Source organism: Rubellimicrobium aerolatum, from assembly GCF_017872975.1.
GTDB classification, from domain to species: Bacteria; Pseudomonadota; Alphaproteobacteria; order Rhodobacterales; family Rhodobacteraceae; genus Rubellimicrobium; species Rubellimicrobium aerolatum.
The window spans coordinates 109,764-165,742 of record NZ_JAGGJP010000006.1; the positions used below are offsets into that span (position 1 = coordinate 109,764).

Consider the following 55,979-nt stretch of genomic DNA (forward strand, 5'->3'; position numbering starts at 1 on the left):
GCGCGGCAGCCCCGCCGCCCGCATCGCCCTGACCCTGACCGACGTGGCGGCCGCCGACGTGGCCAGCCAGGGCCCGGCGCTGACCTGGCTGCGGGTGGTGGACGCCCCCATCTCCATGGCGCTGCGGGTGGAGCTGGACGACACCGGCGCGCTGGGGCCGACCTCGGTCGCGCTCAAGATCGCCGGGGGCGAGCTGCGCCCCAACCCCCGCGCGCCCGGCGTCCCCTTCGAGGTCGCCCGCGCCTACCTGTCCTACGACCCCGCCAGCCAGTCCGTCCGCTTCAACAACGTCGAGGTCGAGAGCGCCTGGGGCGGCGTCGCCGGCGAGGGCCGCGCCTGGCTGCGCGAGATCGAGGCGGGCCTGCCTCGCGCGCTGCTGGGCCAGTTCGCGCTGCGCCGCATCACGGCCGCGCCGCCCGGCCTCTACGACGCGCCCATCGAGCTGCCGGGCGCCACCGCGCAGTTCCGCCTCCGGCTCGACCCCTTCACGGTGGACGTGGCGCAGGCGAGCCTCGGCCTGCCGGGCGAGGGGGAGGCCCGCATCGACGCCTCGGGCCGGGTGGAGTCGTTGCCCGAGGGCTGGCGCGTCGCCCTCGACGGGCGGCTCCCCGAGGCCACGCGCGACCGCCTCCTGGCGCTCTGGCCGGAACGGCTGCGGCCCGGCCTGCGCGACTGGATCGAGGCCAACGTGACGGCCGGGACCTTCCGCGACGTGGCGGCGGCGTTGCGGATCGAGCCCGGGGCCGCCCCGACCGTCGCCCTGACCTCCGCGTTCGACGGGGCGACGCTGCGCCCGCTCTGGAACCAGCCGCCCGTCACCGGCGGCGCGGGCCGCCTGCAATGGGAAGGGGGCCGCTTCTCCGTGGCGCTGGAGCGGGGCCGGCTCCGCGCGCCCGCCGGCGGGGTGCTGGACCTCGCCGGGACCGCCTTCGTCGTCCATCCCGGCGGCGGCCCCCGCCCGGCCGCGACGGCCCACCTGTCGGCGCGAGGGCCGATCGCGGCGGGCCTGTCGGTGCTGGACCAGCCGCCCTGGGGCTTCCTGACGGCGGCCGGGCTGCCCGTGACGCTGGCCGAGGGCGCGGCCGAGGCCCGGGGCACCATCGACCTGATCCTTGGCCCCATGCGGCCGGGAGAGCTGCGCTTCGACATCGCCACCGCGCTGACCGGGGTGCGGAGCGACCAGCTCATCCCCGGCCATGTGCTGACCGCCGACCGCCTGACCGCCCGCGCGACGGACGGCGGCATCGAAATCTCGGGCGAATCGCGCGTGGGCGCCGCGCGGGCGAGCGGCGGCTGGCGACAGGGCTTCGGCCCCGAGGCCGGCGGCCGGTCACGGGTGGAGGCCCGGGTCGAGATCACCCCCGAGACGCTGGCCGAGTTCGGCATCGTCCTGCCCGAGGGCGCGGTGCGCGGCGCGGGGACGGCCGACCTGACCGTGGACCTGATCCCCGGCGAGGCCCCCGCCTTCGCCGTCCGCTCGGACCTCGGGGGCCTTGGGCTGGCGCTCCCCGAGCTGGGCTGGTCCAAGCCGCCGGGGCGCGCGGGCGCGCTGGCGGTGGAGGGAAGCCTCGGCTCGCCCGTCCGCGTGGACCGGATCAGCCTCGACGCGGCGGGGCTGCGCGCCGAGGGCGACCTGCGGCTGACCTCCGGCGGGGCCTTCGACCGACTGCGCCTGTCCCGCGTCCGCCTGGGCGACTGGCTCGACGTGCCGGCGATCCTGACCGCCCGGCCCGGCAGCGACAGTCCCGCCATCGAGGTCGCGGGCGGCACGCTGGATCTCTCCCGCGCGACCTTCGGCGAGGGTGGCGGCGGCGGTGGCGAGGGCGGGCCGATCAGCGCCCGCCTCGACCGGCTCCAGGTGACCGAGGGCATCGCCCTCACCGACTTCGCCGGCGAGTTCGGCACCGAGGCGGGGCTGGAGGGCGTGTTCTCGGGCCGGGTCAACGGCGGGCCGGCGGTGACGGGCCGGGTCGCGCCGCAGGGCGACCGCGTGGGCGCGCGCATCGAAGGCACCGACGCCGGCGCGGTGATGACCGCCGCCGACATCTTCACCCGCGCCGAGGGCGGCACGCTCGACCTCCTCCTCCTGCCCGAGGGCGAGGACGGCTACAGGGGCGAGCTGTGGATCGCCGGGCTCAAGGTGGTGGACGCGCCGGTGCTGGCCTCGCTGCTCAACGCCGCCTCGGTGGTGGGGCTCCTCCAGCAGCTCGGCGGGCAGGGGATCGTCTTCGACGAGGTGGGGGCCGAGTTCCGCATCGACCCCGACCGCGTCACCGTCAGCCAGGGCAGCGCGATCGGCGCGGGGCTCGGGCTCTCCGCGACGGGGGCCTACGACCTGACCAGCGAGCGCATGGACTTCGAGGGCGTGCTGTCGCCGCTCTACATCCTGAACGGCATCGGCTCGATCCTGACCCGGCCGGGCGAGGGGCTGCTCGGCGTCAACTTCACGCTAACCGGTGACGCCGACGACCCGGAGGTGGGGGTGAACCCGCTCTCGCTCCTCGCGCCCGGCGCGCTGCGCGAGCTGTTCCGCCGCTCCGCGCCGCCCGGTTGACGTTGTTCCCCGGGTCGGCGCGGGGTAGGCGGGGGCCATGAGACTGTCCGACTTCGACTTCGACCTCCCCCAGGGACTGATCGCCACCCGGCCGGCGCGGCCCCGCTCCTCCGCGCGGCTGCTCGTGGCGGGGCCGGACCGCATCGACGACCTGCGCGTCCTCGACCTGCCCGCCGTGCTGCGCCCCGGCGACCGGCTGGTGCTGAACGACACCCGCGTGATCCCGGCGCGGCTGGAAGGCACCCGGCGGCGGGGCGAGGCGGTGGCGCGGATCGCGGCCACGCTGCTGTCGGACCGGGGCGAGGGGCTCTGGACCGCGCTCCTCAAGCCGCTGCGCAAGCTGCGTGAGGGCGAGGCCATCGACTTCGGCGGCGGGCTCTCGGCCACCTTCGAGGGGGCGGAGGCGGGGCAGGGGCTCCTGCGCTTCGCCCTCTCCCCCGACGCCTTCGCCGAGGCGCTGGCGCGGGCGGGCCGGATGCCGCTCCCCCCCTACATCGAGGCGCTGCGCCCCGCCGACGACCACGACTGCGAGGACTACCAGACCGTCTGGGCCGCGCGGGCCGGCGCGGTGGCCGCGCCCACCGCCTCGCTGCACTTCGACGAGCCCCTGCTCGCGGCGCTGCGGGCGCGGGGCGTGGACTTCACCCATGTCACGCTGCACGTCGGCGCGGGAACCTTCCTGCCGGTCAAGGTGGACGACATCGCCGAGCACCGGATGCACGCCGAATGGGGCGAGGTGACGGGCGAAGCCGCCGCCGAGATCGCCGCGACCAGGCGCGCGGGCGGGCGGGTGATCCCGGTCGGCACCACGGCGTTGCGGCTGATCGAATCGGCGGCGCGCGGGGGCGACCTGCGGCCCTGGCGCGGCGAGACCGACATCTTCATCACGCCGGGCTTCGAGTTCCGGGTGGCCGACGGCCTGATGACCAACTTCCACCTGCCGCGCTCCACGCTGATGATGCTGGTCTCCGCGCTGATGGGGCTGGATCGCGTCCGCGCCATCTACGCCCACGCCATCGCGGAGCGCTATCGCTTCTTCTCCTACGGCGACGCCTCGCTCCTGCTGCCGTAGGGCGGGCTTCGGCCCGCCGTCGTCCAGGGGGCACCAGGTGGCGGGCCGAAGCCCGCCCGACGCAGGCACCAAAGAGGGCGCTGGCCCGCGCCCACGGGTCGCCTTTGGGCCAGACGACGGCGGGACGGGCTGGTAGGCGCAGGGAAAACGCAAGGAGCCGGGCGGAATGCTGCAAGTCCTCGGAAGCGCCTGGGCGCTCCTGCTCGGGATGTATCTCCTGATGATCGGCAACGGGCTCCAGGGCACGCTGCTGGGCCTGCGCGGCGAGATGGAGGCCTTCTCGACCCTCGAAATCTCGGTCGTCATGTCGGCCTACTTCGTGGGCTTCCTCTTCGCGAGCCGCCTCGCGCCCCTGCTGATCCGCCGCGTGGGGCACGTCCGGGTGTTCTCGGCGCTGGGCTCGGGCATCTCGGCCATCCTGATCCTGTATCCGGTCCTGCCCGAGCCCTGGGTCTGGGCGCTCGCCCGCGCGGCCATCGGCTTCTGCTACTGCGGCGTCTACATCACCGCCGAATCCTGGCTGAACGCCGCCGCCTCGAACGCCAACCGGGGCAAGGCGCTGTCGCTCTACATGGTCGTGCAGATGGGCGGGATCGTCACGGCGCAGTGGCTCATCTCGCTCAACGACGTGTCGGGGTTCGTGGTCTTCATCATCCCCTCGATCCTCGTCTCGCTCAGCTTCGCGCCCGCGCTCCTCTCGGCCACGCAGACGACGCCCCAGCACGCCGCGACCAAGCCGCTCAAGATGCGACGGCTCGTCGCCGCCTCGCCGCTGGCCTGCGCGGGGATGTTCCTGCTGGGCAGCGTGTTCGCCGCGCAGTTCGGCATGGCGGCGGTCTACGGCACCCGCGCGGGCCTGAGCCAGGACCAGATCTTCTGGATGGTGTCGCTCACCTACCTCGCCGCGCTGGTGGCGCAGTATCCCATCGGCTGGCTGTCGGACCACATGGACCGCCGCTGGCTGATCCTCGGCCTCTCGGCTCTGGGCGGGAGCATCGCGCTCCTGGCGCTGCTCTGGCCGGGGCCGCTCTGGCTGGTGCTGCTGGCGGCGGGCATCGTCGGGGGAACCTCGAACCCGCTCTACGCGCTTCTCATCGCCTACGCCAACGACTACCTGGAGCGCGAGGACATGGCCGCGGCCTCGGGGGGCCTCCTGTTCATCAACGGGCTCGGCGCCATCGCCGGGCCGCTGGTCGTGGGTTGGATGATGGACGCCATGGGGCCGCAGGGCTTCTGGGCCATCATCGCCACCGTGATGCTGCTGCTCGCCGCCTACGCCGCCTGGCGGATGCGCGCCGCGCCCGACAAGCCGATCGTGGACGGCAAGACGGCCTTCGCCCCCATCCCCGCCGCGGCCACCCCCGTCGCGGCCGGCACCGAAAGGACGATCCCATGACGCTGCCCACGCCGCAGGAGGTGCTCGATGTCTGGCTCCGCGAGGTCGGCCCCGACGGCTGGTATCGCGCCGACGACGCCCTCGACCAGCGGCTCCGCGACCGCTTCCTCCCCCTCTGGGAGGCGGCGATGCAGGGCCGGCTCGGCCTCTGGCTCGTCACCCCGCACGACGCGCTCGCCTACGTGATCCTGCTCGACCAGTTCCCCCGCAACATGTTCCGGGGCGACGCCCGCGCCTTCGCCTCGGACCCGCACGCCCGCGCCGCCGCCAAGACCGCCATCGCCCGCGACTGGGACCTCAGGATCCCCCCGCCCGAGCGTCAGTTCCTCTACCTTCCCCTCGAACATTCCGAGAGCCTGATCGACCAGGACCGCGCCGTGCGCCTGTTCAAGGCCCGCCTCCCCGACGCGCCCGACCAGCTCCTCCACGCCCGCGCCCACCGCGACCAGATCCGCCGCTTCGGCCGCTTCCCCACCCGCAACGAGGTCCTGCGCCGCGAGAGCACGCCCGCCGAACGGGCCTTCCTGGCCGAGGGCGGCTACCCCGCGCTGGTCGAACGGATGCGCGCCGAGGCCGCCTGACCCGTCGCTCTGGCCCCGTCGCTCTGGCAACGAGGCACGCCATGCACTAACAACGCCTCACTTTGGGCCAGGGGAGATGATGGCATGGCGACCCGCAGCTTCGACGTGATCGTGATCGGGGCGGGCCCCGGCGGCTACGTGGCCGCGATCCGGGCCGCGCAACTGGGCAAGAAGGTCGTGATCGTCGAACGCGAGCACCTGGGCGGCATCTGCCTCAACTGGGGCTGCATCCCGACCAAGGCGCTCCTGCGCTCCGCCGAGGTGTTCCACCTCTTCCACCGCGCCAAGGAGTTCGGCCTGAAGGTCGAGAAGCCCGACTTCGACTTCGACGCGGTCATCAAGCGGTCGCGCGGCGTGGCCAAGCAGTTGTCGTCCGGCATCGGCCACCTGATGAAGAAGAACAAGGTCGAGGTGGTGATGGGCCAGGCCCGCCTCGCCGGAAAGGGCCGCGTCACCGTCGCGACCGACAAGGGCACCGAGGACCTCCAGGCCCCGGCCATCATCCTCGCCACCGGCGCGCGGGCGCGCAGCCTGCCGGGCATGGAGCCCGACGGCGACCTGATCTGGAGCTACCGCCACGCGCTCCAGCCGCCCCGGATGCCCAAGGACCTCCTCGTGATCGGCTCCGGCGCCATCGGCATCGAGTTCGCGAGCTTCTTCAACACCATGGGCGCCAAGGTGACGGTCGTGGAGGTCGCGGACCGCATCCTGCCCATCGAGGACGCCGAGGTCTCGGCCTTCGCCAAAAAGCAGTTCGTCAAGCAGGGCATGACCATCCACGAGGGGGCCAAGGTCGCGCTGACCAAGGGCAACGGCTCTGTCACCGCCCGGATCGAGGCCGGCGGCAAGACCGAGGACAAGGTCTTCGACACCGTCATCTCCGCCGTGGGCATCGTCGGCAACGTCGAGGACCTCGGCCTGGAGGAGGCCGGCGTGAAGGTGGAGCGCACTCACGTCGTCACCGACGAGTTCTGCCGCACCGGCGTCGAGGGCCTTTACGCCATCGGCGACGTGGCCGGGGCCCCCTGGCTCGCCCACAAGGCCAGCCACGAGGGCGTCATGGTGGCCGAGCTCATCGCCGGCCAGCACGTCCACCCGCTCAAGCCCGGCTCCATCGCCGGCTGCACCTACTGCCAGCCGCAGGTGGCCTCCGTCGGCTTCACCGAGGCCCGCGCCAAGGAGCTGGGCTTCGAGGTCAAAGTCGGCCGCTTCCCCTTCATCGGCAACGGCAAGGCCATCGCCCTCGGAGAGCCCGAGGGCTTCATCAAGACCGTGTTCGACGCCAAGACCGGCGAGCTGCTGGGCGCGCACATGGTCGGAGCCGAGGTGACCGAGCTGATCCAGGGCTATATCGTCGGCCGCTCCCTGGAAACGACCGAGGCCGAGCTGATGGAGACGGTGTTCCCGCACCCGACGCTCTCCGAGATGATGCACGAGTCGGTTCTCGACGCCTACGGACGGGCGCTGCACTTCTAGCCCGACCTCCGCCGGGCCCCCGCCCGACCTTCGCCCGGCCAGCCCCGGACCCGATCCGGGGTCCATTCAAGGCCGCCCCGATCCTGCCCCAATCGGGCCACGATCCGACCCCGCCGATCCCCGGCCCGGGGCAACAGCGCCGACAGATTCGCCGCCGCGGCCCGCCCGGGTTCGCGGCGGCTTCGTCTGCGAAACTACCGAAAGTTGAGCAGGTTAGGATGCCCTCCTCCCTCCGGCGAGGGCCGGCCAGTTTTCGCGCACGATTTCCATATTGGCGACAATGGGTTAAGGTTTGGGGCAGGAATGTGGCGTGATTGCGCCTTTTTTTGTTGGCGCCGCTCGCCGTTATGTTACTTCTATGCTGCACTCGCACAGTGATGGGCGAGGCCTTGTGCATAGAATATGGAGGGCTTCATGCTCACAAACTGGAAGGCGACCGCTCTGGCGGCGGCCCTGGCCGCGGCCCCGCTCACGGCCTCCGCGACGACCTTCGTGACGCCGGGTGGCAGCTACGACCTGCTGGCCGACGACTACTTCTTCAACGGCGACTTCGACATCGGCGACGCCGGGACGACCTACACCTTCAGCTTCTTCAACAGCTCCACGAACCCGGTTCAGGCGTTCTTCGGCGCCACCGTGCTTCAGGTGTCGGCCGCCTTCTCCGACGGCGTGACCTTCACCTTCGGCTCGCTCGGCCCGGTGACCGTGCCGGAAGGCGACACCGACGGCGCCGAGACGACGCTGATCGTGGCCGCCGGTGAATCCATCGACCTGCTGGTCGAATGGGGCACCGTGATCGACGATGGCCTGCTGAACGGCGGCGGCACCGCCGACATCGACTTCGCCGTCGAAGCCGCCGTGATCCCGGTCCCGGCCGCCGGCCTGCTGCTGATCTCCGCCCTGGGCGGCCTCGCGGCCCTGCGCCGCCGCAAGTCGGCGAACGCCTGATCCTCGCGATCCGGGCAAGGGGGGCCGCAGCCGCTGCGGCCCCCCTTGTCATGTCCGCCCCTCATGTCCCGCCCGACCGGCCATGGGGTCCGGGGCAGGGACGACCGCATTTGATTCGTATTCTATGAGACTTGTCCCGAGAAGCGACCGCCGAACGGGCCGTGCGGGCGGGGCCGTAAGGGCTTCCTTAACTCCGACCTGCTAGAACTGGGCCTCGACGCTGGCGCAACCGTTCGAACGGAAAGGGGAGGGATCGCGATGACCATGCACGACGACACGGCCCGTCCGGCCAGCCCCCGCTCGGCCGGCCCGTCCGCCGCCGCGTCCCGTCCCATCGCAAGGAGGAGAGGTCATGCCCCGCGTCTATGACAGCCGCAAGCGCATCGTGGTCACCGGCGGCGCCGGCTTCATCGGCTCGCACCTGACCGACCGCCTGCTCGCCCAGGGGCACGAGGTGATCTGCGTGGACAACCTCTTCACGGGGACCAAGCGCAACATCGACCACCTGCACGCCCATCCCCGGTTCGAGTTCATCCGCCACGACGTGACCTTCCCGCTGTATGTCGAGGCCGACGAGATCTACAACCTCGCCTGCCCGGCCTCGCCCGTGCACTACCAGCACGACCCCGTGCAGACGCTCAAGACCTCCGTCCACGGCGCGATCAACGTGCTGGGCCTCGCCAAGCGCCTGCGCTGCAAGGTGCTCCAGGCCTCCACGAGCGAGGTCTACGGCGACCCCATCCAGCACCCCCAGGCGGAGGAATACTGGGGCAACGTGAACCCCATCGGCCCCCGCTCCTGCTACGACGAGGGGAAGCGCTGCGCCGAGACGCTGTTCTTCGACTACCACCGCCAGCACGGCCTGGAGGTCAAGGTCGCCCGCATCTTCAACACCTACGGCCCCCGCGTGCACCACGCCGACGGCCGCGTGGTGTCGAACCTGATCGTCCAGGCCCTCCGGGGCGAGCCGCTGACCATCTACGGCGATGGCAGCCAGACCCGCTCCTTCTGCTACGTGGACGACCTCGTGGAGGGGCTGATCCGCCTGATGGAATCGGAACCGGACGTCACCGGCCCCATCAACCTCGGCAACCCCGGCGAGTTCACGATCCTGTCCCTGGCCGAGAAGGTCCTCGCCCAGACCGGCAGCCGCTCGCGCCTCGAACGGCGACCCTTGCCGGCCGACGATCCCCGCCAGCGCAAGCCCGACATCGCCCGCGCCAAGGCCCTCCTGGGCTGGGAGCCCAAGGTGATGCTCGACGACGGCCTGGCTCTGACCGTCGGCTCCCTGCGCGAGCGCCTGACCGAGATGGCCCTGCTCGCCTGATGTCGACCGGATTCATCCTGGCCTCCGGACCGCCCCGCTCGAATCCGCGCCCCGCGGTTTCGATGTCTCGTGTCGCGAGCGGGCTGGCTCTCCTGGCGGGGGCGGACGCACCCTCCTTCGGTTCGGCGCTCCTGGGGCAGATCGTCCCGCTCCGCCGCCTTCGCCCGTCGCGGAGTCCTGTTCCGCAAAAGTTCCGCCATCCCGCTTGGCCCGGCCGGACGTTTCCGCTATGTAACCGCGTCCCTCCAGGAGGCGCAGGCATGGCCGAGCAGAAGTTCATCGAGGTGCGGGGCGCCCGCGAGCACAACCTCAAGAACATCGACGTCAACATCCCCCGCGACGAGCTGGTGGTCATCACCGGCCTGTCGGGCTCCGGCAAGTCGAGCCTCGCCTTCGACACCATCTACGCCGAGGGCCAGCGCCGCTACGTCGAATCGCTGTCGGCCTACGCCCGGCAGTTCCTCGACATGATGGAGAAGCCGGACGTGGACCACATCAGTGGCCTCTCGCCCGCCATCTCCATCGAGCAGAAGACGACTTCCAAGAACCCCCGCTCCACCGTCGGCACGGTGACGGAGATCTACGACTACCTGCGCCTCCTGTTCGCCCGCGCCGGGACCCCCTACAGCCCGGCGACCGGCCTGCCCATCGAGGCGCAGCAGGTGCAGGACATGGTGGACCGCGTCATGTCCATGCCCGAAGGGACACGCGGCTTCCTCCTTGCGCCCTTCGTGCGGGACCGGAAGGGCGAATACCGCAAGGAGTTCCTCGACCTCCGCAAGCAGGGCTTTCAGCGCGTCAAGGTGGATGGGGTCTTCCACGAGATCGAGGACGTGCCCGCGCTCGACAAGAAGCTGCGCCACGACATCGACGTGGTGGTGGACCGCATTGTCGTGCGCGCCGGCCTGGAGACGCGGCTCGCCGACAGCTTCCGCACCGCGCTCGACCTCGCCGACGGCATCGCCATCCTGGAGACCGCCCCCGCAGAGGGGGAGCCCGAGCGCATCACCTTCAGCGAGAAGTTCGCCTGCCCCGTCTCGGGCTTCACCATCCCCGAGATCGAGCCGCGGCTGTTCTCGTTCAACGCGCCCTATGGCGCCTGCCCGGTCTGCGACGGCCTCGGGGCCGAGCTGTTCTTCGACGAGCGGCTGGTCGTGCCGGACGTGACGCGCAAGCTGAACCAGGGCGCCATCGCCCCTTGGGCCAAGTCGAAGTCGCCCTATTCCACCCAGACCGTCGAGGCGCTGTCCAAGCATTACGGCTTCGAGAGGACGGCCCGCTGGAAGGACCTCCCTGAACCGGCGAAGGAGGCGATCCTGCGCGGCTCGGGCGAGGAGGAGATCGTCTTCCGCTACGACGAGGGCGGGCGCGTCTATCAGGTGCGCCGCCCCTTCGAGGGCGTGATCCCCAACATGGAGCGCCGGTTCAAGGAGACCGACTCGGCCTGGGTGCGCGAGGAGTTCGAGCAGTATCAGAACGAACGCCCCTGCCATGCCTGCGGTGGCTTCCGGCTGAAGCCCGAGGCGCTGGCGGTGAAGATTGGCGGGCTCCACGCGGGTCAGGTCGTTCAGATGTCGATCCGCGCGGCCCATGACTGGGTGCAGACGGTCCCCGACGCCCTCTCGAAGCAGAAGAACGAGATCGCCCGCGCCATCCTCAAGGAGATCCGCGAGCGGCTGGGCTTCCTTAACAACGTCGGCCTCGAATACCTGACGCTGTCGCGCAACGCCGGGACCCTCTCCGGGGGCGAGAGCCAGCGCATCCGCCTCGCGTCGCAGATCGGCTCGGGCCTGACCGGCGTGCTCTACGTGCTCGACGAGCCGTCGATCGGCCTGCACCAGCGCGACAACGACCGTCTGCTCGCGACGCTGCGCTCCCTGCGCGATCAGGGCAACACCGTCATCGTCGTGGAGCACGACGAGGACGCGATCCGCACGGCCGATTACGTTTTCGACATCGGCCCCGGCGCTGGGGTGCATGGCGGCGAGGTCGTGGCCCATGGCACGCCCGCCGAGATCGCGGCCAACCCGGACTCGATGACTGGCCAATACCTGTCCGGCCGCCGCGCCATCCCCGTCCGCTCGGACCAGCGGCGCCCCGGCAACGGCAAGACGCTGACGGTGGTCAAGGCGACCGGCAACAACCTCAAGGACGTCACCGCCGAGTTCCCGCTGGGCAGGTTCGTTTGCGTGACCGGCGTCTCGGGCGGCGGCAAGTCCACGCTGACCATCGAGACGCTCTACAAGAACGCCGCGATGAAGCTGAACGGCGCGCGCGAGACGCCTGCGCCGTGCGAGACGATCACCGGCTTCGAGCACCTCGACAAGGTCATCGACATCGACCAGCGTCCCATCGGGCGCACGCCTCGATCCAACCCGGCGACCTATGTCGGCGCTTTCACGCCCATCCGCGACTGGTTCGCCGGCCTGCCCGAGAGCCTCGCGCGCGGCTACAAGTCCGGGCGCTTCAGCTTCAACGTCAAGGGCGGGCGCTGCGAGGCCTGCCAGGGCGACGGCGTCATCAAGATCGAGATGCACTTCCTCCCCGACGTCTACGTGACCTGCGAGACCTGCAAGGGCAAGCGCTACAACCGCGAGACGCTGGAGGTCCTGCACAAGGGCAAGAGCATCGCCGACGTGCTCGACATGACCGTGGAGGACGCGCAGGAGTTCTTCCGCGCCGTCCCGTCGATCCGCGAGAAGATGGACGCCTTGGTCCGCGTGGGCCTGGGCTACGTCAAGGTCGGCCAGCAGGCGACGACGCTCTCGGGTGGCGAGGCGCAGCGGGTGAAGCTGTCGAAGGAGTTGAGCAGGCGGAGCACGGGCCGCACGCTCTACATCCTCGACGAGCCGACGACGGGCCTTCACTTCGAGGACGTGAGGAAGCTCTTGGAGGTGCTGCACGAACTGGTGGACCAGGGCAACACCGTCGTGGTGATCGAACACAACCTCGACGTGGTGAAGACCGCCGACTGGGTGATCGACATCGGCCCCGAGGGTGGCGACGGCGGCGGCCGCATCGTCGCCACCGGCACCCCGGAGGAGGTCGCGGCCGACGCCGACAGCCACACCGGTCACTACCTCAAGCCGTTGCTGGACTCGCGCAAGGTCGCGGCCGAATAGGCCGTCACCGCTTCATCGGGCAGGTGGAAAGCCCGAGGAGCGAATAGACCGGGCAGCTCCGCACCAGCCCGGTGAGGAGCGGGACGATGCCGATCAGGTAGAGCCAGCGCCAGCCTGCGTCCGGGTTCAGGATGAAGCCCAGGAGCAGGCCCAGGCCTAGGACGATCCGAAGGGCCCGGTCCGCCGGGCCGACATTGGTCTTGAGCATCGTGATAACCCTTTTCGAAAGGCCGCGACCTGCGACCATGCGGAAAGCGTAGGCGCGGCACGTGGGCCAGTCTGTGACTTGGTCACGCAAGATCCTCCGCCGCCGCGAGCCGGCGCAGCGCGGCCGCGTCCCGAAGGTGCACCTGACCCCGGTCCGTCGCCACCCAGCCGCGCCGGGCGAAGCCGTCCAAGCGGCGCGACACCACCTCGCGCGCCGTTCCGACGCGGGTCGCCAACTCGGCCTGCGTCGCCCGCACCTCGTCCCCTTCGGCCATCGCGAGCAGCGCGGCGGCCAGCCGGCTTTCGACGCGCTGGAAGGCCACCCGTTCAAGGAGCCGGAGCAACTCCTGCATCCGCGCCCCGAAGGCACCGAAGACGAAGGCGCGGAACGGGGGCGCCTCGTCCATCAGGCGCAGGAACAGCCCGCGCGGGATGAGCGCCACCTCGGCGGGTTCCGCCGCGACGGCCTCGCCCGCGTAGTCCTCGCCGCCCAGAAGGCTCAGGGTAGTCTGCACGCAGCTCTGCCCGGGCTCGACCGAGTAGAGGAGGATCTCGCGGCCCGTGGGCCCGGTCAGGAAGACGTCGATGCGGCCGGACAGGACCACGACGAAGCCCCGCGCCGACTGGCCGGGCCGGAAGAGGACCGTTCCGCGTTCGACCGCCGCCGATGGCAGCGCCCCCAACTCACGCTCCGCCCAGGGCGGAAGGTGCAGGAGCCCGGCCCGTCGGGTCCAGGCAGGGGGGCTGGGCGGCATGGCGCCTCCGGCATGGCAACGCCCCCAGCAAAGCCGAGGGCGCCACTGAACGCAACAACCCTATGGGCCGGTCGGTTCATCCCCGTGCGAGCCGGATCACTCCATCTGACGGAAGTTCAGCGCCGCGCCTTCCTTGATCCCCGAGGGCCAGCGCGAGGTGATGGTCTTGGTCCGCGTGTAGAAGCGGAACGAGTCCGGCCCGTGCTGGTTCAGGTCGCCGAAGGCCGACTTCTTCCAGCCGCCGAAGGTGTGGTAGGCCAGCGGCACCGGGATCGGCACGTTGATGCCGATCATGCCGACGTTCACCCGCGCCGCGAAGTCGCGCGCCGTGTCGCCGTCCCGCGTGTAGATCGCCGTGCCGTTGCCGTATTCGTGGCTCATGGCGAGGTCCAGCGCCTCCTCGTAGGTCTTGGCGCGCACCGTGGACAGCACCGGCCCGAAGATCTCCTTGCGGTAGATGTCCATCTCGGGCGTCACCCGGTCGAACAGGTGCGGCCCGACGAAGAACCCGTCCTCGTAGCCCTGGAGCTTGAAGCCGCGCCCGTCCACGACCAACTCGGCGCCCTGCGCGACGCCCGTCTCGATCAGCGCCAGGATGTTCTGCTTGGCGGCGGCGGTGACGACGGGGCCGTAGTCCACGTCCTTGCCGCCGGTGTAGGGGCCGACCTTCAGCTTCTCGATGCGCGGAACCAGCTTCTCGATCAGCCGGTCGGCCGTCTCCTCGCCCACCGGCACCGCGACCGAGATCGCCATGCAGCGCTCCCCGGCGGCCCCATAGCCCGCGCCCACCAGCGCGTCGGCCGCCTGATCCAGATCGGCGTCGGGCATGACGATCATGTGGTTCTTGGCGCCGCCGAAGGCCTGCACGCGCTTGCCGTTCGCCGCGCCGCGCCCGTAGATGTATTGCGCGATCGGCGTCGATCCCACGAAGCCCACCGCCTGGATCTCGGGATGGTCGAGGATGGCGTCCACCGCCGCCTTGTCGCCATTGACGACCTGAAGGATGCCCTTGGGCAGCCCCGCTTCCTCCATCAGCTCGGCCAGCATCATCGGCACCGTCGGCGCGCGCTCGGACGGCTTGAGGATGAAGGCGTTGCCGCAGGCGATGGCGGGCGCGAACATCCACATCGGGATCATGGCCGGGAAGTTGAAGGGCGTGATGCCGGCGCAGACGCCCAGCGCCTGCCGCATCGAATACATGTCGATGCCGGGGCCGGCGCCGTCGGTGAACTCGCCCTTCAGCAGGTGCGGCGCGCCGACGCAGAACTCCACGACCTCCAGGCCCCGCTGCACGTCGCCCGCCGCGTCGGGCAGCGTCTTGCCATGTTCGCGCGACAGCGCCTCGGCCAGCTTGTCCATGTCGCGGTTCAGCAGCGCGACCATCTTCATCATTACCCGCGCCCGGCGCTGCGGGTTCACGGCGGCCCACTTGGGCTGCGCCGCGGCGGCGAGGCGGACCGCCTGATCCATCTCCTCGACCGAGGCCAGCGGCACGCGCGCCTGCACCTCGCCGGTGGCGGGGTTGAACACGTCGGAGAAGCGGCCCGAAGTGCCCTTCACGTGCTCGCCGTTGATGTAATGGGTCAGTTCCTGCATCTTGTCCTCCCAAGGGCGTTGACGGTTCTCTATCCTTGCGGTTTTCAGGGGAGAAGGACCAACTTCCCAATATCTTCATGCAGGAATGCAGGATGCTCGACTGGGACGACATGCGCGTGTTCCTGGGCGTGGCCCGCGCCCGCAGCCTGTCCGGCGCGGCCCCCGGTCTCCGGATGGACCCGGCCACCGTCGGCCGCCGCATCGCCCGGCTGGAGGAGGCGCTGGGCGCGACACTGTTCCTCAAAAGTCAGCAGGGCTACGCGCTGACCGACCTCGGCGGGCGGCTCCAGGCGCGGGCGGAGGAGGCGGAGGAGGCCATGCGCCTCGCGGTGGAGGAAGGGCAGGGGGCCTCGCAGGGCCTCACGGGGCAGGTGCGGATCGGGGCGCCGGACGGCTGCGCGAACTTCCTGTTGCCGCAGGTGGCCGCCCGCATCCAGGCCGGGAACCCGGGGCTCGAGATCCAGATCCTCGCACTCCCCCGCGTGGTGAACCTGTCCCGGCGCGAGGCCGACATGGCCATCACGGTCAGCCCCCCCGACGCGGGCCGGCTGACCGTGCAGAAGATGACCGACTACCGTCTCCACCTCGCGCAGCGGAGGGACGCGCCTCCCGTCGCCACGCTGGACGACCTCCGGGGGCGCCCCGTCGTCGGCTATATCCAGGACATGATCTTCGACCGCGCTCTCGACTATCTGGGCGAACTGGGCCTTGGCCCCGTCACCCTCGCCTCCAACTCCGTGCCGGTGCAGCTCCAGCTCCTCCGGCAGGGCGGCGTGGGCGTCGTCCACGACTTCGCGCTGCCCTTCGCGCCCGAGCTGCGCCGGGTGCTCACCGAGGAGGTCAGCCTGCGCCGCGCCTTCTACCTCGTGCGCCACGACGCCGACCGGCGAAGCGAACGGATGGCCCGCCTCGCGGCGGCGCTCAGCCAGGGCCTGCGCGAGGAGGTGGCGCGACTGGAATGCCTCGCCGCCTTGACAGAGGGCCCCGGCCACACGACCCTTGACTCATAGGCAACCAGGGAGGCCGCCATGCTCGTGAGACAGATCCTCAGGTCCAAGGGCAACGACGCGGTGCTGACGATCCGCCCCGACGCCACCGTGGCCGATGCCGCCCGCCTCCTGTCGGAACGGCGGATCGGCTGCCTCGTGGTCAGCCGCGACGGCGCGATGCTCGAAGGCATCATCTCCGAGCGGGACATCGTCCGCGAGATGGGGATGCGCGGGGTCGGCTGCTTCCAGGAGACGGTGGCCGAGATGATGACCCGCGAGGTCGTCACCTGCTCCTGCGACGATCAGGCGACCGACGTGGTGACGCAGATGACCGAAGGGCGCTTCCGCCACCTGCCGGTGTTGGACGGGGGCCGCATGATCGGCCTCATCTCCATCGGCGACGTGGTGAAGGCTCGCCTGTCCGAGCTTTCCATGGAAAAGGATGCCCTGGAGGGGATGATCACGGGGCGCTGATGCGAATCGGACTTTATCCGGGCACCTTCGACCCGGTGACGCTGGGCCACACGGACATCATCCGCCGGGCCTGCGTGCTGGTGGACCGCCTCGTGATCGGGGTGGCGATCAACCGCGACAAGGGTCCGCTCTTCCCACTGGAGGAGCGGGTCGCGCTGATCGAGGGAGAGATCGGCGCCATCGCCGCCGAGCGGGCGACCGAGATCGTCGTCCATCCCTTCGAGAACCTGCTGATCGACTGCGCGCGCGACGTGGGCGCGGGCATCATCATCCGCGGACTGCGGGCCGTGACGGACTTCGAATACGAATTCCAGATGGTCGGGATGAACCGGACGCTCGACGACTCGATCGAGACGGTGTTTCTCATGGCCGAGGCCCGGCACCAGGCCATCGCCTCCAAGCTGGTCAAGGAGATCGCCCGGCTGGGCGGCGACATCTCCCGCTTCGTGCCGCCGGCGGTCCATGCGGCGGTCACGCGGCGACTGGCTCGGGGGGAGAAGCCCGGAAAATGAGAAGGCCGCCCAGGGGCGGCCTTGAAGCGGCATGGCGCGTCGGAAAGCGAGGCGAGAGGCCTCAGCCGTAGACGGCTTGGTGGGCCAGACGCTCGGCGTCGCCAGGATAGATGGCGAGGTCGTCGGCCAGGTAGGAAGGCACTCCGCGAAGTTCGGCAAGCGTGCGACGGTAAGCGGCACGCTTCTCCATCGCGGAACGGAGTCGCGTGAAGAGGGTCATGATCGTCCTCGGGTCAAGCCGGGTGGACCATCCGCCCGGTAATCCCCATATGGGTGATGCTGCGCTGCGGCACCACCGACGATCGGTCCCGGCCGCCATGCGCGCGCTGCATATCTTTTCAGCCAAGGCGTCACGATATGGCCATAATGAACGAACAAAGGGTCGCGCTGGCGCGTTGGACCGGCATTCCTGTTGCGGAGCCCCTGTTGCCTTCTCTCCGAATCACGCTCCTCGGCCTTGCCGTCGTGGCCGCGCCAGCCTCGGCGCAGAACCTCCTGGCCTCCGAGGCGGCGCTGCCCGCCCCGCTGGCGCAGCAGCCCTTCGTGACTCCCCCGCCCCCGCCCATGTCGCCGCCCATCTTGCCCCCCGTGGCGACCGTGGTCCGGCCCTCCGCGCCGGGCGGCCTCGCGCCTGAGGCGATCGAGGCCGCGACCTATGAGGGGGGCGACCTGCCCTCCGACCGCTCGGCCCTGACCGTCAAGGTGCAGGTGCTGCTCGACCGCGCCGGGATATCGCCAGGGGTGATCGACGGCCGCCGGGGCGGGATGTCCGAAAGCGCCATCCGCGCCTTCGAGGAGCGCGAGGGCCTGCCGGTGGACGGCATCTTCGACTTCGCGGTCTGGGCGGCGCTCGATGGTCCCTTCGCCGGGCCGGTGACCCGCGCCTACACGGTTGCGCCCCAGGACCTCGCCAACCTCGCGCCCGGCCTGCCCTCGGACTACGCCGAGCTCGCCGCGCTTCCTTGGCTCGGCTACCAGCGCGTGACCGAGATGCTGGCCGAGCGGTTCCACATGGACGAAGACTTCCTCCTCGACCTCAACCCCGGCGCGACCTTCCAGCCCGGCGAGACGATCACCGTCGCCGACCCGGGCGAGTTCCAGGCGGGCGAGGTGACGCGGATCGAGGTTCGCAAGGGGGAAAGCCGCCTCGCCGCCTACGACGCCACGGGGCGCATGGTCGCGAATTATCCGGTGACCGTCGGCTCGACCGACACCCCCTCGCCCGAAGGCGTCGTGGAGGTCACCGCCATCGCCCACCTGCCGACCTACCACTACAGCCCCGACAACTTCGTCCAGGGCGAGAACCTGCAACCGCTGACCCTGCCGCCCGGACCCAACGGCCCCGTGGGCTCCGTCTGGATCGACCTGTCCAGGCCCTCCTACGGCCTCCACGGCACGCCCGAGCCCTCCACGCTCTTCCGCCGCAACAGCCACGGCTGCGTGCGCCTGTCGAACTGGGACGCCGAGGAACTGGCGAGCCTCGTGCGCGTCGGTGCGACCGTCACCTTCCTCGACTGAAACGCCAAGGGCCGCCCCAAGGGGCGGCCCCGCGTTCCCGACCAAAGGCCGGATCTCAGATCAGCTTGCCCATGGCGACGGCCGTATCGCTCATGCGGTTCGAGAAGCCCCATTCGTTGTCGTACCAGGACAGGATGCGGACGAAGTTGCCCGCCATGACCTTGGTCTGGTCCATATGGAACACCGACGAATGCGGGTCGTGGTTGAAATCCGAGGACACCAGCTTCTCGTTGGTATAGCCGAGGATGCCCTTCAGCTTCCCATCCGCCGCCGCCTTGATCGCGGCGTTGATCTCCTCGACCGAGGTATCGCGCTTGGCGACGAACTTGAAGTCCACGACCGACACGTTGGGCGTCGGCACGCGGATCGAGGTCCCGTCGAGCTTGCCGTTCAGGTCGGGCAGCACCTTGCCCACCGCCTTGGCCGCGCCGGTGGTGGTCGGGATCATCGACAGCGCCGCCGCGCGGGCGCGGTAAAGGTCCTTGTGCAGCGTGTCGAGCGTCGGCTGGTCGCCGGTGTAGCTGTGGATCGTGGTCATGAAGCCGTGGTCGATCCCCACGGCCTCGTTGAGCACGTAGGCGACCGGCGCGAGGCAGTTCGTCGTGCAGGAGGCGTTCGACACCACGTGGTCGTCAGGGGTGAGCTGATCGTCGTTCACGCCGAAGACGATGGTCTTGACGGCGCGGTCGGTCGCCCATTCCTCGCCCGACACCGGGGCCGAGACGAGCACCCGCTTGGAGCCGTTCTGAAGGTGCAGCGCCGCCTTGGGGCCGTCGGTGAAGATGCCCGTGCATTCGAGCGCGATGTCCACGCCATCCCACGGCAGCTTCGCCGGGTCGCGCTCGGCGCTGACGCGGATCGGCCCGCGGCCCACGTCGATGCTGTCGGCGGTGGTGGTCACGGTGCCGGGGAAGCGCCCATGGACCGAGTCGTAACGGATCAGGTGCGCGTTCGTCTCCACGGGCCCGAGGTCGTTGATGGCGACCACCTCGATGTCGGTGCGGCCCGACTCGATGATGGCGCGCAGCACGTTGCGCCCGATCCGGCCGAAGCCGTTGATTGCCACCTTGACCGCCATGACCATCCTCCTGTGCGTGGCGCACGCGCGCCGTCGGGCGGCAACATGGCGATTTCGGGGGGAAGGTCAACCGACCGTGACGGGCCGGGACCCGAAGGCCCCGGCCCGTCGGCGCCTCAGAGCAGCGAGCGCGCGACTCCCGCCACGTTGGCGGCAGTGATGCCGAACTGCTCGTACAGCACCTCGGCCGGGGCCGAGGCGCCGAAGCTCGACATCCCCACGAAGGCCGACTTCGCCTCGCGTCCGCCCTGGCCCAGCAGCCAGCGGTCCCAGGGCTGGCGCACGCCCGCCTCGACGGCCACCCGCACGGTGCCGGGCGGCAGCACGCGGCGGCGCACCCGCTCGTCCTGCGCGGCGAACAGCTCCATCGACGGCATCGACACGACCCGCGTGCCGATCCCTTCCGCCTCCAGCGCCTCGCGCGCGGCGAGCGCGATCTCCACCTCCGACCCGGTGGCGATCAGCACCACCTGCCGCTTGGCCGTGGCCTCCACCAGCACATAGGCCCCCTGCGCCGTGAGGTTCTTGTTCGTGTGCTCCGTCCGCGCGGGCCGAAGGTTCTGCCGCGACAGCGCCAGCACCGAGGGGCCGGGCTGCGTCAACGCCAGTTCCCAGGCCTCGGCGGTCTCCACCGTGTCGGCGGGGCGGAACACCCGCAGCCCCGGCGTCGCCCGCAGCATCGCCAGATGCTCGACCGGCTGGTGGGTCGGCCCATCCTCGCCCAGCCCGATGGAATCGTGGGTGAAGACATAGACCACCTTCGCCCCCATCAGCGCCGAGAGCCGCACCGAGGGGCGGCAGTAGTCGGCGAAGCACAGGAACGTGCCGCCATAGGGCACCAGTCCCCCGTGCAGCGCGATCCCGTTCATCGCGGCGGCCATTCCATGCTCGCGGATGCCGTAATGGACATACCGGCCCTTGCGGTTGCCCGGTTCGAACACGCCCAGATCCGCCGTCCGGGTGTTGTTCGACCCCGTCAGGTCCGCCGATCCGCCCAGCGTCTCGGGCATGATGGCGTTGACCGCCTCCAGCACGATCTCCGATGACTTCCGGGTGGCCACGGCCTTGCCGCCGATGGCCGCCGTCTTCACGTCGCGGATCGCGCCGGCCAGCTTGCGCGGCGGCTCCCCGGCCGCGACGCGGCGGATCTCGGCCTGACGGGAGGCGGGCAGGGCGGCGACCCGTTCCTCCCACTCGGCGCGCGCTTGCGCCCCGCGTTGCCCCATCTGCTCCCAGCGCGCCTTGATGTCGGCGGGGATGTCGAAGGCCCCATGCTCCCAGCCATAGACCTCGCGCGTGTCGGCGATCAGCTTGGCGTCGGTGAGAGCGCCGTGCCCCTTGGCGGTGTCCTGCGCCGACGAGCCCAGCGCGATATGCGTCTTGCAGGCGATCATCGACGGGCGCGGATCGGCCTTGGCCGCCGTCAGCGCGGCGTCGATGGCCTGGGGATCATGCCCGTCGATGGCCTGCACGTGCCAGCCCGAGGCCGCGAAGCGCGCGCCCTGGTCGGTGGCGTCGGCGATCGACACCTTGCCGTCGATGGTGATGCCGTTGTCGTCGAACAGCACGATGAGGCGCCCAAGCTGCTGCCGGCCCGCCAGCGCGATGGCCTCCTGGCTCACGCCCTCCATCAGGCAGCCGTCGCCGGCGATGACATAGGTGTGGTGGTCCATGACCTTCGCGCCGAACCGCGCCCGCAGCGCCTCCTCGGCGATGGCAAAGCCCACGGCGTTGGCGATCCCCTGGCCCAGCGGCCCGGTGGTCGTCTCGACGCCCGCCGTGTGGTGCACCTCCGGGTGCCCCGGCGTGCGCGAGCCCCATTGGCGGAAGTCCTTCACCTGCTCCAGCGTCATGTCCGGGTAGCCGGTCAGGTAAAGGAGCGAATAGATCAGCATCGACCCGTGCCCCGCCGACAGGATGAAGCGGTCGCGGTCGGGCCAGAACGGCGCCTTGGGGTCGAAGCGCAGGTGCCTGTCGAACAGCACGGTGGCCACGTCGGCCATGCCCATCGGCATCCCCGAATGGCCCGAGTTGGCCTGTGCCACGGCGTCCAGCGTCAGGGTGCGGATCGCGGCGGCCAGCCGCCAATGCTCGAAATGGGCGTTGCGCAGGCTCGCGATGTCCATGCTGGTCCTCTCCTCCGGGGTGCCCGCTTCCCTTACCAGCGTGAGGGGCAAGATCAAGCACGGCCGCCAAGCCGTTCGGGCAAAAGGGACTCGCGCGATTGCGGGCTGCGCGGGATTCCCCTAGTCTCCCTTCGACGGCGCGCGGCGGCTCGGCCAACGGGCTCCGCCGTCCCGGCAGAACAAGCGGGGGACGCATGGACGAACCGGACGGATCGGGCGATCTGGGGGACCTGCTCGAGGCGCGGCGACGCATCGTCGCCGCCTTCGAGGGGATCGCGAACGGCGCCGAGGCCCTGGCCGCCCGCGCCGACATCGCCCGCGAGGTCGAGGGCCTGCGCGCCGCCCTGGAGGAGGAGCGCATGGCCAACGCCCAACTGGAGGAGCGCGTCCGCGCCCTGCGCGATCGCGAGAACGCCCGCCTCGCCCTGGAGGAGGAGGCCCGGCGCCTGCGCGCCGAGGTCACGGCCCTCCGCGCCGCCCGTGCCGCCGAGCAGGGGGAGCTCGATGCGGTCCTTGACGAGCTCATCCCCCTGGTCGAGGAGGCGGGCTGATGCCGCAGGTCGAGATCGTCATAGGAGGCCGCAGCTTCGAGGTCGCCTGCCAGCCCGGCGAGGAGCCCTATCTCCGTTCCGCCGCCGCCATGCTGGACGCCGAGGCCTCCTCGCTCTCCGAGCACATGGGGCGGATGCCCGAGGGCAAGATGCTGCTGATGGCCGGGCTGCTGCTCGCCGACAAGACCACCGGCCTGGAGGAGCGCCTGCGCGAATCCGAGGCCCGCGCCGCCGAGCTGGAGGCCCGCGTCAAGGCCGGGCCCGAGCGGATCGAGATTCCCGTGGAGGTGCCGGTCGAGGTCCGGGTCGAGGTGCCGGTGATCCCCGCCGAGGTGCGCGAGCTCTTCGCCGAGGTCGCCGACGAGGCCGACGCCCTGTCCCACGCCGTTCGCCAGCTCCTCCCCGAGGCCGCGCGCGAGCCCGCGCCGACGACCTGAGCCTTCCTCCGGGTCCGGTCAGCCGGGCCCGATCAGCCGCGCGAGGTCGAGCGCCAGGTCCGCGAAGGCCTCCATCGGCTCCGCCCGGTCCAGAGGGTGCCGCAGCCGCAACCGCATCCCCTCGGGCGTGAGGATCAGCACCGGTATGCCCCGGGGGCCATTCATGGCAGGCCGCCACGCCGCCATCGCGCGGGCGAGGTCCGGGAGGTCCACGCGCCGCGCCGGGTCGGCGTCCGCCAGCGCCGCGACCCCCGACGGCGCCGCCACCGGCGCCAGCCCCAGGCTCAGGCGGCCGACCTTCCGGCCCAGCAGGTCCCGCAAGGCCCTCTCGCGCCGGACGGGCTCCAGGGCGGGCAGCTCGCCCGGGTGCGCCAGCACGATCAGCGTGCCGCCGGTCCAGCGCGGCTCCTCGGTCTCGAACTCGGTGACGGCCTCGCCCAGCGGCCCGTCCTTGGGCCGGACCTCCACCGTCCAGGGATGCCCGCCCCGGGGCGCGAGCCGCAGCGTCCCCGCCCGGCCCAGCCGCTCCCCCGTCTCGGTCAGCGCCCAGCCCCGCCGCGCCGCCAGCGCCTGCATCGCGTCCCGCCGCGCCGCGTCGAGCTGCGCGCGCCAGAACTGCAACGTGCCGCCCACCGCTCCCGCGAAGGCCAGCGACAGGAGGACGTTCAGGAGGAGCGACATGGGTCCGGCCCGGCCGATACGACCCCGCCAGCCGCCCCGCCGGGCTGTTGGCAGCCGCGAGGCGCGGAAGGCGGGCTGGGGCGCAAGTCGTTGGTCCAGGAGCAGGGAAGCCGTCGCCCACAGCTAAGCACGACGCTTCGGCGCGCGCCTAGCGGCTCCGGCCACGGCCCCGCGCCGACTGTTGCAAATCCGCCAGGGGCCGTCAGGCGTTGGCCGACCGGATCTCCTCGGCCTTGGCCTTGTCGTAGGCCACGCCCTTCTGCTCGAACAACGCGTCCAGCTCCCCCGACAGCGTCATCTCGGTGACGATGTCGCAGCCGCCCACGAACTCGCCCTTCACGTAAAGCTGCGGGATGGTCGGCCAGTCCGAGAAGTCCTTGATCCCTTGCCGGATCTCCGGGTCGGCCAGCACGTTCACGTCCGCGAACTCGACGCCCATGTAGTTGAGCACCCCCGCCACGCGGGAGGAGAAGCCGCATTGCGGCATCGCCTTGGTGCCCTTCATGAAGAGCACGACGTCGTTCGATTGGACGGTCTCGCGGATCTGGTCCTGCGCGGTCGTGGTGGTGGTCATGGGCAAATCCTCACTCGGGGGCCTTGGTGGTCAGCGCGAGGGCATGGAGCTCGCCGCTCGGCCCGTCCATGCGGCCCTTCAGCGCGGCATAGACGGCACGCTGCTGCTGCACGCGGTTCAGGCCGCGAAAGCTCTCGTCCACGACCTCGGCGGCGTAGTGGTTCCCGTCCCCGGCAAGGTCGGTGATGCTGATGCGCGCCTGCGGAAAGGCGGCGCGGATCAGGGCCTCGATGTCGTGGGCTTGCATGGCCATGGGCAGGGGTCCTCGTGCGTTCGTCCCAATGTAGGAGGGGGCCGGAGCCGTCGCAAGCGGGGGAGGGCGGGCTTCCGGGCCACCGTCGCACGGTGGGGTGAAACCCCAGCATCCGACCGTGCCGCCCAGGACCAGCCGCGGACGGCGGCGGCCTACGCCACCGCCGCCTCGAACGCCCCCCGCCACAGTCCCACCAGCTCCGCCATCGGGGCCGCCTCCGCCCCCAGCCGCAGCTCGCCCCCGCCGATCCGTCCGACGACGGCCGCCGCCACCGCGTCTTCGGCCGCCGCCGACAGCACGCCCGCCACGTCCTCGGGCGCGACCACCAGCAGGTAGCGTGCCTGGTCCTCCCCGAACAGCGTGGGCACGTCCCCCGCCTCCAGCGTCACGCCCAGCCCCGCCGCCTCCGCCATCTCGAACGCCGCGAGCGCCAGCCCCCCATCGGCGAGGTCCGTCGCCGCCCGCACCAGCGGACGCACCCGCAGCACCAGCTCGCCCGCGCGCCGCTCCGCGCCCAGGTCCACCGGCGGCGCGTCCCCCGCCTCGACCCCCAGCGCCGCCAGCAGCGCCGACTGCCCCAGGTGCCCCCGCGTCTCGCCCACCAGCACCAGCGCGTCGCCCTCGCGCGCCGGCCCGCCGATCATCTCATCCAGCGACGCCAGCAGCCCGACCCCACCGATGGTCGGCGTCGGCAGGATGCCGCTCCCGTCCGTCTCGTTGTAAAGGCTCACGTTCCCCGACACGATGGGGAAATCCAGCGCCCGGCAGGCCTCGCCGATCCCCTGGATCGCGCCCACGAACTGCCCCATGATCTCGGGCTTCTCGGGGTTGCCGAAATTGAGGTTGTCCGTCGCCGCCAGGGGCCGCGCGCCCACGGCCACGAGGTTCCGCCACGCCTCGGCCACCGCCTGCCGGCCGCCCTCGACCGGGTTCGCCTTGACGTAGCGCGGCGTCACGTCCGACGTGAAGGCCACCGCCTTGCCGGTCCCATGCACCCGCACGATCCCCGCGCCCATCCCCGGCCGCCGCAGCGTGTCCGCTCCCACCTGGCTGTCGTATTGCTCCCAGACCCAGCCCTTGTGCGCGTGGTTCGGGTCCGCCAGCAGCGCCTGCAGCGCCTCCACGGCCCCGATCTCCGGCACCTCCGGCACCTCGGTCGCGGGCACGGTCGGCACCCAGGGCCGATCGTACTCCGGCGCGCTCGACGACAGTTGCGACAGTGGCAGGTCCGCCTTCACCTCGCCGTCCAGCAGGATCAGGAACCGGTCCTCCGGGATCGTCTCGCCGACGATGGCGAAGTCGAGATCCCACTTCTCGAAGATCGCCCGCGCCTCGGCCTCCTTCTCGGGCTTCAGCACCATGAGCATCCGCTCCTGGCTTTCGGACAGCATCATCTCGTAGGCGGTCATCCCCGCCTCGCGCACCGGCACGGCGTCAAGGTCGAGCCGGATGCCCAGCCCCCCCTTATCCCCCATCTCCACCGCCGAGCAGGTCAGCCCCGCCGCCCCCATGTCCTGAATGGAAATGACGGCCCCGGAGGCCATCAGCTCCATGCAGGCCTCCATGAGCCGCTTCTCGGTGAAGGGGTCGCCGACCTGCACGGTCGGGCGCTTCTCCTCGATGGTGTCGTCGAACTCGGCGCTCGCCATGGTCGCGCCGCCCACGCCGTCGCGCCCGGTCTTGGCGCCGAGATAGACGACCGGCATCCCCACGCCCGACGCCGCCGAATAGAAGATCGCGTCCGTCCGCGCCAACCCGGCCGCGAAGGCGTTCACGAGGCAGTTGCCGTTGTAGGCCCGGTGGAACCGCACCTCGCCGCCGACCGTCGGCACACCGAACGCGTTGCCGTAGCCGCCCACGCCCTCCACGACGCCCGCCAGCAGCCGCCTGGTCTTGGGATGCGACGGCTCCCCGAAGGACAGCGCGTTCATCGCCGCGATGGGCCGCGCGCCCATGGTGAACACGTCCCGCAGGATGCCGCCCACCCCCGTCGCCGCGCCCTGGTAGGGCTCGATGTAGGAGGGGTGGTTGTGGCTCTCCATCTTGAACACCAGCGCGTCGCCGTCGCCCAGGTCCACGACGCCCGCGTTCTCGCCCGGCCCGCAGATGACCTGCGGCCCGGAGGTCGGCAGCGTCCGCAGCCACCTCTTCGACGACTTGTAGGAGCAATGCTCGTTCCACATGGCCGAGAAGATGCCCAGCTCCGTGAAGGTCGGCTGACGCCCGATGATCCCCAGCAGCCGCTCGTATTCCTCGGGCCTGATCCCGTGGGAGGCCACGAGTTCGGGCGTGATCTCGGGTTCGGGGCGCATGGGGACCTCCAGGACAGGGCTGCTGGCGGCCGTTTAGGGTCTCCCGCGCGCGGGCGGAAGGGCAAGGGCCGCCGCGAATCGCCCGCGCGGCCAAAAAAAAGCCGGGCACGATGGCCCGGCTAAGTCCAACAGGGAGGTTGAAGATGATGAGCGCGAGGCATCACCGCCTTCGACTGCCCAAATAGGAGGCGGAACGCGGATCGGCAAGGCGCGGGCGCGACCGCTGACGTCAAAGCCGCCATGCGTCTCCCGCATGACACACCTTGCGGTTGCGTCAGGCGGCGTCGCGGATGCGGCGGCGGTGGGCGATCACCTCCTCCTGCACGAAGTCGCGGAAGGCGGCCACGCGCTTGGACTGCCGCAGCTCCTCGGGATAGGCGAGGAACACCGGCACCTCGTTCGATTCCACGTCCGGCAGCACCCGCGTCAGCGTCGGGAAGTCCTCGGTGATGTAGTCGGGGATCAGCCCCACGCCGAGGTCGTTCAGCGTCGCCTGCAACACCCCGAAATAGTTGTTGATCGTCAGCAGGCTCTGCGGCTCGTGGCTCAGCAGGAGCTGCGCCAGCCCCGCCCCCGCCGCCACCTGCGCCGAGGTCGGCCCCTGCGTGATGACCCGGTGCCTGGCGACATCCTCCAGCGTCTCCAGGGGCGGCGACCGCTCCAGATAGGCGTGGGACGCATAAAGCCCTATGCGGATGCCCATGAGCTTCTTGCGGATCAGGTCGGCCTGCGACGGCTCCTTCATGCGGATGGCCACGTCGGCCTCGCGCATCGGCAGGTCCAGCACCCGCTCCTCCAGCATCAGGTCGATCTTCAGGTCGGGATACCGCTCGTAGAGCTTGGGCAACCGGGGCGCGAGCCAGATGGTCCCGAAGGCCAGCGTCGTCGTCACCCGCAGGTCGCCGAACACCTCCTCCTCGCTGTCGCGGATGCGCGCCGCGGCGGCCTCCAGGCGCTTGTTCATCGACCGCGTGGCCTCGAACAGCAGCTCCCCCTGCTCAGTCAGGATCAGCCCCCGCGCGTGGCGGTGGAACAGCGTGGTGTTCAGGCTCTCCTCCAGGGCGCGGATCTGCCGGCTCACGGCCGACTGGCTCAGGTGAAGGCTGTCGCCGGCATGGGTCAGGCTCCCCGCGTCGGCAACCGCATGGAAGATGCGAAGCTTGTCCCAATCCATCATCGGCGTCAGGTCCCGGCCTTCCTTTTCGTGCGACGTTACCATCGCAGCTATGTCGTCCGTGCGACAAACGCAAAGGTGCCTTGCGATTTTCGCGCAACCGCGTCCGCCGCGCCTCCCTTATCGTTCGCGCCCCGCCGCCCGATCGCGCATCGCGCGCAGGCAAGCGGGCGATGGATTTCCCCCGCGACTCCGCTTAAGCCCTGCCCCCAGGGCCACGACCCGGCCCGCTTAGGGACCGGAGGGACGCGATGGCGGTGGGCATCTTCGACAGCGGCTTGGGCGGCCTCACGGTCTGGGACGCGGTGCACCGCCGCCTGCCGGACCTGCCGCTGGTCTACTTCGGCGACAACGCCCACGCCCCCTACGGCGTCCGCGACGCCGACGACATCTTCCGCCTGACCACCTCCGCCGCCCAGCGGCTCTTCGACGCCGGCTGCGACCTCGTGATCCTCGCCTGCAACACCGCCTCCGCCGCCGCGCTGCGCCGGATGCAGGACTCCTGGGTTCCCCGCGACAAGCGCGTGCTCGGCGTCTTCGTCCCGCTGATCGAGGCGCTGACCGAGCGCCAGTGGGGCGACAACTCCCCCCCGCGCGAGGTGGCCGTGAAGCACGTCGCGCTCTTCGCCACCCCCGCCACCGTCGCCTCCCGCGCCTTCCAGCGCGAGCTGGCCTTCCGCGCCATCGGCGTGGACGTGGAGGCGCAGGCCTGCGGCGGCGTCGTGGACGCCATCGAGGAGGGCGACATGATCCTCGCCGAGGCCCTCGTCCGCTCCCACGTGGACGCGCTCAAGCGCAAGATGCCCGACCCCGACGCCGCCATCCTCGGCTGCACCCACTACCCGCTGATGGAGCAGGCCTTCCAGGCCGCCCTCGGCCCGCAGGTCAAGGTCTTCTCCCAGGCGAACCTCGTGGCCGAGAGCCTCGCCGACTACCTCCGCCGCCATCCCGCCATGGTCGGCCCCGGCACCGAATCGCTGTTCCTGACCACCGGCAAGCCGCGCCAGGTCTCCGACCGCGCCACCCAGTTCCTCCGCCAGAGCATCGACTTCCAGCCCGCGTGAGCGCGCCCCGCGCCAGCCGCCGTCCCCTCCAGGCCGCCGGCCTCCTGCTGGCCTGGGCCGCCGTCACCCTCCTGTTCGGGGCGCCCCTGCCCGAGGGGGCCTCCGTCGCCGACCTGATCTCGCGCGAGGTCGCCCGCCAGCTCGTCGCCGCCTCGCTCCTGCTGGCGCTGGCTTGGGCGGGCCTGCGCTGGCGGGGGATCGGCGGCGGCCCGCCCAGGCCGGGCTGGCTCCGGCTCTGCTGGCTGCCCGGGCTCTACCTCCTGCTCTTCGCCGGAATCGGCGCGGCGCAGGGCCTTCCCCCGGCCCCGGTCGTCGCGATCCTCCTCGTCAACACCGTCCTCGTCGGCTTCTCCGAGGAGGTGATGTTCCGGGGCTTCCTCTACTCGGGCCTGCGCGACCGCCTGCGGCCCTGGCCCGCGATCTGGGCCGTCACCCTCCTGTTCGGCGCGCTGCACACGCTGAACGCGCTCGTCACCGGGCACCTCCTCGACGCCCTCCAGCAGAGCGGCAACGCCACGCTGATCGGCCTCGCCCTCCTGGCGATCCGGCTCCGCACGGGCTCGATCTGGCCCGCCGTCCTCGTCCATGCCTCCTGGGACTTCGGCCTCCTGCTCCTGGCGCAGGCCAGCGGCCCGCCGCCCCCGGACCTCCAGCTGTCGCTCGCGCAGCGGGCGCTGGCCACGCTCCCCATCCTGCCCCTCGGCCTTTGGGGACTCTGGCTGCTGCGCGGCGTCGGGCGCGACGGCGACGGCCTCGGCCCCCCGGCGCGCCGATGGCACCAAACCGCGCCGGCCCGCGTTGGGGGGCAGGCCGCACGGTCGGTCATGCAGCAAGGAGTTCGAACAATGGCGGATGCGAGCCAGATCAGGGAGCACGCCGAGGTGATCGGCGCCGACGGCGTCCATATCGGCACCGTGGACAAGGTCGAGGGCGACCGGATCAAGCTGACCAAGCAGGACAGCGGCCTGGGCCACACGGACCACCACCACTACCTGCCGCTCGGTCTCGTGGCCGAGGTCGAGGGCGACACGGTTCGGCTGTCCGCCAACGCCGCCGTGGCCGCCGAGATGTTCGAGGAGGAGGAGGACGGCAAGCCGCTCGACTGAGCGCTCGCCCCGATCCCACCACATCCCGACGCTCCGCGACACCCTGCGCCGTTGCGCGGCGCGGGGTGAAAGCCTATGTGCCCCCGTGACTTCACGGGGGATTTCCATGACCGCCAACGTCGCCATCCTCGGCGCCTCGGGCTACACGGGGGCCGAGCTGGTTCGCCTCCTCGCCACCCATCCGGGGATGCGGATCGCCGCGCTGACCGCCGACCGCAAGGCGGGGCAGCCCATGGCGCAGGTCTTCCCCCACCTCCGCCACCTCGACCTCCCCACCCTTTCCACCATCGAGCAGGTGGACTTCGCAGGCCTCGACCTCGCCTTCGTCGCCCTTCCGCACGGCCTCTCCCAGGCGCTCGTCCGCGACCTCCCCCCGACCCTCAAGGTCGTGGACCTCGGCGCCGACTTCCGCCTGACGCCCGAAGGCTACAAGTCCTGGTATGGCGCCGACCACGTTGCCCCCGATCTCCAGGAGGAGGCCGTCTACGGCCTGACGGAGTTCTACCGCGACCGCATCCGCACCGCCCGCCTCGTCGCCGGGACCGGCTGCAACGCCGCCACCGTCCAGTTCGCCCTTCGCCCCCTGATCGAATCGAAGCTGATCGACCTCGACGACATCGTCTGCGACCTCAAGAACGGCGTCTCCGGCGCGGGCCGCTCCCTCAAGGAGAACATGCTCTTCGCCGAACGGAGCGAGGACGTGGCCGGCTACTCCCAGGGCGGCAAGCACCGCCACCTGGGCGAGTTCGACCAAGAGTTCTCGCGGCTGGCGGGGCGCGAGGTCCGCATCCTCTTCACCCCGCATTTGATCCCGATCAATCGCGGCATCCTCGCCTCGTGCTACGTGAAGGGCGATCCGCAGGCGATTCACGCCGCGCTCGCCGCGCGCTACGCCCCGGAGCCGTTCTGCGTCGTCCTTCCGTATGGGGAGCTTCCCGCCATGTCCCACGTCCAGGGCTCCAACTTCGTCCACCTGGGCGTGACGGGCGACCGCGTGGCGGGCCGCACCCTCGTCGTCGCGACGCTCGACAACCTCAACAAGGGCTCCTCCGGCCAGGCGCTCCAGAACGCGAACCTCATGCTGGGCCGCCCCGAAACCGAGGGGCTGCTCCTCGCCCCCATCTTCCCGTAAGGCTTCCCCGCCATGATGCCCCTCAAGAAGAAGCGCCGCATCCAGGTCATCGTGCTGGCCGCGGCCGCGCTCGCGCTCTCGACCGGCCTGATCGGCTACGCGATGCAGGACGGCATCAACTTCTTCCGCTCGCCCACCCAGATCGCGGCCGAACCGCCCGCGCCCAACGAGGTGTTCCGCATCGGCGGCCTCGTCGAGGACGGCACCCTCGTGCGCGGGCAGGGCGAGACGATCACCTTCCGCGTCACCGACGGCGGCGCCTCGATCCCGGTCAGCTACAAGGGCGTCCTCCCCGACCTGTTCGAGGAAGGGCAGGGCATGGTCGGCCAGGGCCGCTACGTGGACGGCACCTTCCAGGCGACCGAGATCCTGGCCAAGCACGACGAATCCTATATGCCCAAGGAGGTCGTGGACGCCCTCAAGGAGCAGGGGGTCTATGTCGATCCCAACGCCCCCGAGGCCGGGCACCAGCCCGCGCCCGTGACGAACTAAGGGCAGCCTCCGACCGGTTCGGGTCTCCGTGGGGCGGGCCGTCCGCCCGCCACGCGTCCTCGGCCAACGGCGCTGGCTTCGCAAACGGAGCGCGGCGGGGTGAACCCCGACCTGCGACCGATCCAGCCTCTCAGGATCACGCCCCTGATTCGCCCTCCGGCAAATCCCCGAAAGGGTGTTGCGCGAAGTGGGTGCTGAGCGCTCGTTGCTGTCGGACGGCATTAATCCTTGGATGCGATTCTGTCCCCCACGCGCAACCAGAAGGGGGACCCCATGCCGACCGTCGAATCCATTGCCCGAGAGATCGTCGCCCGCGAGGGCGGCTGGTCCGACCACCCCGCCGATCCCGGCGGCGCCACCAACCACGGCGTCACCCTCGGCACGCTCCGCCGCCTGCGGCTCGACCTCGACCGCGACGGCCGCGTGACCGAGGCCGACCTGCGGCGCCTGACGCCCGCCGACGCGGCGGCGATCTTCGTGCGCCACTACTTCCACGGCCCGCGCCTCCACGAGCTGCCCGAGGCGCTGCACCCGTCCGTGTTCGACATGCAGGTGAACGCCGGGGCGCAGGCCATTCGCATCCTGCAACGGCTCCTGACCGAGATGGGCCACCCCTGCGCCGTCGATGGCGTGCTGGGTCCCAAGACCATCGCCGCCGCCCACGCCGCCGCCAGGGCCGCGCCGGGCCACATCGTGGACGCCTACGGCATCGCCCGGCGCAACTACTATTACGCGCTGGCCGACGCCCGCCCGGCCTCTCGTCCGTTCTGCCGCCGCCGCGACGGCGGCAAGGGCGGCTGGATCACCCGCGCCGAATCGTTCATCGCCCCCCGCTACCGCCTCACCGACGCGGAGCATCGCGAAAGGACCGCCCAATGGCACTGATGTCCAACCCCCTCCGCTGGGTCACGGGCGCGGGGCTGACCGGGGCCGAGGCGCTCGACCACGCCGAGCGCCTGGCCCGCGCGGCCCAGGCCTCCGGGCTGCCGCCCGCCGTCGGCCGGCTCGACCGCCGCCCTCGCGCCGCCTTCGACCGGCTGGTGGACGCGCTGAACCGCCTGCCGCGCCCGCTGTCGGTGCTGGGCACGCTCGCCCTCCTCGGCGCGGCGCTGGCCGCCCCCGACTGGTTCGCCGCCCGCATGGAGGCGCTGGCCCGGATGCCCGAGGGGCTCTGGTGGCTGATCGGCGCGGTGCTGTCGCTGCACTTCGGCTCGCGCGTGCAGGCCCACGCGCAGGAGTTCCGCCGCGAGGTCCTCGCCGCGACGCTCCCGGCACCCGAACCCGAGCCCGCCGCCACGGCCCGCACCCCCGCCATCGCCGAGCCCGGCCCCGACGCCCGGCTCACCCTGTCCACGCTCGCGCCGGGGGCCAACGCCGCCCTCGCCGACTGGCGCGCGGGCCGGGCGTGACAATCGGCCCCGGCCGCCCTCGCTTGGCGGACCGGGGCCCCGAATGTATATGGACACCATGCTGATCGAGCTCGGACACTTCGCCCTCATCCTCGCCTTCGGGACGGCCCTCCTGCAGGCGGTCGTGCCGCTCGTCGGCGCGCAGAAGGGCTGGCGCAACTGGATGGAGACGGCGGCCCCGGCCGCGACGGCGCAGTTCCTGCTGATCGCCTTCTCCTTCGTCGCGCTGTCCTGGGCCTTCCTGGCCTCGGATTTCTCGGTGCTGCTGGTGGTGGAGAACTCGCACTCCGCCAAGCCCTGGCTCTACAAGCTCACCGGCGTCTGGGGCAACCACGAGGGGTCGATGCTCCTCTGGGTGCTGATCCTGTCGGGCTTCGGCGCCGCCGCCGCCGTCTGGGGCACGAACCTGCCCCTGCCGCTCAAGGCGCGCGTCCTCGCGGTGCAGGCGGCGATCGGCGTGGCCTTCCTGGCCTTCGTCCTCTTCACCTCCAACCCCTTCCTGCGGCTCGACGTGGCGCCGATGGACGGCCGCGACCTGAACCCGCTGCTCCAGGATCCCGGCCTCGCCTTCCACCCGCCGTTCCTCTACCTGGGCTACGTGGGCCTCTCGATGGCCTTCTCCTTCGCCGTCGCCGCGCTGCTGGAGGGCAAGGTCGATGCCGCCTGGGCGCGCTGGGTCCGCCCCTGGACGCTCGCCGCCTGGATGTTCCTGACCGTCGGCATCGCGCTCGGCTCCTGGTGGGCCTACTACGAATTGGGCTGGGGCGGCTTCTGGTTCTGGGACCCGGTCGAGAACGCGAGCCTGATGCCCTGGCTCTTCGCCGCCGCGCTCCTCCACTCCGCCATCGTGGTCGAGAAGCGCGAGGCGCTCAAGAGCTGGACCATCCTGCTCGCCATCCTCGCCTTCGGCTTCTCGCTGCTCGGCACCTTCATCGTCCGCTCGGGCGTCATCACCTCCGTCCACGCCTTCGCCATGGACCCGGAGCGGGGCGTCTTCATCCTCGCGATCCTCGCGGTCTTCGTCGGCGGCGCGCTCACCCTCTACGCCGCCCGCGCGAGCGCGATGGAGGCCAAGGGCGTCTTCGGCATGGTCAGCCGCGAGGCCGGGCTGGTGCTGAACAACATCCTCCTTGCCGTCTCGGCCCTCGTGGTCTTCGTCGGCACCGTCTGGCCGCTGGTCGCGCAGATGCTCCTGGGCCGCACCCTGTCGGTCGGCGCGCCCTTCTTCGAGGCCGCCTTCACCCCCTTCATGGTCGCCATCGCCGTGGCCCTGCCCCTGGGCAGCCTCCTCGCCTGGAAGCGCGGCGACCTTGGCCGCGCCCTGCGCCTGCTCCTCCCGGCGCTGGTCCTGTCCTTCGCCTTGGCCGGGCTCGCCTGGTCCTTCGGGACGGGACGCTCGATCCTGGCGCCCGTGGGCACGGCGCTCGGAGCCTGGATCATCGCCGGCGCGGCGCTGGACCTGTGGCAGCGCACCGGCCGCTCGGGCGCGTCGCGCCTCCTGCGGCTCCCCCGCGCCGACTGGGGCAAGGCGGTGGCCCATGCCGGCCTCGGCGTGACGATCCTCGGCGTCTCGCTCCTCCTCGCCTGGCAGCAGGAGGACATCCGCACCGCCTCCCTGGGCGAGACCTTCCGCGTCGGCGCCTACGACCTCACGCTCAACGGCGTGGACGACGTGCCGGGCCCGAACTACCGCAGCCTCATGGCCGACGTGACGGTGGCCCGCGATGGCCAGGAGGTCGCGCGCCTCCATCCCGAGAAACGCTTCTACCCCGTCGCCGCCATGCCGACGACCGAGGCCGCGATCCAGAACGGGTTCCTCCGGGACATCTACGTGGTGATCGGCGACCCGCAGGACGATGGCGGCTATGCGGTGCGGACCTACATCAAGCCCTTCGCCAACTGGATCTGGGGCGGGTCCATCCTGATGGCCCTGGGTGGGCTCCTGTCCCTGTCGGACCGCCGCCTGCGCGTCGCCGCCGGCGCGGCCAAGGCCCCCCGGGCCGCGGTGGCCGCCGAATGATCCGGGCGCTCCTCCTCGCGCTCCTCCTTGCGCCCACGGCGACCTTCGCCGTGGAGCCCGACGAGGTGCTGGCCGACCCCGTCCTCGAGGCGCGGGCGCGCGACCTGTCCGCCGGCCTGCGCTGCCCGGTCTGCCGCAACGAGTCCATCGACGAATCCCACGCCGAGGTCGCCCGCGACATCCGCCTCCTTGTGCGGGAAAGGCTCCTGGCCGGCGACAGCGACGACCAGGTTCTCGCGGCGGTGGTCGCCCGCTACGGCGAATACATCCTCCTCCGCCCCACGGCGGACGGAGCGAACCTGATCCTCTGGCTCGCCGGTCCGTCAATGCTCCTCGCGGGCCTCGGGATCGGCTGGGCCGTGGTGCGTGGCCGCAGCGCCGCGCCCGAGGGCGACGACCTCTCCGTCGAGGAGAAGGCCCGGCTGGACGACCTCCTCAGCCGCTGACGCTTCGTCGGCACAAGGCAAAAGGGCCGCCCCGAAGGGCGACCCCGATCGTGTGCAGGACCGCTTGCTCAGCGGTTCTCGATCTCGATGTAGTCGCGCATCGACTGCCCGAGGTAGAGTTGCCGGGGACGCCCGATCTTGAGCTGCGGGTCGGCGAGCTGCTCCTTCCACTGCGAGATCCAGCCCACGGTGCGGGCCAGCGCGAAGATGGGCGTGAACATCGCCGTCGGGAAGCCCATCGCCTCGAGGATGATGCCCGAGTAGAAGTCCACGTTGGGGTAGAGCTTCCGGCTGACGAAGTAGTCGTCCTGAAGCGCGATCCGCTCCAGCTCCTGCGCGACCTGGAGGAGCGGGTTGTGCTGCACGCCGAGAAGATCGAGCACCTCGTCCGCCGTCTGCTTCATCACCTTGGCGCGCGGGTCGAAGTTCTTGTAGACCCGGTGCCCGAAGCCCATCAGGCGCACGCCCGACGACTTGTCCTTCACCTTTTCGATGAAGTCGGGGATGCGATCCGGCGTGCCGATCTGGCGCAGCATCTCCAGCGTGGCCTGGTTCGCGCCGCCATGGGCCGGACCCCAGAGGCAGGCGATGCCCGCCGCGATGCAGGCGAAGGGGTTCGCGCCCGAGGAGGAGGCGAGGCGGACCGTCGAGGTCGAGGCGTTCTGCTCGTGGTCGGCGTGGAGCGTGAAGATCCGGTCCATGGCGCGGGCCAGGACGGGGTTCACGTCGTAGGGCTCGGCCGGGACGGCGAAGCACATGTGCAGGAAGTTCGCCGCGTAATCGAGGTCGTTGCGCGGATACACGAAGGGCTGGCCGATCGAGTACTTGTAGGCCATCGCCGCGATGGTCGGCATCTTGGCGATCAGCCGGAAGGCCGCGACCTCGCGCTGATGCGGGTCGTTGATGTCGAGGCTGTCGTGGTAGAAGGCCGACATGGCTCCGACCACGCCCACCATGGTCGCCATCGGATGCGCGTCCCGCCGGAAGCCCCGGAAGAAGTTGTGCATCTGCTCGTGGATCATGGTGTGCCGGGTCACCGTCATCTCGAACTTCTCGAGATCGGCGGCCGAGGGCAGCTCCCCATTGAGCAGGAGGTAGCAGACCTCCAGATAATGCGACCGGGAGGCGAGCTGCTCGATCGGGTAGCCCCGGTGCAGCAGGACGCCGGCATCGCCGTCGATGAAGGTGATCGTCGAGTCGCAGGCCGCTGTCGAGGTGAAGCCCGGGTCGTAGGTGAAGACGTCCGCCTGGCCGTAGAGCTTGCGGATGTCGATGCAGTCGGGCCCTTCGGTGGGCGACAGGACGGGAAGCTGGTAGTCCTTCCCGTCGATGGTGAGCGTGGCGGTCCGTGACTCGGCCATGAAGGCGCCTCTCTGTTGTTCCACGGTCTCTCTACCCCTGGCGTGCTAAGATGTCGTGAAGTCGCGCGATGGACTCGTCCCGGCCGAGGACCAGCATCATGTCGAACACGCTGGGCGCAACGGTCCGTCCGGCCAGCGCCGCGCGCAGCGGCCCCGCCAGCTTGCCGAGCGTCGTCCCGTGCGCCTGTGCCCCAGCCGCCACGACCCCCTCGAGGGCCTCGCGGTCCCAGGTAGCATTTCGCAGCTGCGGCGTCAAATCGGCCAGTATACCGTGGAATACCGGATCGAGCGTTTTCGCCGCGGCCGCGTCGATGTCGAGCGGTCGGTCCACCAAGGCGAAACGCGCCTGATCGAGGAGCTGGGGCAGGGTCTTGGCCTTGGCCTTGGCGAAGGGCAGGGCCTTCTGCAGCCGCTCGCGCCGCGCCTCGGGAATCGGGGGCTGCCCGGTCGCGGTCAGGAACGAGTCCAGTTCCGTCAGCAAGCTGTCATCGGGCGTGCGCGCCATGTGCTGGCCCGAGAGATTCTCCAGCTTCTTGAAGTCGAACCGGGCCGGGGACCTGCCGATGCCGGACAGGTCGAAGACGGCCATGGCCTCCTTGTCGGTGAAGACCTCCATGTCGCCATGGCTCCAGCCGAGCCGGGCGAGGTAGTTCCGCATCCCGGCGGCGAGATAGCCCATCGCCCGGTAGTCGGCGGTCGCCGTCGCGCCGTGGCGCTTGGAGAGCTTCTTGCCATCGGGCCCGAAGATCAGCGGCACGTGCGCCATGACCGGGACGGGCCAGCCCATCGCCTCGTAGATCATCTTCTGGCGGAAGGCGTTGGTGAGGTGGTCGTCGCCCCGGATGACGTGGGTCACGCCCATGTCGTGGTCGTCCACCACCACGGCCAGCATGTAGAGCGGCGTCCCGTCCGCGCGCAGCACCACCATGTCGTCGAGCTGATCGTTCTGGATCGTGACCTCGCCCTGCACGGCGTCGCGGATCGTCGTCGCGCCGTCGCGCGGGGCCTTCACCCGGATGACGAAGGGGGTGTCGGGATGCCCGGATTCGGGCACCTCCCGCCAAGGCGAGCGGTAGAGCGTGGAACGTCCCTCCGCGCGGGCCTGCTCGCGGAAGGCGTCGATCTCCTCGGGCGTGGCGAAGCACTTGTAGGCCGCGCCCTTGGCCAGCATCTCGCGCGCGACGGCGGCGTGGCGGGAGGCCCTCTCGAACTGGCTGATCGGCTCGCCGTCCCAGTCGAGGCCGAGCCAGGTCAGTCCGTCCAGGATCCTCCGGGTGTTCTCGGGCGTGGATCGCGCGCGGTCCGTGTCCTCGATCCGCAGGAGGAACCTGCCGCCCCGACCTCGGGCGAAGAGCCAGTTGAACAGCGCGGTGCGCGCGCCGCCGATATGCAGCGCCCCGGTGGGCGAGGGCGCGAACCGGGTGACGACGGGGGTATCGGGCATCGGGGTTAACCTCTCGTTCATCAGCCGGGGACTAGGATTGCACGGCGGGATTAATGACGGGTTGAGAGCAGGACAAGTGGACCTCGATCCCACGCTCCCTGGACCGAGCGCGGCCGGGCCGGCCCGGGGCTGGCTTCGGGCCGTTGTGGAGGAGGCCCTGCTCGCGCAGCGCGGGCACCTGCTGCCCTGGGCGCCGGTGGCGCTGGGAGTCGGGATCGGCCTCTACTTCGCCCTTCCCGTCGAGCCGGGGACGATGGCCTGGACGGCGGTCGCCGCCCTGGGCGTCGTGGCCCTGCTCCTCGCGCGCCGCCTGTCCACCGGCTTCGCGCCGCTGGCGCTCGGGCTCGCGCTGGTCGCGGGCGGGGCGGGGCTGGCCGGATGGCGGACCTGGGACGTGGCCGCGCCCGTCCTGGGCTTCCGCTACTACGGCCCCATCGAGGGCCGGATCGTGGAGATCGACCGATCCGCCAAGGACGCGCCGCGACTCACGCTCGACCGGGTGGTGCTGCGCGACATGGCCCCGGAGCGGCGGCCGGCCCGCGTGCGAGTCACATTGCGGGGCGACCAGCGCTGGCTCGTGGCCGAGCCGGGGCGCGTGGTGATGATGACGGGGCACCTGCTGCCGCCCTCCGGCCCGGCCGAGCCCGGCGACTTCGACTTCCGCCGGATGGCCTGGTTCGAGGGGCTGGGCGCCATCGGCTACACCCAGTCGCCGGTCCTCACGCGCGCGCCGCCCGAGGGCGGGCTCTGGATGCACCGGCTCCGCGCCCGGCTGTCGCTGGCGCTGCGCGAGCGCATCGAGGGCGACGCAGGGGGCCTTGCCGCCGCCGTGTCCACCGGCGACCGCTCGGGCCTGTCCAGCGCGGCGAACCAAGCCATGCGGGATTCGGGCCTTTACCACCTCGTCTCCATCTCCGGGACGCATATGGGGCTGCTGGTCGGCTTCGTGTTCCTGCTGGTGCGGACGGCCATCGCGGTCGTGCCGCCGCTGGCGCTGCGGGTGAACGGAAAGAAGGTCGCGGCGCTGGCGGCGCTGCCGGCGGCGGCGCTCTACCTCGGGCTCGCCGGGCGCGACGTGGCGACCGAGAGGGCCTTCGTCATGGTCGCCGTCATGCTGGGCGCGGTGCTGGCGGACCGGCAGGCGGTCACGCTGCGGTCGGTGGCCATCGCCGCGCTGATCGTGCTCGTCCTGCGGCCCGAGAGCCTGGTGAGCCCCGGCTTCCAGATGTCCTTCGCCGCCGTGACGGCGCTCAGCGCGGCCTTCGGCGCGGGGCTGCGGCCCCGGACCCGGCGCTGGGGCTGGGCGGGGGTCGTGGCGGTGCTGGTGCTGGCCTCGCTGGTCGCGGGCCTCGCCACGGCGCCCTACGCGGGGGCGCATTTCAACCGATTCACCTCCTACGGCCTCGTCGCCAACCTCGTCGCCGATCCGGCGATGGCGTTCCTCGTCATGCCGGGGGCGGTTCTCCTGGCGATCGGCGGGGTCTTCGGAGCAACGCAGCCCGCGCTTCTGATGATCGAGCTGGGGTGCCGCTGGATCCTGCTGGTGGCCGACCTCGTGGCGCAGCTGGAGGGCGCGGCCACGGGCGTCGTGGGGCCGCCGGGCGCGGTGCTGCCGCTCCTCACCCTGGGCGGGCTGGTCCTGATCCTCTGGCAGGGGCGCGGGCGCTGGGCCGGCCTGCCGCTGGTCGCGACGGCGCTTGCGCTCTGGATGGGGGCGGGCCGGCCCGACCTGCTGGTCGCCGCCTCGGGCGGGACGATGGCGGTGCTCGGTCCCGAGGGGCGCGACGTGGCGCGCCCTCGGGGCGACGGCTTCGCCGTGGCGGCCTGGCTGGAGAACGACGGCGATCTCCTCGCGCAGGAGGCGGCGGCCGGGCGTCCGGGGATCGAGGGCGAGGGCAAGCTGTTCCGCGCCCGGATCGGGGCGGAGGAGGTGCTGCTGGTGCGCGGCGAGGCGGCGCTCGCCGCGCTGGAGGGCTGCGGGGGCGCGACGATCCTCGTGACCGACCGGCGCGAGGCGGGCGCGCGGCCCTGCCTCGTGCTGGACGCGGGCGCTCTGGCCGGGACCGGCGCGGTCGCGGGCTGGCGCGAGGGGGAGGGGCTGCGGCTGATGACGGCGGCCGACCTCGCGGGGAGCCGGCCCTGGACGGCGGGTGGCCCCTAGCGGAGCGGAGCCCCGGCCCCTAGGTGAGGGGCGGGAGGTCGCGACACCATGCAGCTCACCGGAGAGAAGATCCTCGCCGCCCCGCCCGAGGCGGTCTGGACGGCGCTCATCGATCCCGTCTTCCTCAAGGCCCTGATCCCGGGGTGCCAGGAGATGTCGGGCAGCCCCGAGGCCGGCTACGACATCGTCGTGGAGCGCGGCGTCGGCGGCATGACGGCGCGGATGACCGGGCGCTTCGACCTGCGCGAGGTCCAGCCGGGGCAGGGCTGCCTGCTGGTCGGCGGCGGCTCGGGCGGGGCCGTCGGGCAGGCCCGGGGCAAGGCGCGCATCCGCCTCTCGCCCGAGGGCAGGGGGACGCGGCTGGCCTGGGACATCGCGGCGGAGCTGGAGGGCAAGCTCGCCGGCATCCCGCAGTTCGTGGTCAACATGGCCGCGCGCAAGGTCGCGGACGGGTTCGTGGAGCGGTTCGCGGCGGCGCTGGAGCGCCGGCCGGTGCAGACCAAGGGCTGGCTGGGGCGCATCGTCCCGCGCTAGGCCGCGCGCGACCGGGCGGGCCGGGGCCGCGAGGGGGCTCCGGCGCGCGGACCCGAGGGTCCGGTCGATGAGGCGGGCGAGGCGCGCGGCGGGGGACATGGCGGCCTAGACGCCGAGCTGGGCGGTCAGGCCGCCGTCGATGCGGAGGTCGGTGCCGGTGACGAAGGCGGCCTCGTCGGACAGGAGCCAGGCGATGAGGGAAGCCACCTCCTCAGGCGTGCCGATGCGGCCGACGGGGTGGCCGCGGCCGAACATGGCGAGCACCTCCTCGGGGTCGCCGCCCTCGCCGGCGATCTGGGCCGCGCCGAAGTCGAGGAGCGGCGTGCGGATCGAGCCGGGGCTGATCGAGACGACGCGGACGCCGTGCGGGGCGCAGTCCACCGCCATGGCGCGGGTCATGGCGTGGACCGCGCCCTTGGTGGTGGCGTAGCCCAGCACGTTGCGCTGGTTGGCGAAGCCCTGGACCGAGGAGATGTGGACGATGGCGCCCTTGCCCTTGGCCTTGAGGTGGGGCCAGGCGAAGTGGCTCGCGACGAAGAAGGCGCGGAGGTTGACGGACATCACGCGGTCCCAGTCGGGGATCGTGGTGGTGGACAGGTCGCCGTAGGTCTGGATTCCGGCGGCGTTCACGAGGTGGTCGAGGCCGTGGGGCCTCGCGGCCTCGGCGACCCAGGATTCGACCTCGGAGTCGCGGGTGAGGTCCACCTTCGTGACCGTGATGGAGAGGTCGCCGGCGGCGTCCCGGGCCTTGGCGTTCAGGGCGTCGTCGATGCCGCAGAGGTGGACGCGCGCGCCCTCCCGCGCGAGGCGGAGGGCGGTGGCGAGGCCCATGCCGCTCGATCCGGTGACGAGGGCGGTCTGGCCGGAGAAGCGGCTCATTGGAGGACTCCGTAGGTGGGATGGGTCAGGGCGGCCAGGATGCCGCGCAGCTCGGCCAGGCCCTTGAGGCGGCCGATGGCGGAATAGCCGGGGTTCGTGACGCGCGACTGGTCGTCGAGCAGGAGGTGGCCGTGGTCGGGGCGGAAGGGGATCAGGTGGTCGGCGCGGCCCTCGGCGCGGCGGCGGGCCTCCTCGCCCAGCAGGAGCGCGAGGAGGCGCACCATGTCGGCGTTGCCGGACAGGTGGTCGTCCTCGACGAAGCTGCCGTCGGGGTCGGTCGAGACGTTGCGGAGGTGGACGAAGTGCACGCGGTCGAGATGCGCGGACAGGATCGCGGGGAGGTCGTTGTCGGCGCGCGCGCCGAGGGAGCCCGCGCAGAAGGTCAGGCCGTTCTCAAGCTCGGGCACCGCGTCGAAGATCGCGGCGAGGTCGGCGGCCGTGGAGACGATGCGGGGGAGGCCGAAGAGCGGGAAGGGCGGGTCGTCGGGGTGGATGCAGAGGCGCAGCCCGTTCTCCCGCGCGACGGGGATGACGGTCTCGTGGAAGGTGCGGAGGTTCGCGCGGAGGTCGTCGGGGGACAGGTCGCGATACTGGGCGATGATGGCGGCGATCCCCTGCCGGCTGTGGCTGTCCTCGGCGCCGGGGAGGCCGGCGATGATGGTGCGTTCGAGACGCTCCACGGCCTCGGGGGCGAGCGACGAGGCCCGCGCCTCGGCTTGCGCCAGCAGGGCGGGGGCGTAGTCCCTGGCAGCGTCGGGGCGCGCGAGGAGGAAGGCGTCGTAGGCGACGAAGTCCACCATGTCGAAGCGCAGCGCGAGGCCGCCCGAGGGCATGGGGTGGCGCAGCTCGGTGCGGGTCCAGTCCACCACGGGCATGAAGTTGTAGCAGATCGTTTGCAGGCCCGCGCGGGCGAGGCGGCGCATCGTCTCGGCGAAGGCGGCGGTCGCCTCGCGGGCGGGTTCGCCGCCGAGCTTGATGGCGTTGGGGACGGGGATGCTTTCCACCACCGACCAGCGGAGGCCGGCGGATTCGATCTCGGCCTTGCGGGCGGCGATGGCGCCTTCGGGCCAGACCTCGCCCCGGTAATGGTCGTGGAGCGCCGAGACGACGCCCACGGCGCCCGCCTGCCGCACCTGCGACAGCGAGACCGGGTCCCTGGGACCGAACCAGCGCCACGTCTGTTCCATGCTCTCCACCTCCTGTTCGGGAATCGGGGGCGATTCCAATTGCGTCAGGAGGGGAGAGTAAACCCGTCGGCGGGGGTGTTGCGCGAAAAGGGCCTGGGCGTTCGCCGGTAAGGGATCGTCAACCTTCGGGCGGGCGGAGGGGCACCCGGCCCTCCGGGGTCAGGAGCCACACGTCGCGCCCCTCCACCACCGCCGGGACGAGGGGGCGGCCGTAGCCCGCGCCGCCGTCGAGGTTGACGCGGTTGCCGTGGTGATGGGGCGCGTCGAGCGCGGTGTGGCCGTGGACGACGAGGAGGCCGTGGTCGCGGGGGTCGTCGAGCCAGCCGTCGCGAATCCACATGAGGTCGGTGGGCTCCTGCGCGATGAGCGGCACGCCGGGGCGGAGGCCGGCATGGACGAACACCGCCTGCTCGGAGCGGTGCAGGAGGGGGAGGTTGTCGAGGAACACCCGGTGCGACAGGGGCACGCGGGCCCGCGCCTCGGCCCAGACCTCGGCGACGGAGCGGTGATCGGACACGTCCACGCCGTAGCTCGCCAGCGTCTCGCGCCCGCCCAGGCGGTCGTGGAGCCAGGTGTAGGCGGGGTTCAGGCCGGGGTCGCGCGCCGTGGGGTCGTCGAGGAAGAGGCGGAACATGAAGTCGTGGTTGCCGCGCAGGACGATCCAGGGGCCGCCCTGCTTGGGACCGGCTATGAGGTAGTCCATGACCTCGCGGCTGGCGGGGCCGCGGTCGGTCAGGTCGCCCAGGTGGACGACCGGCGCGGGCTCGCCCGTGCGGGCCATGTCGGCGGCGATGAGGGCGTGGGCCCGGCGCAGGGCGTCGGGGTGGCCGTGGATGTCGCCCAGCGCGTAACGGCGCACGTCAGAACACGAGGTCGGGGAGCGAATCGAAGGCCTGCTTGAGCGCGTCGCCCCAGCCGTGGCTGATGGTCTGGAAGTAGGCGTCGTTCCCCTTGATGCGGCGCGAGAGCCCGCGCCGGAGGCTGTCCCTCTCATACATCTGGAGGTCGAGCGGCAGGCCGACCGAGAGGTTGGCCTTGATGGTCGAATCGAAGCTGACGAGCAGGAGCTTGACGGCGGCCTCGAAGCTCATCTCGGCGTCGAAGGCGCGGACGAGGATCGGGCGGCCATACTTGAACTCGCCGATCTGGAGGAAGGGGGTGTCCTCGCCGGCCTCGATGAAGTTGCCCTCGGGGTAGATGAGGAAGAGGCGGGGGGCGCTGCCCTTGACCTGGCCGCCGACGATGATGCTGGCGTTGAAGTAGCTGTCCGCCCGGTCGCCGGTGTCGGCGTGCTGGGCGATGACCTCCTTGAGGATGTTGCCGATGTATCGGGCGACCTGGAACATGGAGGGCAGTTGCAGGATCGCCGGGTGCCGTTCCGAGGGCGCCCGGTTGCGTTCGTCGATCATGGAGACGACCGACTGGGTGGTGGCGAGGTTGCCGGCGGTCATGATGGTGATGACCGTCTCACCCTCGTCGGCCCAGGTGAACATCTTGCGGTAGGTCGATATGTTGTCGAGCCCCGCGTTGGTGCGGGTGTCGGACATGAACACGAGGCCGCGCGAGAGCCTGAGCGCCACGCAATAGGTCATGGGTGCCTCCTCCGGGCGATGCTGGCGGGCGGCTACTGCGCCCGCACCTCGACGGCGACCGTCAGGCGTTCGGCGCCCGTTCCGGTCCGGGCGCCTGATACAGGAGCGGCCTCGCCGTAGTCGAGGCCTGTCGCGACGCGCACGTAGCGGTGATCGGGCGAGATGCGGTTGGCGGCGTCGAAGCCGACCCAGCCCAGGTCGGGAACCCAGGCCTCGGCCCAGGCATGGGCGGCGTCCTGCGCCTCCTGCTCCATCAGGAGGTAGCCCGAGACGTAGCGGGCGGGGATGCCCATGGCGCGGGCGCAGGCGATGAAGGCGTGGGCCTGGTCCTGGCAGACGCCGTGGCCGGCCGCCACCGCGTCCTCGGCGGTCCAGCCGACATGGGTGACGCCGGTCTCGTAGCGCACGGCGTCGGAGATGGCGGCGGACAGGTCGTGGAGGCGGTGCAGGGGGCTCGGCTCGCGCGCGATCGATTCGACGAGGCGGGCGCAGGCGGGGCCGGCGGTCGTGCGCGGGGTCGGGCGCTGGAAGAGCCAGAGCGGGCCGAAGCCGGACTGCGGGCCCACGATGCCGGCGGTGTCGGCGACCTCCACCTCGCCCTCGACGGCGATGGCGAGGCGGGTGGTGCCGGGGTCGAGCGACACGAGGTCCACGGCGTTGCGGTGCTGGTCCTCGAAGGCGGCCTCCCGCCGGCCGCCCTCCACGGTCAGCGACCAGGACAGGACGCGCTGCCAGCGGTGCGAGCAGGGGCGCAGGCGGACCTGCTGGAGCCCCCAGGGGACGGGCGCGTCGTAGTCGTAGGTGGTCACGTGGCGGACGCGGAGGCGGAGATGGTCAGTCATAGAAGCGGTAATCCACCTCGGCCTGCGCGCCGAGGTCGGCGATGTCGCGGAGGAAGCCCTGGACGAACTCGTGCAGGCCGCTGTCGAGGAGGCCGTCCACGGAGGCCGAGGCGAAGCCGGTCTGGAGCGCGGCGGCCTTCTTGCCGCTGGGGGGGAGGGTGCCGTAGGCGTCGGCGAGGAAGCCGAAGTTGTCCACGAGCTTGCCGACCGAGAAGGCGAGCGAGCGCGGCATCCGGCGGTCGAGGATGAGGAACTGCGCGATGTTGCGCGCCCGCACGTCCTGGCCGTAGGTCATGCGGTAGGCGCCCTCGGCCGAGACGGAGCGCAGGATCGTCTCCCATTGCACGTTGTCGAGCGAGGAGCCGACGGCGTGGGCCGAGGGAAGGAGGACGTAGGACTTGACGTCGAGGAGGCGGGCGGTGTTGTCCGCCCGTTCGATGAAGGTGCCGAGGCGGGCGAAGTTGTAGATGTCGTTCCGCAGCATCGTGCCCGCGAAGGCGCCGCGCACGTGGGCCGAGCGGTTGCGGATCACGGTGAGGACGGCGGGAAGCTCGCGCTCGCCCACCCTTTGGGAGAGGAGGTTGCGGAGGATCATCCACGATTCGTTGACGCTCTCCCAGACCTCGCGCGTGAGTGCCGTGCGGACGAGGCGGGCGTTGTTGCGCGCCGATTCGACGACCGCGAGCACCGAGGAGGCGTTGTCGCGGTCGCAGAGCATCCAGTGGATGGCGTTGTCGCGCGTGACCTCGCCGTGGCGGGCGCGGTAGGGGCCGAGGGTGGCGGTGGTCTCCAGCACCGAGGCCCATTCGTCGTCGGCGTGGCTGCGGGTGAGGGCGATGCGCTGGCCCGCCGCCATCAGGCGGGCGGTGTTCTCGCTCCGCTCCAGGTAGCGGAACATCCAGTAGAGGCCGTTCGCGGTCTTGCCGAGCATCACTCCTCCAGCACCCAGGTGTCCTTGGTGCCGCCGCCCTGGGAGGAGTTCACGACGAGCGATCCTTTCTTGAGGGCGACCCGCGTCAGGCCGCCGGGGGTGATGGTCACGCCGTCGGGCGAGACGAGGACGTAGGGCCGCAGGTCCACGTGGCGGGGCGCGAGGCCAGCGCGGGTGAAGATCGGCACGGTGGAGAGCGCGAGCGTCGGCTGGGCGATGTAGTTGGCGGGATTGGCCAGGAGCTTGTCGCGGAAGGCCGCGATCTCCTTCTTGTTGGAGGTGGGGCCGACCAGCATCCCGTAGCCGCCCGAGCCGTGCACCTCCTTGACCACGAGGTCGTGGAGGTTGTCGAGGACGTAGGACAGCGCCGAGGGGTCGTTGCAGCGCCAGGTGGGGACGTTCTGGAGGATCGGCGCCTCGCCGGTGTAGAAGCGCACGATGTCCGGCATGTAGGAGTAGATCGCCTTGTCGTCGGCGATGCCGGTGCCCGGCGCGTTGGCGATGGTGATGCCGCCGGCGCGGTAGATGTCGAAGAGGCCGGGGACGCCCAGCCCGCTGTCGGCGTTGAAGTTGAGGGGGTCGAGGAAGTCGTCGTCCACGCGGCGGTAGAGCACGTCGATGGGCTTGTAGCCCTGCGTCGTCCGCATGGCGACGCGGCCGTCCATCACGCGGAGGTCGTGGCCCTCGACCAGCTCCACCCCCATCTTGTCGGCGAGGAAGCTGTGCTCGTAGTAGGCCGAGTTGTAGAGGCCGGGGGTGAGCACGGCGACGACGGGATCGCCCTTCGTCGCGCGGGGCGCGCAGGCGGCGAGGCTGCGGCGGAGGTTGAGCGGGTAGTTGGAGACCGGGCGGACGCGGTTCCGGGCGAACAGCTCGGGGAACATCTGGAGCATCGTCTCGCGATTTTCGAGCATGTAGCTCACGCCCGAGGGGGTGCGGGCGTTGTCTTCGAGGACGAAGAACTCGTCCTCGCCGGTCCGCACGAGGTCGATGCCGACGATGTGGGTGTAGACGCCGCCGGGAGGCTCCACCCCGATCATCTGGGGGAGGAAGGCGGCGTTGCGGGCGATCATCTCGGCGGGGAGGCGTCCGGCGCGGACGATCTCCTGCCGGTGGTAGATGTCGTGAAGGAAGGCGTTGATGGCGCGGACCCGCTGCTCGATGCCGCGCGCGAGCCGGGCCCATTCCCGCGCCGAGAGGATGCGGGGGATGATATCGAAGGGGATCAGCCGTTCCGCCGCCTCGGCGCGGCCGTAGACGTTGAAGGTGATGCCGGTGAGGCGGAACACCTCCTCGGCCTCGTGCTGCTTGCGGAGCAGCCGGGCCGGGTTCTCGCCCGTCAGCCAGTCGTCGAAGGCGGCGTAGGGCGGGCGGAGCCCCTGATACATCACCTGCGCCTGGGTCATGCGGCCCGAGCGGGCGGCCTGGATCCCGGGGAGGACCGAGTCCGCCCCATGGGGGGTGCCGTTCACGGACCCCTCCGGGGGAGCCTCGGGCGGCCCCTCGGGTGGGCCGTCGGGGGAACCGTTCGGAACGGCGGCGTCCTGGGACTGGCCCGTGCCGCGTCCCCACATCTCGTCGAAGGTGGTCGTCATCCTCATGGGGGCGATCATAGGCACCGGCCGGGCAGGCACAATGGCGGACCCAGGCGCGGCGGCCGCGCGGGATCGCCGGGAACGCCTTGGCGGCAAAGGAAAACCGCGGGGCTCGTGGGGTTCCGGCGCGGGACGGGGCCGGGCGGGCCGCTGGTGGGATCGGCGCGGCGATGCCCAAGGGCTGGGCCGACCTGCCGGTTTACCGGGCATCCGGCGAAGGCCGCGCGCGGTCAGGCCCCCAGCGCCGCGTCGGTGGCGGCGATCAGCGCCAGCGCCGCCGCGCCCTGCGCCCAGACGAGATCGCCCCAGGCATGGACCTCGACCGGGACGGGCGGGCGGCCCTGGGGCAGGGCGAGGCGGTTCATCTCGGCCAGGACCTCCTCGGCGTAGAGGAAGTCGTAGCGCATCCTTTCGCCCGAGAGGATGACGAGGCCAGGGTCGAGGAGCTGGACGAGGTTGGCGAGGCCGAGGGCGAGGTGGCGCCCGGCGCGGGCGAAGATCTCACGCGAGGGCTCGTGGCCGGACTTGGCCGCGTGGAAGAGGGTCTCCAGCATGGCCCGGGGGCTGTGCGGCTGGCCGGGATCGCGGCCGAGCGCGGTGGCGGCCTCGCGCGCGAGGGCATAGTCGGCGAGGTAGGCCTCCAGGCAGCCCCGGCTGCCGCAGCGGCAGAGCGCGCCGTCGAGCCGGACCTTCATGTGCCCCAGCTCCAGCCCGAGGCCGCGCGCGCCGCGCTGGAGGCGGCCGCCCTGCACGAGGCCCATGCCGACCCCGTGCTCGATGGTCACGACCGCGAAGTCGGAGAGCGCGCGGCCGGCGCCGAACCACAGCTCGGCCAGGGCGAGGAGGTTGGCGTCGTTGTCGATCTGCACCGGCGCGCGCAGGCGGGCGGCGAGGGCGTCGCGCAGGTCGAGGCCGCAGTCGCCGGAGCCGGACTCGGTCGGGCGCGGGGCGTCCAGGAGCGGCGACCAGGCGACGCGGCCCGCATGGTGATCGACGAGGCCGGGGAGGCCGATGCCGATGGCGGCGACCGGGGTCGGCTGGGCCGGCAGGTCGGCGATCAGGGCGGCGACCTCGGCCACCAGGGCGGCGAGGGGGCGGCGGCCGGGGGTGGCGTCGCGGGCGGCATGGGCGAGGACGCGGCCGCCGAAATCGGCGAGGACGGCGGTGTGACGCTCGTCCCCGAGCTTGACGCCGATGACGGGGCGGCCCTCGGGGACGATCTCCAGCGCCACGGGGGGGCGGCCGCGCGGGGAATCGGGGCGGTCGAGCGGGGCGGGGCCGGTCTCGCGCAGGAAGCGCAGGCCGATCAGCTCGGCGGTGGCGGCGGTGACGGAGGCGGCGCTGACGCCCAGCGCGCGGGCCACCTCGGCGCGGGAGGCGCGGCCCTGGGCGCGGACGTGATCGAAGACCTGCCGGCGCAGGGGCGACGGGTCGCGCGCGGAGGGCGGCCGCATCGGGCCGGCGCCCCGGGGGGTGTCCTCGGCGGCGGGGCCAGGGTCCGACATCGTTCACCTGTCGAAGGATTTCTGCGAGTGCGAAGGTCGTTGTCGTCCAGATGCCCGCATTTGTGGCAGTCCTTTCACCAAAAATCCATATCGAATGGCGAAACCGCAAAGTTTTGCTTTGACAGACGAAGTTAAGCCGACGCATCCTTCCTCAGGGGAACGCGCGCGGGTGCCTGGAGGGAGGAGCCGGGACGGCCCGCGCGTGGAACCCGGAAGAGATGACGAAGCCGAACCTGCCAGGAACGGCAGATGCCGTTGCAGAGAACCTTGCGGAAATCTGCTTTTGACAATGAATGGTGATCGCGCGATAACCCCGAGAGGCGCGCGTTGCCCGGCCGGCTCAACGAAGCCGACCGCAAACAGGGAGAGAGACATGAGGAAATCCGTTCTGCTGGCGTCCGCCGTGGCGGCCGTGGCGGCGTCCGTGGCGATGGCGCAGGAAGGTCCGACGGTCGGCGTGAGCTGGTCCAACTTCCGCGAGGAGCGCTGGAAGACCGACGAGGCGGCGATCAAGTCCGCCATCGAGGCGGCGGGGGGCACCTATGTCTCGGCCGATGCCCAGACCTCGCCGACCAAGCAGCTCGCGGACGTGGACAGCCTGATCACGCAGGGCGTGGACGCCCTCATCATCCTGGCGCAGGACAGCGCGGCCATCGCGCCGGCGCTGGACGCGGCCGAGGACGCGGGGATCCCCGTGGTGGGCTACGACCGGCTGATCGACGACGCGCGGGCCTTCTACATCACCTTCGACAACGTGGAGGTCGGGCGGATGCAGGCGCGGGCCGTGCTGGCGGCGGCGCCCGAGGGCAACTACGTGATGATCAAGGGCTCGCCGGTCGATCCGAACGCGGACTTCCTGCGGGGCGGCCAGCAGGAAGTGCTCCAGGAGGCCATCGATTCGGGGGCGATCACCATCGTCGCCGAGGCCTACACCGACGACTGGCAGCCCGCGAACGCCCAGCGCAACATGGAGCAGATCCTGACGCAGCAGGACAACGCCGTGGATGCGGTGGTGGCCAGCAACGACGGCACGGCGGGCGGCGTCGTGGCGGCGCTGACCGCGCAGGGGATGGAGGGCATCCCGGTGTCCGGCCAGGACGGCGACATGGCGGCGCTGAACCGCGTGGCGATGGGGACGCAGACGGTGTCGGTCTGGAAGGATTCGCGCGAGCTGGGCCGGACGGCGGGCGAGGTGGCGGTCGCGCTGGCCGAGGGCACCGCGCCCGACGCCATCGAGGGCGTGCAGCCCTTCACCACGCCGGGCGGAACCACGGTGAACTCCATCCTGCTGGCGCCGATCCCGGTCACGCGGGAGAACCTGAACGTGGTGCTGGATGCGGGCTGGATCGCCAAGGACATGCTCTGCCAGGGCGTGAACGCCGCCGACGTGGCGGTCTGCCAGTAAGCTGTCGCGGGGGCGCGCGTCCAAGGGCGCGCGCCCGGCCCGGAGGGGGACCTTGAGATGAGCGACGTGGGACGACTGGCCGGGGGCACGCCCGAGCGGCGGGGACTGGCCGACACGCTGGAGCTGGACAAGCGGCTGTTCGGGATGGTGGCGGCCTTCGTGCTGCTCTGCCTGGGGTTCTGGGTCTGGACGGGCGGGACGTTCCTGAGCCCGCGCAACATCTTCAACATCGCCGTGCAGACGGTGGCGGTGGGGATCATGGCGACGGGCATGGTCTTCGTGATCGTGACGCGGCAGATCGACCTGTCGGTGGGGGCGCTGCTGGCCATGTGCTCGGCCACCATGGCGATGACGCAGGCCTACGTGCTGCCGGGGGTGGTGGGGCTGGACAGCCCGCTCATCATGCCGGTGACGGTCGTCGTCGGGCTGGTTGTGGGGACGGCCATCGGGGCGCTGCACGGGTGGCTGATCGGGTATCAGGGGATCCCGTCCTTCATCGTCACGCTGGGCGGCCTGTTCGTGTGGCGGAACCTGAACTGGTACATCACCAACGGGCAGTCGGTGGCGCTGACCAACGAGCGGGTGCTGGACTTCGGCGGCACCGAGGGGGTGCTGGGCCGGGGGCCGAGCTGGGTCGTGGGCGGGCTGCTGGCGCTGGGGCTGGCGTTGGCGCTGCTGGGCGCGCGGCGGGCCAAGCGGCGGCACGGCTTTGCGGTGAAGCCCGCCTGGGCGGAGGGGCTGCTGATCGCGGTGATCGCCGGGGCGGTGCTGGGCTTCGTGGCGGTGCTGAACGCCTATCCGATCGCGGCGACCAAGCTGCGGCGGCAGTTCGAGGCGCGGGGCGAGGTGATGCCCGAGGGCTTCACCGCCTATCACGGGCTGCCGGTGTCGGTGCTGCTGCTGATCGTGGTGGCGGCGGTGATGACGGTGGTGGCGCGGCGGACGCGGTTCGGGCGCTACATCTTCGCCACGGGCGGCAACCCGGACGCGGCGGAGCTGTCGGGGATCAACACGCGCTGGCTGACCGTCAAGGTCTTCGCGCTCATGGGGTTCCTGTGCGGGCTGGCGGCGCTGGTGAGCCAGGCGCGGCTCCAGAGCCACGGCAACGACATCGGCACGCTGGACGAGCTGCGGGTGATCGCGGCGGCGGTGATCGGCGGCACGGCGCTGGCCGGGGGGATCGGCACCATCTACGGCGCGATCCTGGGGGCGCTCATCATGCAGTCGCTCCAGTCGGGGATGGGGATGGTGGGGGTGGACACGCCGTTCCAGAACATCGTCGTCGGCGCGGTGCTGGTCGTCGCGGTCTGGATCGACACCATCTATCGCAAGCGCACGGGGGCGTTGAAATGAGCGTGGATCGCAGCGGGACGCCCTTGCTGGAGATGCGGGACATCTCCATCGCCTTCGGCGGCGTCAGGGCGGTGGATCACGTCACGGTGGACCTGTGGCCCGGCGAGGTCGTTGGGCTGCTGGGGCACAACGGGGCGGGGAAGAGCACGCTCATCAAGATCCTGTCGGGGGCCTACAAGGCCGATTCGGGGGAGGTCCTGATCGACGGGAAGCCGGTGCGGATCGACAATCCCCGCGACGCGCGCACCCACAACATCGAGACGATCTACCAGACGCTGGCGCTGGCGGACAACCTCGACGCCGCCTCGAACCTGTTCCTGGGGCGGGAGCTGACGACGCCGCTGGGCCTCGTGGACGACGCGCGGATGGAGGCGGAGACGCGGCGGATCATGGCCAAGCTCAACCCCAACTTCCGCAAGTTCGCCGATCCGGTGAAGGCGCTGTCGGGCGGGCAGCGGCAGTCGGTCGCCATCGCGCGGGCGGTGTATTTCAACGCCCGCATCCTCATCATGGACGAGCCGACGGCGGCGCTGGGCGTCCACGAGACGGCGATGGTGGCGGAGCTGGTCAAGGAGCTGAAGGCGCAGGGGTTGGGGATCTTCCTCATCAGCCACGACATCCATGACGTGATGGGGCTCTGCGACCGGGTGACGGTGATGAAGAACGGCCGGCTGGTGGGGAGCGAGCGGGTCGAGGACGTGTCGGAGGACGACATCCTGTCGATGATCATCCTGGGCAAGAACCCGCGTCGCGAGGCGGCCTGACCGCCCATCGCACGGGGGTGAACCGGGGCCGCGCCCCGTGCTAGGACCCGGTCGGGAACGGGAGAATCTCATCATGTTCATCGGACTCGACCTCGGCACCTCCGGGCTGAAGGGGGTGCTCATCGACGACGCGCAGGCGATCCGGGCGGAGGCGACGGCGCCCTTGGAGGTGTCGCGCCCGCAGGACGGCTGGAGCGAGCAGGACCCGGCGGCGTGGCTGGCCGCCACGGACGCGGTGATGCGGGAGCTGCGGGCGGCGGCGGACCTGGGGGCGGTGCGCGGGATCGGGCTGTCGGGGCAGATGCACGGGGCGACGCTGCTGGACGAAGGCCACCGGGTGCTGCGGCCCTGCATCCTGTGGAACGACACGCGGAGCCACGCCGAGGCGGCGGCGCTGGATGCCGACCCGCGCTTCCGGGCGGTGACGGGGAACATCGTGTTCCCCGGCTTCACCGCGCCGAAGCTGGCCTGGGTGCGGAACCACGAGCCGGAGGTGTTCGGCAAGGTGGCGCTGGTGCTGCTGCCCAAGGACTACCTGCGGCTGTGGCTGACCGGCGAGGCCGTGGCCGAGATGTCGGACGCGGCGGGGACCTCGTGGCTCGATACCGGCAAGCGGGACTGGGACGACGGGCTGCTGGCGGCGACCGATCTGGGGCGGGGGCAGATGCCGCGCCTCGTGGAGGGGTCGGAGGCGTCCGGCGTGCTGCGGGCGGAGCTGGCGGCGCAGTGGGGGTTGCCGGAGGACGTCGTCGTGGCCGGGGGCGGCGGGGACAACGCCGCGTCCGCCGTGGGCGTGGGCGTGGTGAAGGCGGGGGAGGCGTTCGTCTCGCTCGGCACCTCGGGGGTGCTGTTCGCGGCCTCGGACGCCTACCAGCCGGACGCCGCGAGCGCGGTGCATACCTTCTGCCACGCGCTTCCGGCGACGTGGCACCAGATGGGGGTGATCCTGGCCGCCGCCGACGCGCTGAACTGGTATGCGAAGATCGTGGGGCGCAAGGCATCCGACCTGACCGGGGAGCTGGGCGAGCTGCGCGCGCCGGGGCGGACGCTGTTCCTGCCCTACCTGGGCGGGGAGCGGACGCCCCACAACGACGCGGCCGTGCGGGGGTCGTTCCTGCATCTGGATCATGCCACCGACCGGACGGCGCTGACCCGCGCCGTGCTGGAGGGGGTGACGCACGCGGTGCGGGACAGCTTTGACGCGCTGTCGGGGACGGGGACTCGAATCGAGCGGCTGATCGCCGTGGGCGGGGGCTCGCGGTCGGAGTATTGGGTGCGGGCCATCGCCACGTCGCTGGGGCTGCCGGTGGAGCTGCCGGTCGCGGGCGACTTTGGCGGGGCCTTCGGCGCGGCGCGGCTGGCGATGATGGCCGCGACCGGCGCGGGGGTGGAGATCGCCACCGCGCCCCCCATCGCGCGGGTGGTCGAGCCCGACCGCGCGCTCGCGCCCGCCTTCGCGGAGGCCCACGCCCGCTACCGCGACGCCTACAAGGCCCTGAAGGGCCGCCATTGACCACGGAGGACATGATGGCTGGATATTTCGACGGCATTCCCGAGATCCGTTACGAGGGCCCGGAGAGCGGCAACGAGTTCGCGTTCCGGCACTACGACGCGGACGCGGTGGTGATGGGCAAGACGCTGCGGGATCATCTGCGGTTCTCGGTGGCGTGGTGGCACAGCTTTGCCTGGCCGGGGGGCGACCCCTTCGGCGGGCAGACCTTCGAGCGGCCCTGGTTCGGCGACGACATGGACCACGCGCGGCTGAAGGCGGACGAGGCCTTCGAGATGTTCCGCATCCTGGGGGCGCCGTATTTCTGCTGGCACGACGCCGACATCCGGCCCGAGGGGGCGACGCTGGCCGAGAGCCTGTCGCGGCTGGACGAGATCATCGACCACATCGGCGGCAGGATGGAGCAGACGGGGGTCAAGTGCCTCTGGGGCACGGCCAACCTGTTCTCGAACCGCCGGTTCATGGCGGGGGCGGCGACGAACCCGGACCCGGAGGTGTTCCTGTGGTCGGCGGCGACGGTGAAGGGGTGCCTGGACGCGACGCACCGCCTGAACGGGGAGAACTACGTGCTCTGGGGCGGGCGCGAGGGCTACGAGACGCTGCTCAACACCGACCTGAAGCGCGAGCGCGAGCAGGCGGGGCGGTTCCTGTCGATGGTCGTGGACTACAAGCACAGGATCGGGTTCGGGGGGACGATCCTGATCGAGCCGAAGCCGCAGGAGCCGACCAAGCACCAATACGACTACGACGTGGCGACGGTGTATGGCTTCCTGAAGGACTTCGGGCTGGAGAACGAGGTCAAGCTCAACATCGAGCAGGGGCACGCGATCCTTGCGGGGCACTCGTTCGAGCACGAGCTGGCGCTGGCGGCGGCGCTGGGGGTGTTCGGGTCGATCGACATGAACAAGAACGACTACCAGTCGGGCTGGGACACCGACCAGTTCCCGACCAACGTGCCGGAGATGATGCTGGCCTATTACGAGGTGCTGAAGGCCGGGGGGTTCACCACGGGGGGGACGAACTTCGACGCCAAGGTGCGGCGGCAGTCGCTCGACCCCGAGGACCTGATCCTGGCGCACGTGGGGGCGATGGACTGCTGCGCGGCGGGGCTGAAGGCGGCGGCGCGGATGCTGGAGGACGGCCGGCTGGAGGCGGCGCGGGCTGAGCGCTATGCCGGGTGGGACAAGGCGGGCGACCTGCTGGGGTCGGACCTCGGCGCGCTGGCCGAGCGGGCGCTGTCGGCGGGGATCGACCCGCAGCCGCGCTCGGGCCGGCAGGAGCGGCTGGAGAACCTCGTCAACCGCTACCTGTAAGGGCGCGGAGGCCCGCGCCTTGAGGGGCGGGCCGTCCGGTCAGTGGGCGGAGGCCTGCCCGGCCATGACGGGCTTCTTCATCAGGAGCGCCGTCAGGGCGAGGCCGCCGAACAGGACGGTGATGAGCACGAAGACGTCGATGAAGGACATCACCGCCGCCTGACCCTGGAGGCGCTGCGCCATCTGGGCGAGCGCGCCGGTCGTGCCGTCGATCCCTTGCG

The 55,979-nt window shown here is 71.4% G+C and carries 51 protein-coding genes (2 of these 51 cut by a window edge); 29 read left to right on the forward strand and 22 right to left on the reverse strand.

Translation table 11 applies throughout. The features are described 5' to 3' along the window. The 8 genes from J2Z33_RS09015 to uvrA form a co-directional block, all read left to right on the forward strand. Positions 1-2,554, forward strand: partial view of an AsmA-like C-terminal region-containing protein gene (locus J2Z33_RS09015; RefSeq protein ID WP_209840047.1) — the 3' portion only. Its footprint begins 812 nt before the window's first position; 2,554 of the gene's 3,366 nt are visible here — the last part of the coding sequence; the start codon falls outside the window, past its left edge; its stop codon occupies positions 2,552-2,554. A gap of 37 nt (positions 2,555-2,591) precedes the next feature. Continuing rightward, on the forward strand, positions 2,592-3,626 hold the full coding sequence (gene queA / locus J2Z33_RS09020) for a tRNA preQ1(34) S-adenosylmethionine ribosyltransferase-isomerase QueA (RefSeq protein ID WP_209840049.1): 1,035 nt from the start codon (positions 2,592-2,594) through the stop codon (positions 3,624-3,626). 166 nt (positions 3,627-3,792) lie between these two features. Beyond that, positions 3,793-5,022 carry an MFS transporter gene (locus tag J2Z33_RS09025; RefSeq protein WP_209840051.1) on the forward strand — a complete coding sequence of 410 codons (1,230 nt, stop codon included), beginning with the start codon at positions 3,793-3,795 and terminating at the stop codon, positions 5,020-5,022. 2 nt (positions 5,023-5,024) lie between these two features. Then, positions 5,025-5,603, forward strand: a complete 579-nt coding sequence (locus tag J2Z33_RS09030) for a DUF924 family protein (protein WP_209840186.1) — start codon at positions 5,025-5,027, stop codon at positions 5,601-5,603. An 84-nt stretch (positions 5,604-5,687) separates the two neighbouring features. Beyond that, positions 5,688-7,079: a dihydrolipoyl dehydrogenase gene (gene lpdA / locus J2Z33_RS09035; protein ID WP_209840053.1), complete on the forward strand. Its 1,392-nt coding sequence runs from the start codon at positions 5,688-5,690 to the stop codon at positions 7,077-7,079. A gap of 414 nt (positions 7,080-7,493) precedes the next feature. After that, a complete protein-coding gene (locus tag J2Z33_RS09040) occupies positions 7,494-8,027 on the forward strand; it encodes a VPLPA-CTERM sorting domain-containing protein (protein WP_209840054.1) in 534 nt (177 codons plus the stop codon). A 352-nt stretch (positions 8,028-8,379) separates the two neighbouring features. Further along, positions 8,380-9,354, forward strand: coding sequence for a UDP-glucuronic acid decarboxylase family protein (locus J2Z33_RS09045; protein WP_209840056.1), 975 nt, complete (start codon positions 8,380-8,382; stop codon positions 9,352-9,354). A 260-nt stretch (positions 9,355-9,614) separates the two neighbouring features. After that, positions 9,615-12,476, forward strand: coding sequence for an excinuclease ABC subunit UvrA (gene uvrA / locus J2Z33_RS09050; RefSeq protein ID WP_209840058.1), 2,862 nt, complete (start codon positions 9,615-9,617; stop codon positions 12,474-12,476). Between the two features lie 4 nt (positions 12,477-12,480). Here uvrA and J2Z33_RS09055 read toward each other — a convergent pair whose 3' ends face one another. From J2Z33_RS09055 to J2Z33_RS09065, 3 genes are all read right to left on the reverse strand, one after another. After that, positions 12,481-12,684, reverse strand: coding sequence for a YgaP family membrane protein (locus tag J2Z33_RS09055; protein WP_209840060.1), 204 nt, complete (start codon positions 12,682-12,684; stop codon positions 12,481-12,483). An 82-nt stretch (positions 12,685-12,766) separates the two neighbouring features. After that, positions 12,767-13,438, reverse strand: coding sequence for a Crp/Fnr family transcriptional regulator (locus tag J2Z33_RS09060; protein ID WP_209840062.1), 672 nt, complete (start codon positions 13,436-13,438; stop codon positions 12,767-12,769). A gap of 96 nt (positions 13,439-13,534) precedes the next feature. Continuing rightward, entirely contained in the window at positions 13,535-15,034 is a 1,500-nt protein-coding gene (locus J2Z33_RS09065; RefSeq protein ID WP_209840063.1) for a CoA-acylating methylmalonate-semialdehyde dehydrogenase, read from the reverse strand. 92 nt (positions 15,035-15,126) lie between these two features. Between J2Z33_RS09065 and J2Z33_RS09070 the strand changes: the two genes are divergently transcribed. The 3 genes from J2Z33_RS09070 to coaD are packed head-to-tail and all read left to right on the forward strand — an operon-like array spanning position 15,127 to position 17,009. Continuing rightward, complete coding sequence (locus J2Z33_RS09070; protein WP_209840065.1) at positions 15,127-16,044, forward strand: LysR family transcriptional regulator; 918 nt, start codon at positions 15,127-15,129, stop codon at positions 16,042-16,044. An 18-nt stretch (positions 16,045-16,062) separates the two neighbouring features. Further along, complete coding sequence (locus J2Z33_RS09075) at positions 16,063-16,497, forward strand: CBS domain-containing protein (RefSeq protein ID WP_209840067.1); 435 nt, start codon at positions 16,063-16,065, stop codon at positions 16,495-16,497. Further along, entirely contained in the window at positions 16,497-17,009 is a 513-nt protein-coding gene (gene coaD, locus J2Z33_RS09080; RefSeq protein ID WP_209840069.1) for a pantetheine-phosphate adenylyltransferase, read from the forward strand. Before J2Z33_RS09075 ends, coaD begins: the two co-directional genes overlap by 1 nt. 61 nt (positions 17,010-17,070) lie before the next feature. Here coaD and J2Z33_RS09085 read toward each other — a convergent pair whose 3' ends face one another. Beyond that, the gene (locus J2Z33_RS09085; protein ID WP_209840071.1) at positions 17,071-17,229 is read right to left on the reverse strand and encodes a hypothetical protein; all 159 of its coding nucleotides are present in this window, start codon (positions 17,227-17,229) and stop codon (positions 17,071-17,073) included. 206 nt (positions 17,230-17,435) lie between these two features. On the opposite strand from J2Z33_RS09085, the gene J2Z33_RS09090 reads away from it, so the two are divergent. Beyond that, positions 17,436-18,527, forward strand: coding sequence for a L,D-transpeptidase family protein (locus tag J2Z33_RS09090; protein ID WP_245218721.1), 1,092 nt, complete (start codon positions 17,436-17,438; stop codon positions 18,525-18,527). 55 nt (positions 18,528-18,582) lie between these two features. Here J2Z33_RS09090 and gap read toward each other — a convergent pair whose 3' ends face one another. Together gap and tkt are read right to left on the reverse strand one after the other, a co-directional pair. Next, positions 18,583-19,605 carry a type I glyceraldehyde-3-phosphate dehydrogenase gene (gene gap / locus J2Z33_RS09095; protein ID WP_209840075.1) on the reverse strand — a complete coding sequence of 341 codons (1,023 nt, stop codon included), beginning with the start codon at positions 19,603-19,605 and terminating at the stop codon, positions 18,583-18,585. A 116-nt stretch (positions 19,606-19,721) separates the two neighbouring features. Continuing rightward, a complete protein-coding gene (gene tkt / locus J2Z33_RS09100; RefSeq protein WP_209840077.1) occupies positions 19,722-21,731 on the reverse strand; it encodes a transketolase in 2,010 nt (669 codons plus the stop codon). Between the two features lie 194 nt (positions 21,732-21,925). On the opposite strand from tkt, the gene J2Z33_RS09105 reads away from it, so the two are divergent. After that, on the forward strand, positions 21,926-22,282 hold the full coding sequence (locus J2Z33_RS09105; protein ID WP_245218722.1) for a hypothetical protein: 357 nt from the start codon (positions 21,926-21,928) through the stop codon (positions 22,280-22,282). Next, complete coding sequence (locus J2Z33_RS09110; RefSeq protein WP_209840079.1) at positions 22,282-22,719, forward strand: cell division protein ZapA; 438 nt, start codon at positions 22,282-22,284, stop codon at positions 22,717-22,719. Before J2Z33_RS09105 ends, J2Z33_RS09110 begins: the two co-directional genes overlap by 1 nt. An 18-nt stretch (positions 22,720-22,737) precedes the next feature. On the opposite strand, the gene J2Z33_RS09115 is transcribed toward J2Z33_RS09110, so the two are convergent. From J2Z33_RS09115 to J2Z33_RS09135, 5 genes are all read right to left on the reverse strand, one after another. After that, entirely contained in the window at positions 22,738-23,400 is a 663-nt protein-coding gene (locus J2Z33_RS09115; RefSeq protein ID WP_209840080.1) for a hypothetical protein, read from the reverse strand. Between the two features lie 202 nt (positions 23,401-23,602). After that, positions 23,603-23,974, reverse strand: coding sequence for a Grx4 family monothiol glutaredoxin (gene grxD / locus J2Z33_RS09120; protein ID WP_209840082.1), 372 nt, complete (start codon positions 23,972-23,974; stop codon positions 23,603-23,605). A gap of 10 nt (positions 23,975-23,984) precedes the next feature. After that, entirely contained in the window at positions 23,985-24,227 is a 243-nt protein-coding gene (locus J2Z33_RS09125) for a BolA/IbaG family iron-sulfur metabolism protein (RefSeq protein ID WP_209840084.1), read from the reverse strand. Positions 24,228-24,379: 152 nt separating this feature from the next. Next, the gene (purL, locus tag J2Z33_RS09130; protein ID WP_209840086.1) at positions 24,380-26,539 is read right to left on the reverse strand and encodes a phosphoribosylformylglycinamidine synthase subunit PurL; all 2,160 of its coding nucleotides are present in this window, start codon (positions 26,537-26,539) and stop codon (positions 24,380-24,382) included. Between the two features lie 274 nt (positions 26,540-26,813). Further along, positions 26,814-27,713: a LysR family transcriptional regulator gene (locus J2Z33_RS09135; protein WP_209840190.1), complete on the reverse strand. Its 900-nt coding sequence runs from the start codon at positions 27,711-27,713 to the stop codon at positions 26,814-26,816. 251 nt (positions 27,714-27,964) lie between these two features. Here J2Z33_RS09135 and J2Z33_RS09140 point away from each other — a divergent pair, with 251 nt between their 5' ends. The 8 genes from J2Z33_RS09140 (at position 27,965) to J2Z33_RS09175 (ending at position 35,382) form a co-directional block, all read left to right on the forward strand. Next, the gene (locus J2Z33_RS09140; protein WP_209840088.1) at positions 27,965-28,777 is read left to right on the forward strand and encodes a glutamate racemase; all 813 of its coding nucleotides are present in this window, start codon (positions 27,965-27,967) and stop codon (positions 28,775-28,777) included. Continuing rightward, complete coding sequence (locus J2Z33_RS18685; RefSeq protein ID WP_209840091.1) at positions 28,774-29,883, forward strand: DUF2171 domain-containing protein; 1,110 nt, start codon at positions 28,774-28,776, stop codon at positions 29,881-29,883. The genes J2Z33_RS09140 and J2Z33_RS18685 overlap by 4 nt, the downstream gene beginning before the upstream one ends. A 106-nt stretch (positions 29,884-29,989) precedes the next feature. Then, positions 29,990-31,015 (forward strand): N-acetyl-gamma-glutamyl-phosphate reductase, encoded by a 1,026-nt coding sequence (gene argC / locus J2Z33_RS09150; RefSeq protein ID WP_209840093.1) that lies wholly within the window; start codon positions 29,990-29,992, stop codon positions 31,013-31,015. 12 nt (positions 31,016-31,027) lie between these two features. After that, on the forward strand, positions 31,028-31,507 hold the full coding sequence (gene ccmE / locus J2Z33_RS09155; RefSeq protein ID WP_209840095.1) for a cytochrome c maturation protein CcmE: 480 nt from the start codon (positions 31,028-31,030) through the stop codon (positions 31,505-31,507). Positions 31,508-31,780: 273 nt separating this feature from the next. After that, a complete protein-coding gene (locus J2Z33_RS09160; protein ID WP_209840096.1) occupies positions 31,781-32,392 on the forward strand; it encodes a holin-associated N-acetylmuramidase in 612 nt (203 codons plus the stop codon). Beyond that, positions 32,383-32,916, forward strand: coding sequence for a 3TM-type holin (locus J2Z33_RS09165; protein WP_209840098.1), 534 nt, complete (start codon positions 32,383-32,385; stop codon positions 32,914-32,916). The genes J2Z33_RS09160 and J2Z33_RS09165 overlap by 10 nt, the downstream gene beginning before the upstream one ends. A gap of 58 nt (positions 32,917-32,974) precedes the next feature. Continuing rightward, on the forward strand, positions 32,975-34,936 hold the full coding sequence (locus J2Z33_RS09170) for a heme lyase CcmF/NrfE family subunit (RefSeq protein ID WP_209840191.1): 1,962 nt from the start codon (positions 32,975-32,977) through the stop codon (positions 34,934-34,936). Continuing rightward, complete coding sequence (locus J2Z33_RS09175) at positions 34,933-35,382, forward strand: cytochrome c-type biogenesis protein (RefSeq protein ID WP_209840100.1); 450 nt, start codon at positions 34,933-34,935, stop codon at positions 35,380-35,382. The genes J2Z33_RS09170 and J2Z33_RS09175 overlap by 4 nt, the downstream gene beginning before the upstream one ends. 68 nt (positions 35,383-35,450) lie before the next feature. On the opposite strand, the gene J2Z33_RS09180 is transcribed toward J2Z33_RS09175, so the two are convergent. Together J2Z33_RS09180 and gltX are read right to left on the reverse strand one after the other, a co-directional pair. After that, on the reverse strand, positions 35,451-36,743 hold the full coding sequence (locus tag J2Z33_RS09180; RefSeq protein ID WP_209840102.1) for a citrate synthase: 1,293 nt from the start codon (positions 36,741-36,743) through the stop codon (positions 35,451-35,453). 31 nt (positions 36,744-36,774) lie between these two features. Further along, the gene (gltX, locus tag J2Z33_RS09185) at positions 36,775-38,187 is read right to left on the reverse strand and encodes a glutamate--tRNA ligase (RefSeq protein WP_209840104.1); all 1,413 of its coding nucleotides are present in this window, start codon (positions 38,185-38,187) and stop codon (positions 36,775-36,777) included. Positions 38,188-38,263: 76 nt separating this feature from the next. Between gltX and J2Z33_RS09190 the strand changes: the two genes are divergently transcribed. After that, positions 38,264-40,348, forward strand: a complete 2,085-nt coding sequence (locus J2Z33_RS09190; protein ID WP_342454155.1) for a ComEC/Rec2 family competence protein — start codon at positions 38,264-38,266, stop codon at positions 40,346-40,348. Positions 40,349-40,396: 48 nt separating this feature from the next. Continuing rightward, positions 40,397-40,882 carry an SRPBCC family protein gene (locus J2Z33_RS09195; RefSeq protein WP_209840106.1) on the forward strand — a complete coding sequence of 162 codons (486 nt, stop codon included), beginning with the start codon at positions 40,397-40,399 and terminating at the stop codon, positions 40,880-40,882. Positions 40,883-40,987: 105 nt separating this feature from the next. Here the strand turns inward: J2Z33_RS09195 and J2Z33_RS09200 are convergent, their stop codons facing one another. From J2Z33_RS09200 to J2Z33_RS09235, 8 genes are all read right to left on the reverse strand, one after another. Then, positions 40,988-41,761 (reverse strand): SDR family NAD(P)-dependent oxidoreductase, encoded by a 774-nt coding sequence (locus J2Z33_RS09200; protein WP_209840108.1) that lies wholly within the window; start codon positions 41,759-41,761, stop codon positions 40,988-40,990. Next, on the reverse strand, positions 41,758-42,948 hold the full coding sequence (gene uxuA, locus J2Z33_RS09205) for a mannonate dehydratase (RefSeq protein WP_209840110.1): 1,191 nt from the start codon (positions 42,946-42,948) through the stop codon (positions 41,758-41,760). Before uxuA ends, J2Z33_RS09200 begins: the two co-directional genes overlap by 4 nt. A 118-nt stretch (positions 42,949-43,066) precedes the next feature. Continuing rightward, positions 43,067-43,807, reverse strand: a complete 741-nt coding sequence (locus tag J2Z33_RS09210) for a metallophosphoesterase (RefSeq protein WP_209840112.1) — start codon at positions 43,805-43,807, stop codon at positions 43,067-43,069. Position 43,808: 1 nt separating this feature from the next. After that, entirely contained in the window at positions 43,809-44,540 is a 732-nt protein-coding gene (locus tag J2Z33_RS09215) for a proteasome-type protease (RefSeq protein ID WP_209840114.1), read from the reverse strand. A 32-nt stretch (positions 44,541-44,572) separates the two neighbouring features. Further along, positions 44,573-45,382, reverse strand: a complete 810-nt coding sequence (locus tag J2Z33_RS09220) for a transglutaminase family protein (RefSeq protein ID WP_209840116.1) — start codon at positions 45,380-45,382, stop codon at positions 44,573-44,575. Continuing rightward, the gene (locus J2Z33_RS09225; protein ID WP_209840118.1) at positions 45,375-46,313 is read right to left on the reverse strand and encodes an alpha-E domain-containing protein; all 939 of its coding nucleotides are present in this window, start codon (positions 46,311-46,313) and stop codon (positions 45,375-45,377) included. The genes J2Z33_RS09220 and J2Z33_RS09225 overlap by 8 nt, the downstream gene beginning before the upstream one ends. Beyond that, positions 46,313-47,719 (reverse strand): circularly permuted type 2 ATP-grasp protein, encoded by a 1,407-nt coding sequence (locus tag J2Z33_RS09230; protein ID WP_209840193.1) that lies wholly within the window; start codon positions 47,717-47,719, stop codon positions 46,313-46,315. The genes J2Z33_RS09225 and J2Z33_RS09230 overlap by 1 nt, the downstream gene beginning before the upstream one ends. Before the next feature lie 419 nt (positions 47,720-48,138). After that, positions 48,139-49,413: an ROK family protein gene (locus tag J2Z33_RS09235; protein ID WP_209840120.1), complete on the reverse strand. Its 1,275-nt coding sequence runs from the start codon at positions 49,411-49,413 to the stop codon at positions 48,139-48,141. A gap of 373 nt (positions 49,414-49,786) precedes the next feature. Between J2Z33_RS09235 and xylF the strand changes: the two genes are divergently transcribed. The 5 genes from xylF to xylA all read left to right on the forward strand — a co-directional run bounded on the left by xylF (position 49,787) and on the right by xylA (position 55,758). Next, the gene (xylF, locus tag J2Z33_RS09240; protein ID WP_209840122.1) at positions 49,787-50,818 is read left to right on the forward strand and encodes a D-xylose ABC transporter substrate-binding protein; all 1,032 of its coding nucleotides are present in this window, start codon (positions 49,787-49,789) and stop codon (positions 50,816-50,818) included. Positions 50,819-50,875: 57 nt separating this feature from the next. After that, entirely contained in the window at positions 50,876-52,171 is a 1,296-nt protein-coding gene (locus J2Z33_RS09245) for a sugar ABC transporter permease (protein ID WP_209840123.1), read from the forward strand. Beyond that, positions 52,168-52,935 (forward strand): ATP-binding cassette domain-containing protein, encoded by a 768-nt coding sequence (locus tag J2Z33_RS09250; RefSeq protein ID WP_209840125.1) that lies wholly within the window; start codon positions 52,168-52,170, stop codon positions 52,933-52,935. The genes J2Z33_RS09245 and J2Z33_RS09250 overlap by 4 nt, the downstream gene beginning before the upstream one ends. Before the next feature lie 73 nt (positions 52,936-53,008). After that, the gene (gene xylB, locus J2Z33_RS09255; protein WP_209840127.1) at positions 53,009-54,448 is read left to right on the forward strand and encodes a xylulokinase; all 1,440 of its coding nucleotides are present in this window, start codon (positions 53,009-53,011) and stop codon (positions 54,446-54,448) included. A 14-nt stretch (positions 54,449-54,462) separates the two neighbouring features. Next, positions 54,463-55,758, forward strand: a complete 1,296-nt coding sequence (xylA, locus tag J2Z33_RS09260) for a xylose isomerase (protein ID WP_209840129.1) — start codon at positions 54,463-54,465, stop codon at positions 55,756-55,758. 39 nt (positions 55,759-55,797) lie between these two features. On the opposite strand, the gene J2Z33_RS09265 is transcribed toward xylA, so the two are convergent. Further along, positions 55,798-55,979: the end of a DHA2 family efflux MFS transporter permease subunit gene (locus J2Z33_RS09265; protein ID WP_209840131.1), read on the reverse strand. The gene runs 1,372 nt beyond the window's last position; only the last 182 of its 1,554 coding nucleotides appear in the window; its start codon lies beyond the right edge, outside the window — the gene reads right to left on this strand; the stop codon is at positions 55,798-55,800.

Bases quoted from the DNA above. Each gene is read 5' to 3' on its own strand.
- queA (WP_209840049.1), top strand. From the start codon at position 2,592: ATGAGACTGTCCGACTTCGACTTCGACCTCCCCCAGGGACTGATCGCC.
- J2Z33_RS09025 (WP_209840051.1), top strand. From the start codon at position 3,793: ATGCTGCAAGTCCTCGGAAGCGCCTGGGCGCTCCTGCTCGGGATGTAT.
- lpdA (WP_209840053.1), top strand. From the start codon at position 5,688: ATGGCGACCCGCAGCTTCGACGTGATCGTGATCGGGGCGGGCCCCGGC.
- J2Z33_RS09040 (WP_209840054.1), top strand. From the start codon at position 7,494: ATGCTCACAAACTGGAAGGCGACCGCTCTGGCGGCGGCCCTGGCCGCG.
- J2Z33_RS09045 (WP_209840056.1), top strand. From the start codon at position 8,380: ATGCCCCGCGTCTATGACAGCCGCAAGCGCATCGTGGTCACCGGCGGC.
- uvrA (WP_209840058.1), top strand. From the start codon at position 9,615: ATGGCCGAGCAGAAGTTCATCGAGGTGCGGGGCGCCCGCGAGCACAAC.
- J2Z33_RS09055 (WP_209840060.1), bottom strand. From the start codon at position 12,684: ATGCTCAAGACCAATGTCGGCCCGGCGGACCGGGCCCTTCGGATCGTC.
- J2Z33_RS09060 (WP_209840062.1), bottom strand. From the start codon at position 13,438: ATGCCGCCCAGCCCCCCTGCCTGGACCCGACGGGCCGGGCTCCTGCAC.
- J2Z33_RS09065 (WP_209840063.1), bottom strand. From the start codon at position 15,034: ATGCAGGAACTGACCCATTACATCAACGGCGAGCACGTGAAGGGCACT.
- J2Z33_RS09070 (WP_209840065.1), top strand. From the start codon at position 15,127: ATGCTCGACTGGGACGACATGCGCGTGTTCCTGGGCGTGGCCCGCGCC.
- J2Z33_RS09075 (WP_209840067.1), top strand. From the start codon at position 16,063: ATGCTCGTGAGACAGATCCTCAGGTCCAAGGGCAACGACGCGGTGCTG.
- coaD (WP_209840069.1), top strand. From the start codon at position 16,497: ATGCGAATCGGACTTTATCCGGGCACCTTCGACCCGGTGACGCTGGGC.
- J2Z33_RS09085 (WP_209840071.1), bottom strand. From the start codon at position 17,229: ATGACCCTCTTCACGCGACTCCGTTCCGCGATGGAGAAGCGTGCCGCT.
- gap (WP_209840075.1), bottom strand. From the start codon at position 19,605: ATGGCGGTCAAGGTGGCAATCAACGGCTTCGGCCGGATCGGGCGCAAC.
- tkt (WP_209840077.1), bottom strand. From the start codon at position 21,731: ATGGACATCGCGAGCCTGCGCAACGCCCATTTCGAGCATTGGCGGCTG.
- J2Z33_RS09105 (WP_245218722.1), top strand. From the start codon at position 21,926: ATGGACGAACCGGACGGATCGGGCGATCTGGGGGACCTGCTCGAGGCG.
- J2Z33_RS09110 (WP_209840079.1), top strand. From the start codon at position 22,282: ATGCCGCAGGTCGAGATCGTCATAGGAGGCCGCAGCTTCGAGGTCGCC.
- J2Z33_RS09115 (WP_209840080.1), bottom strand. From the start codon at position 23,400: ATGTCGCTCCTCCTGAACGTCCTCCTGTCGCTGGCCTTCGCGGGAGCG.
- grxD (WP_209840082.1), bottom strand. From the start codon at position 23,974: ATGACCACCACCACGACCGCGCAGGACCAGATCCGCGAGACCGTCCAA.
- J2Z33_RS09125 (WP_209840084.1), bottom strand. From the start codon at position 24,227: ATGGCCATGCAAGCCCACGACATCGAGGCCCTGATCCGCGCCGCCTTT.
- purL (WP_209840086.1), bottom strand. From the start codon at position 26,539: ATGCGCCCCGAACCCGAGATCACGCCCGAACTCGTGGCCTCCCACGGG.
- J2Z33_RS09135 (WP_209840190.1), bottom strand. From the start codon at position 27,713: ATGGATTGGGACAAGCTTCGCATCTTCCATGCGGTTGCCGACGCGGGG.
- J2Z33_RS09140 (WP_209840088.1), top strand. From the start codon at position 27,965: ATGGCGGTGGGCATCTTCGACAGCGGCTTGGGCGGCCTCACGGTCTGG.
- argC (WP_209840093.1), top strand. From the start codon at position 29,990: ATGACCGCCAACGTCGCCATCCTCGGCGCCTCGGGCTACACGGGGGCC.
- ccmE (WP_209840095.1), top strand. From the start codon at position 31,028: ATGATGCCCCTCAAGAAGAAGCGCCGCATCCAGGTCATCGTGCTGGCC.
- J2Z33_RS09160 (WP_209840096.1), top strand. From the start codon at position 31,781: ATGCCGACCGTCGAATCCATTGCCCGAGAGATCGTCGCCCGCGAGGGC.
- J2Z33_RS09165 (WP_209840098.1), top strand. From the start codon at position 32,383: ATGGCACTGATGTCCAACCCCCTCCGCTGGGTCACGGGCGCGGGGCTG.
- J2Z33_RS09170 (WP_209840191.1), top strand. From the start codon at position 32,975: ATGCTGATCGAGCTCGGACACTTCGCCCTCATCCTCGCCTTCGGGACG.
- J2Z33_RS09175 (WP_209840100.1), top strand. From the start codon at position 34,933: ATGATCCGGGCGCTCCTCCTCGCGCTCCTCCTTGCGCCCACGGCGACC.
- J2Z33_RS09180 (WP_209840102.1), bottom strand. From the start codon at position 36,743: ATGGCCGAGTCACGGACCGCCACGCTCACCATCGACGGGAAGGACTAC.
- gltX (WP_209840104.1), bottom strand. From the start codon at position 38,187: ATGCCCGATACCCCCGTCGTCACCCGGTTCGCGCCCTCGCCCACCGGG.
- J2Z33_RS09195 (WP_209840106.1), top strand. From the start codon at position 40,397: ATGCAGCTCACCGGAGAGAAGATCCTCGCCGCCCCGCCCGAGGCGGTC.
- J2Z33_RS09200 (WP_209840108.1), bottom strand. From the start codon at position 41,761: ATGAGCCGCTTCTCCGGCCAGACCGCCCTCGTCACCGGATCGAGCGGC.
- uxuA (WP_209840110.1), bottom strand. From the start codon at position 42,948: ATGGAACAGACGTGGCGCTGGTTCGGTCCCAGGGACCCGGTCTCGCTG.
- J2Z33_RS09215 (WP_209840114.1), bottom strand. From the start codon at position 44,540: ATGACCTATTGCGTGGCGCTCAGGCTCTCGCGCGGCCTCGTGTTCATG.
- J2Z33_RS09220 (WP_209840116.1), bottom strand. From the start codon at position 45,382: ATGACTGACCATCTCCGCCTCCGCGTCCGCCACGTGACCACCTACGAC.
- J2Z33_RS09225 (WP_209840118.1), bottom strand. From the start codon at position 46,313: ATGCTCGGCAAGACCGCGAACGGCCTCTACTGGATGTTCCGCTACCTG.
- J2Z33_RS09230 (WP_209840193.1), bottom strand. From the start codon at position 47,719: ATGACCCAGGCGCAGGTGATGTATCAGGGGCTCCGCCCGCCCTACGCC.
- J2Z33_RS09235 (WP_209840120.1), bottom strand. From the start codon at position 49,413: ATGTCGGACCCTGGCCCCGCCGCCGAGGACACCCCCCGGGGCGCCGGC.
- xylF (WP_209840122.1), top strand. From the start codon at position 49,787: ATGAGGAAATCCGTTCTGCTGGCGTCCGCCGTGGCGGCCGTGGCGGCG.
- J2Z33_RS09245 (WP_209840123.1), top strand. From the start codon at position 50,876: ATGAGCGACGTGGGACGACTGGCCGGGGGCACGCCCGAGCGGCGGGGA.
- J2Z33_RS09250 (WP_209840125.1), top strand. From the start codon at position 52,168: ATGAGCGTGGATCGCAGCGGGACGCCCTTGCTGGAGATGCGGGACATC.
- xylB (WP_209840127.1), top strand. From the start codon at position 53,009: ATGTTCATCGGACTCGACCTCGGCACCTCCGGGCTGAAGGGGGTGCTC.
- xylA (WP_209840129.1), top strand. From the start codon at position 54,463: ATGGCTGGATATTTCGACGGCATTCCCGAGATCCGTTACGAGGGCCCG.